The 57,671-nt window shown below is 59.0% G+C and carries 50 protein-coding genes, 2 pseudogenes, 1 riboswitch and 1 other annotated feature (2 of these 54 only partly in view); of the genes and pseudogenes, 19 read left to right on the forward strand and 33 right to left on the reverse strand.

The window, feature by feature from the left end; translation table 11 throughout:
- From IHQ71_RS29675 to ribB, 5 genes are all read left to right on the forward strand, one after another.
- Positions 1–433 carry the 3' end of an ABC transporter permease gene (locus tag IHQ71_RS29675; RefSeq protein WP_258163082.1) on the forward strand. Its footprint begins 542 nt before the window's first position, so 433 of the gene's 975 nt are visible here — the last part of the coding sequence; its start codon lies beyond the left edge, outside the window; the stop codon is at positions 431–433.
- Positions 434–562: 129 nt separating this feature from the next.
- Positions 563–1,501: a substrate-binding domain-containing protein gene (locus IHQ71_RS29680; protein ID WP_258163083.1), complete on the forward strand. Its 939-nt coding sequence runs from the start codon at positions 563–565 to the stop codon at positions 1,499–1,501.
- 32 nt (positions 1,502–1,533) lie between these two features.
- Positions 1,534–3,021, forward strand: coding sequence for a sugar ABC transporter ATP-binding protein (locus tag IHQ71_RS29685; protein WP_258163084.1), 1,488 nt, complete (start codon positions 1,534–1,536; stop codon positions 3,019–3,021).
- 17 nt (positions 3,022–3,038) lie between these two features.
- Positions 3,039–3,827 carry an SDR family oxidoreductase gene (locus IHQ71_RS29690; protein WP_258163085.1) on the forward strand — a complete coding sequence of 263 codons (789 nt, stop codon included), beginning with the start codon at positions 3,039–3,041 and terminating at the stop codon, positions 3,825–3,827.
- A gap of 47 nt (positions 3,828–3,874) precedes the next feature.
- Positions 3,875–4,021: riboswitch (FMN riboswitch) on the forward strand.
- A gap of 113 nt (positions 4,022–4,134) precedes the next feature.
- Entirely contained in the window at positions 4,135–4,770 is a 636-nt protein-coding gene (gene ribB / locus IHQ71_RS29695) for a 3,4-dihydroxy-2-butanone-4-phosphate synthase (RefSeq protein WP_258163229.1), read from the forward strand.
- 345 nt (positions 4,771–5,115) lie between these two features.
- Here ribB and IHQ71_RS29700 read toward each other — a convergent pair whose 3' ends face one another.
- The 7 genes and pseudogenes from IHQ71_RS29700 to IHQ71_RS29730 all read right to left on the reverse strand — a co-directional run bounded on the left by IHQ71_RS29700 (position 5,116) and on the right by IHQ71_RS29730 (position 13,251).
- Complete coding sequence (locus IHQ71_RS29700; protein WP_258163086.1) at positions 5,116–6,225, reverse strand: sulfite oxidase; 1,110 nt, start codon at positions 6,223–6,225, stop codon at positions 5,116–5,118.
- Between the two features lie 210 nt (positions 6,226–6,435).
- On the reverse strand, positions 6,436–7,107 hold the full coding sequence (locus tag IHQ71_RS29705; protein WP_258163087.1) for a class I SAM-dependent methyltransferase: 672 nt from the start codon (positions 7,105–7,107) through the stop codon (positions 6,436–6,438).
- Positions 7,108–7,486: 379 nt separating this feature from the next.
- On the reverse strand, positions 7,487–8,284 hold the full coding sequence (locus tag IHQ71_RS29710) for a class I SAM-dependent methyltransferase (RefSeq protein WP_258163088.1): 798 nt from the start codon (positions 8,282–8,284) through the stop codon (positions 7,487–7,489).
- A gap of 727 nt (positions 8,285–9,011) precedes the next feature.
- Positions 9,012–10,280, reverse strand: a complete 1,269-nt coding sequence (gene fabF / locus IHQ71_RS29715) for a beta-ketoacyl-ACP synthase II (protein WP_258163089.1) — start codon at positions 10,278–10,280, stop codon at positions 9,012–9,014.
- 179 nt (positions 10,281–10,459) lie between these two features.
- Entirely contained in the window at positions 10,460–11,047 is a 588-nt protein-coding gene (locus IHQ71_RS29720; RefSeq protein WP_258163090.1) for a TetR/AcrR family transcriptional regulator, read from the reverse strand.
- Positions 11,048–11,426: 379 nt separating this feature from the next.
- Positions 11,427–12,619 (reverse strand): annotated as a pseudogene (locus tag IHQ71_RS29725) (acetyl-CoA C-acyltransferase).
- 104 nt (positions 12,620–12,723) lie between these two features.
- Positions 12,724–13,251 carry a PaaI family thioesterase gene (locus IHQ71_RS29730; protein ID WP_258163091.1) on the reverse strand — a complete coding sequence of 176 codons (528 nt, stop codon included), beginning with the start codon at positions 13,249–13,251 and terminating at the stop codon, positions 12,724–12,726.
- 352 nt (positions 13,252–13,603) lie between these two features.
- On the opposite strand from IHQ71_RS29730, the gene IHQ71_RS29735 reads away from it, so the two are divergent.
- Positions 13,604–14,605 (forward strand): NADP-dependent oxidoreductase, encoded by a 1,002-nt coding sequence (locus IHQ71_RS29735; protein ID WP_258163092.1) that lies wholly within the window; start codon positions 13,604–13,606, stop codon positions 14,603–14,605.
- A gap of 300 nt (positions 14,606–14,905) precedes the next feature.
- Here IHQ71_RS29735 and IHQ71_RS29740 read toward each other — a convergent pair whose 3' ends face one another.
- From IHQ71_RS29740 to IHQ71_RS31955, 10 genes are all read right to left on the reverse strand, one after another.
- Positions 14,906–15,937, reverse strand: a complete 1,032-nt coding sequence (locus IHQ71_RS29740; protein ID WP_258163093.1) for a fatty acid desaturase — start codon at positions 15,935–15,937, stop codon at positions 14,906–14,908.
- A 161-nt stretch (positions 15,938–16,098) separates the two neighbouring features.
- Positions 16,099–17,733, reverse strand: coding sequence for a chaperonin GroEL (gene groL, locus IHQ71_RS29745; RefSeq protein WP_258163094.1), 1,635 nt, complete (start codon positions 17,731–17,733; stop codon positions 16,099–16,101).
- Positions 17,734–17,786: 53 nt separating this feature from the next.
- On the reverse strand, positions 17,787–18,083 hold the full coding sequence (gene groES, locus IHQ71_RS29750) for a co-chaperone GroES (protein WP_258163095.1): 297 nt from the start codon (positions 18,081–18,083) through the stop codon (positions 17,787–17,789).
- A 211-nt stretch (positions 18,084–18,294) separates the two neighbouring features.
- Positions 18,295–19,587, reverse strand: a complete 1,293-nt coding sequence (locus IHQ71_RS29755) for a glucoamylase family protein (RefSeq protein WP_258163096.1) — start codon at positions 19,585–19,587, stop codon at positions 18,295–18,297.
- A 265-nt stretch (positions 19,588–19,852) separates the two neighbouring features.
- Positions 19,853–20,287, reverse strand: coding sequence for a DUF1801 domain-containing protein (locus tag IHQ71_RS29760; RefSeq protein ID WP_258163097.1), 435 nt, complete (start codon positions 20,285–20,287; stop codon positions 19,853–19,855).
- Positions 20,288–20,328: 41 nt separating this feature from the next.
- Complete coding sequence (locus IHQ71_RS29765) at positions 20,329–21,360, reverse strand: polysaccharide lyase (RefSeq protein WP_258163098.1); 1,032 nt, start codon at positions 21,358–21,360, stop codon at positions 20,329–20,331.
- A gap of 222 nt (positions 21,361–21,582) precedes the next feature.
- The gene (locus tag IHQ71_RS29770; RefSeq protein WP_258163099.1) at positions 21,583–22,440 is read right to left on the reverse strand and encodes an endonuclease/exonuclease/phosphatase family protein; all 858 of its coding nucleotides are present in this window, start codon (positions 22,438–22,440) and stop codon (positions 21,583–21,585) included.
- Between the two features lie 432 nt (positions 22,441–22,872).
- Positions 22,873–23,250, reverse strand: a complete 378-nt coding sequence (locus IHQ71_RS29775) for a response regulator (RefSeq protein WP_258163100.1) — start codon at positions 23,248–23,250, stop codon at positions 22,873–22,875.
- A complete protein-coding gene (locus IHQ71_RS31950) occupies positions 23,247–23,504 on the reverse strand; it encodes a YidB family protein (RefSeq protein WP_308737978.1) in 258 nt (85 codons plus the stop codon). Before IHQ71_RS31950 ends, IHQ71_RS29775 begins: the two co-directional genes overlap by 4 nt.
- Before the next feature lie 54 nt (positions 23,505–23,558).
- Positions 23,559–23,798, reverse strand: a complete 240-nt coding sequence (locus IHQ71_RS31955) for a hypothetical protein (protein WP_308737979.1) — start codon at positions 23,796–23,798, stop codon at positions 23,559–23,561.
- Between the two features lie 212 nt (positions 23,799–24,010).
- Between IHQ71_RS31955 and IHQ71_RS29785 the strand changes: the two are divergent.
- Positions 24,011–25,242: pseudogene (locus IHQ71_RS29785) on the forward strand (IS3 family transposase).
- Positions 24,295–24,410: a sequence feature (AL1L pseudoknot), on the forward strand. Its footprint overlaps the pseudogene before it by 116 nt.
- 97 nt (positions 25,243–25,339) lie before the next feature.
- Here the strand turns inward: IHQ71_RS29785 and IHQ71_RS29790 are convergent.
- Positions 25,340–25,654 carry a hypothetical protein gene (locus IHQ71_RS29790; RefSeq protein WP_258163101.1) on the reverse strand — a complete coding sequence of 105 codons (315 nt, stop codon included), beginning with the start codon at positions 25,652–25,654 and terminating at the stop codon, positions 25,340–25,342.
- 121 nt (positions 25,655–25,775) lie between these two features.
- Here IHQ71_RS29790 and IHQ71_RS29795 point away from each other — a divergent pair, with 121 nt between their 5' ends.
- The gene (locus tag IHQ71_RS29795) at positions 25,776–26,795 is read left to right on the forward strand and encodes a LacI family DNA-binding transcriptional regulator (protein WP_258163102.1); all 1,020 of its coding nucleotides are present in this window, start codon (positions 25,776–25,778) and stop codon (positions 26,793–26,795) included.
- Positions 26,796–27,279: 484 nt separating this feature from the next.
- Here IHQ71_RS29795 and IHQ71_RS29805 read toward each other — a convergent pair whose 3' ends face one another.
- From IHQ71_RS29805 to IHQ71_RS29855, 11 genes are all read right to left on the reverse strand, one after another.
- Entirely contained in the window at positions 27,280–29,925 is a 2,646-nt protein-coding gene (locus IHQ71_RS29805) for an AAA family ATPase (RefSeq protein ID WP_258163103.1), read from the reverse strand.
- A gap of 180 nt (positions 29,926–30,105) precedes the next feature.
- Complete coding sequence (locus tag IHQ71_RS29810; protein WP_258163104.1) at positions 30,106–33,579, reverse strand: AAA family ATPase; 3,474 nt, start codon at positions 33,577–33,579, stop codon at positions 30,106–30,108.
- On the reverse strand, positions 33,579–34,850 hold the full coding sequence (locus IHQ71_RS29815) for a DNA repair exonuclease (protein ID WP_258163105.1): 1,272 nt from the start codon (positions 34,848–34,850) through the stop codon (positions 33,579–33,581). The genes IHQ71_RS29810 and IHQ71_RS29815 overlap by 1 nt, the downstream gene beginning before the upstream one ends.
- Before the next feature lie 342 nt (positions 34,851–35,192).
- The gene (locus IHQ71_RS29820) at positions 35,193–35,774 is read right to left on the reverse strand and encodes an ANTAR domain-containing response regulator (RefSeq protein ID WP_258163106.1); all 582 of its coding nucleotides are present in this window, start codon (positions 35,772–35,774) and stop codon (positions 35,193–35,195) included.
- Between the two features lie 14 nt (positions 35,775–35,788).
- Positions 35,789–36,916 carry a transporter substrate-binding protein gene (locus IHQ71_RS29825; RefSeq protein ID WP_258163107.1) on the reverse strand — a complete coding sequence of 376 codons (1,128 nt, stop codon included), beginning with the start codon at positions 36,914–36,916 and terminating at the stop codon, positions 35,789–35,791.
- A gap of 10 nt (positions 36,917–36,926) precedes the next feature.
- Positions 36,927–38,288 carry an amidase gene (locus IHQ71_RS29830; protein ID WP_258163108.1) on the reverse strand — a complete coding sequence of 454 codons (1,362 nt, stop codon included), beginning with the start codon at positions 38,286–38,288 and terminating at the stop codon, positions 36,927–36,929.
- On the reverse strand, positions 38,285–38,425 hold the full coding sequence (locus IHQ71_RS29835) for a hypothetical protein (RefSeq protein WP_258163109.1): 141 nt from the start codon (positions 38,423–38,425) through the stop codon (positions 38,285–38,287). The genes IHQ71_RS29830 and IHQ71_RS29835 overlap by 4 nt, the downstream gene beginning before the upstream one ends.
- Before the next feature lies 1 nt (position 38,426).
- Entirely contained in the window at positions 38,427–39,125 is a 699-nt protein-coding gene (locus IHQ71_RS29840) for an ABC transporter ATP-binding protein (RefSeq protein ID WP_258163110.1), read from the reverse strand.
- Complete coding sequence (locus IHQ71_RS29845) at positions 39,118–40,935, reverse strand: ATP-binding cassette domain-containing protein (RefSeq protein WP_258163111.1); 1,818 nt, start codon at positions 40,933–40,935, stop codon at positions 39,118–39,120. The genes IHQ71_RS29840 and IHQ71_RS29845 overlap by 8 nt, the downstream gene beginning before the upstream one ends.
- A gap of 11 nt (positions 40,936–40,946) precedes the next feature.
- On the reverse strand, positions 40,947–41,813 hold the full coding sequence (locus IHQ71_RS29850) for a branched-chain amino acid ABC transporter permease (RefSeq protein WP_258163112.1): 867 nt from the start codon (positions 41,811–41,813) through the stop codon (positions 40,947–40,949).
- Positions 41,814–41,857: 44 nt separating this feature from the next.
- Positions 41,858–43,066, reverse strand: a complete 1,209-nt coding sequence (locus IHQ71_RS29855) for an ABC transporter substrate-binding protein (RefSeq protein WP_258163113.1) — start codon at positions 43,064–43,066, stop codon at positions 41,858–41,860.
- A gap of 440 nt (positions 43,067–43,506) precedes the next feature.
- Between IHQ71_RS29855 and IHQ71_RS29860 the strand changes: the two genes are divergently transcribed.
- From IHQ71_RS29860 to IHQ71_RS29895, 8 genes are all read left to right on the forward strand, one after another.
- Entirely contained in the window at positions 43,507–44,496 is a 990-nt protein-coding gene (locus IHQ71_RS29860) for a sugar phosphate isomerase/epimerase (RefSeq protein ID WP_258163114.1), read from the forward strand.
- A gap of 26 nt (positions 44,497–44,522) precedes the next feature.
- Complete coding sequence (locus IHQ71_RS29865; RefSeq protein ID WP_258163115.1) at positions 44,523–45,563, forward strand: substrate-binding domain-containing protein; 1,041 nt, start codon at positions 44,523–44,525, stop codon at positions 45,561–45,563.
- 63 nt (positions 45,564–45,626) lie between these two features.
- Entirely contained in the window at positions 45,627–47,138 is a 1,512-nt protein-coding gene (locus tag IHQ71_RS29870; RefSeq protein WP_258163116.1) for a sugar ABC transporter ATP-binding protein, read from the forward strand.
- Positions 47,139–47,155: 17 nt separating this feature from the next.
- A complete protein-coding gene (locus tag IHQ71_RS29875; protein WP_258163117.1) occupies positions 47,156–48,130 on the forward strand; it encodes an ABC transporter permease in 975 nt (324 codons plus the stop codon).
- Positions 48,127–48,999 carry a MurR/RpiR family transcriptional regulator gene (locus IHQ71_RS29880; RefSeq protein ID WP_258163118.1) on the forward strand — a complete coding sequence of 291 codons (873 nt, stop codon included), beginning with the start codon at positions 48,127–48,129 and terminating at the stop codon, positions 48,997–48,999. Before IHQ71_RS29875 ends, IHQ71_RS29880 begins: the two co-directional genes overlap by 4 nt.
- Positions 48,996–49,880 carry a ribokinase gene (locus IHQ71_RS29885; RefSeq protein WP_258163119.1) on the forward strand — a complete coding sequence of 295 codons (885 nt, stop codon included), beginning with the start codon at positions 48,996–48,998 and terminating at the stop codon, positions 49,878–49,880. The genes IHQ71_RS29880 and IHQ71_RS29885 overlap by 4 nt, the downstream gene beginning before the upstream one ends.
- A gap of 52 nt (positions 49,881–49,932) precedes the next feature.
- Positions 49,933–50,373, forward strand: coding sequence for an RbsD/FucU family protein (locus IHQ71_RS29890; RefSeq protein ID WP_258163120.1), 441 nt, complete (start codon positions 49,933–49,935; stop codon positions 50,371–50,373).
- Between the two features lie 542 nt (positions 50,374–50,915).
- Positions 50,916–51,356 carry a helix-turn-helix domain-containing protein gene (locus IHQ71_RS29895; protein ID WP_258163230.1) on the forward strand — a complete coding sequence of 147 codons (441 nt, stop codon included), beginning with the start codon at positions 50,916–50,918 and terminating at the stop codon, positions 51,354–51,356.
- A gap of 325 nt (positions 51,357–51,681) precedes the next feature.
- Here IHQ71_RS29895 and IHQ71_RS31960 read toward each other — a convergent pair whose 3' ends face one another.
- On the reverse strand, positions 51,682–51,975 hold the full coding sequence (locus IHQ71_RS31960; protein ID WP_308737981.1) for an EAL domain-containing protein: 294 nt from the start codon (positions 51,973–51,975) through the stop codon (positions 51,682–51,684).
- Between IHQ71_RS31960 and IHQ71_RS29905 the strand changes: the two genes are divergently transcribed.
- The gene (locus IHQ71_RS29905; RefSeq protein WP_258163121.1) at positions 51,927–52,379 is read left to right on the forward strand and encodes a hypothetical protein; all 453 of its coding nucleotides are present in this window, start codon (positions 51,927–51,929) and stop codon (positions 52,377–52,379) included. The two genes, IHQ71_RS31960 and IHQ71_RS29905, sit on opposite strands and share 49 nt — an antisense overlap.
- Positions 52,380–52,580: 201 nt before the next feature.
- Here the strand turns inward: IHQ71_RS29905 and IHQ71_RS29910 are convergent, their stop codons facing one another.
- Both IHQ71_RS29910 and IHQ71_RS29915 read right to left on the reverse strand, forming a co-directional pair.
- Positions 52,581–53,651, reverse strand: a complete 1,071-nt coding sequence (locus IHQ71_RS29910; protein WP_258163122.1) for a hypothetical protein — start codon at positions 53,649–53,651, stop codon at positions 52,581–52,583.
- A gap of 2 nt (positions 53,652–53,653) precedes the next feature.
- Positions 53,654–54,676: a hypothetical protein gene (locus tag IHQ71_RS29915; protein WP_258163123.1), complete on the reverse strand. Its 1,023-nt coding sequence runs from the start codon at positions 54,674–54,676 to the stop codon at positions 53,654–53,656.
- A 342-nt stretch (positions 54,677–55,018) separates the two neighbouring features.
- Here IHQ71_RS29915 and IHQ71_RS29920 point away from each other — a divergent pair, with 342 nt between their 5' ends.
- Together IHQ71_RS29920 and IHQ71_RS29925 are read left to right on the forward strand one after the other, a co-directional pair.
- Positions 55,019–55,312, forward strand: coding sequence for a WGR domain-containing protein (locus tag IHQ71_RS29920; protein ID WP_258163124.1), 294 nt, complete (start codon positions 55,019–55,021; stop codon positions 55,310–55,312).
- Positions 55,313–55,930: 618 nt separating this feature from the next.
- On the forward strand, positions 55,931–57,160 hold the full coding sequence (locus tag IHQ71_RS29925; protein ID WP_258163125.1) for a Fic family protein: 1,230 nt from the start codon (positions 55,931–55,933) through the stop codon (positions 57,158–57,160).
- A 410-nt stretch (positions 57,161–57,570) separates the two neighbouring features.
- Here the strand turns inward: IHQ71_RS29925 and IHQ71_RS29930 are convergent, their stop codons facing one another.
- Positions 57,571–57,671, reverse strand: partial view of a hypothetical protein gene (locus IHQ71_RS29930; RefSeq protein WP_258163126.1) — the end only. It continues 244 nt past the right edge of the window; the window shows 101 of its 345 coding nt (coding positions 245–345); the start codon falls outside the window, past its right edge; the stop codon is at positions 57,571–57,573.

The following is a 57,671-nucleotide window of genomic DNA, read 5'->3' on the forward strand; positions in this document are numbered from 1 at the left end:
TATCGTGTTCATCCTCGGTCTGCTCTATCAGCGCTATCGCCACGGCGGCCGTATTCTTTACGCTATAGGCGGAAACGCCGAAGTGGCGCGTCTGGCTGGAATCAACGTTCAGCGCGCGACCGTCCTCGTCTACGTCGTTTGCAGCTTCCTGGCGGGATTGGCCGGCATGGTCCTGGCGGCTCGGCTGGATTCGGTCCAGCCTTCGTCCGGCGTCTCCTACGAACTCGATGCCATCGCCGCCGTCGTGATCGGGGGCACGTCGCTTTCAGGCGGCACGGGTGGCATCGGCGGCACGATCATCGGCGTGCTCATCATCGGCGTCCTGCGCAACGGGCTCAATCTGTTGAGCGTCTCACCGTTCATGCAGCAGGTGATCATCGGCGCCGTCATCGTTCTGGCGGTCACGGCGGAGACCTATCGCAAGCGGAAGTGAGGAATCTTCATCCCGTCGGCGCGGGCGCCACGGGATGCTGGAAACGGTCAGCAATGGTGCGGACCGGCAAAAGGGAGCTGGTGGTCCTGCCGAGCAGGAAAATCCACCGGGTAAATCGGAGGAGTAACCATGAAATTTTCAAAACTGCTGATGGCGGCCACCGCCGCCGCGATCCTGATGTCTCCCCTCGGCGCATCCGCGGCGGAGGTCAAGAAGATCGGCCTTGCCGTGCCGAATCTTCAGGCGGATTTTTTCAACCAGATCAAGCTGGGTGTTGAAAAATATGCGAAGAGCAAGGGGATCGAAGTCGTCGTCGTCGATGCCAAGAACGACACAGCCACGCAGGTCAGCCAGGTGCAGGATCTGATGACCCAAGGCATCGATGCATTCATCTACATTCCCGCAGGAGCCGCCGCGGCAGCAGTTCCGACGCGTCTTGCACGCGAAGCCGGTATTCCGGTGATCAATGTCGACCGCGTCCCGGACAACGCGCCGGGCGATACCTTCATCGCCGGCGAAAGCGTCGAATCGGCATATGCCGTCTGCAAGCACATCATCGAAAAGGCCGGCGGCAAGGGTAAGATCGCGATCATCCACGGCCAGAAGGGCACCACGCCGGAAGTCGATCGCTTTACAGGCTGCAAGCGTGCGATCGACGAAAATCCGGGCGTCGAACTCGTCGATCAGCAATGGAGCAATATGTGGTCCGCCGACGAGGGCTTCTCGATCGCTCAGAACATGCTGCAGGCGCATCCCGACATCACGATGATCTTCGGACAGGCCGACGGCCTAGCGATGGGTGCGGCGAAGGCTGTCGATGTCGCCAACCTTTCCGACAAGGTCATCATCGGCGGCTATGACGGTGACGTCTCGGCACTGGAACATCTCGCCAAATGCAAGGGCCCCTTCATCGTCACCGCGACGCAGAGCACGCAGAAGATGGGCGTTCTCGCCGTCGAAGCCGCGCTCGCCGTCGCCGCAGGCCAGAAAGTCGAGGAACGTCAGACCCCCAACGCTGTGCTGACGACCTGCGAGAATGCGCCCGAGTTTGTTAAGAACCATCCGTAACTTGACTTGATATCTGAAAAGGCAGCAGCGTCATGACCACCCGCTCTCCCATCCTGTCGCTCCGTGGAATTGAGAAATCCTACGGCCCGATCAAGGTGGTGCATGGTGTCGATATCGACATCCATCCCGGGGAAGTCGTGGCGCTGCTCGGCGAAAACGGTGCCGGAAAATCGACGCTTTCCAACGTCATTTCCGGCGCCGTCCAGCCATCTTCCGGCGAAATGACGTGGCTGGGCGCGGCCTATGCCCCCGCCAATCCGCGCGCCGCGATGGACGAGGGTGTGGGCATGATACATCAGGAACTGAAACTGCTCCCGAAGCTATCCATCGCGGAGAATATCTTTGTCGGCCGCTATCCGATGAAGTCCGGCCGGATCGATCGAAGGGCCATGGAGGATCGTGCACGCAGTGGCCTCAAGCGGCTGGGTCTCGATATCTCCCCCGATCGTCTTGTCGAAGGGCTTTCGACGGGAAAACAGCAGCTCATCGAGATCGCAAAGGCGCTGACGCTCAATGCCCGCCTGCTGATCCTGGACGAGCCGACCGCCGCTCTGGGCGGCGAGGAAACCCAACTGCTGTTCCAGCAGATCGAGCGTCTCAAGTCCGAAGGCGTCGGCATCATCTACATTTCTCACCGTCTTGAGGAGATCCGGCAGATTGCCGACCGCATCGTTGTCATGCGCGACGGCGCCAAGGTCCGGGAGTTCGACACCGGCGACGTTCCCGTACGCACCATTGTCGAAGCGATGGTCGGACGCTCTCTTGAACGGATGTTCCCCACGATTCCATCGCCGTCGGACGAGGTGACGCTCGAAGTCAGAAACCTGGCCTCGCCGACCAACGCGTTTAGGAATATCAGCTTTTCGGTCCGGAAGGGCGAGGTCTTCGGGATAGCGGGCCTCATGGGAGCCGGCCGCACGGAACTCGTGCGCGCCATTACCGGTGCAGATCCCATTTCCAGCGGCGAGGTCTTCCTGCGTGGCGAGGCGGTTACACCCCGTTCGCCAATGGATTCGATCCGCAACGGCATCGTTCTCGTGCCGGAAGACCGCAAGCTTCAGGGCGTAATACTTGATCATTCGATTGCCGAGAATATCGCCTACGCCAATCTCGCCGATATTGCCCCGAAGGGCTGGATTTCCTCTGGCCGCCTTCATCAGTTTGCCGACGAATACATCAGGAAGTTCGGCGTGAAGGGCCGCGGCCGCCAGAATGCCGGAGAGCTCTCGGGCGGCAACCAGCAGAAGGTGGTGCTGGCCAAGTGGTTGGCGCGCAAGCCGCAGGTCGTCGTACTGGACGAGCCGACGCGTGGCATTGACGTGGGGGCCCGCTCGTCGATCTACGATCTCATCATGGATTTGGCGCGTCAGGGGGTCTCGGTGATCGTGGTCAGTTCGGATCTCGAAGAGGTACTCGGGGTCTCAAGCCGTATCATGGTCATGTCGCAAGGCAAGCAGGCCGGCATCCTGAAGCGGGAAGATGCCAACGATGTCTCAATCATGGAACTGGCGACCAGCTAAAGCAGGAGAATTTCATCGTGTCCGACATCGCTCTCAATGCGCCGAAACTATTCGATCTCTCCGGGAACGTCGCATTCGTGACAGGTGCCGGCAGCGGCATCGGCCAAAGAATCGCCAAGGGGCTAGCGCAATGCGGGGCAGACGTTGCCCTTCTCGATCGCCGCACCGACGACGGATTGGCGCAGACGGCTGAATTCATCAGGAAGACCGGGCGTCGCAGCATTCAGATCGCCGCCGATGTGACCAGTGGCGGTGCCTTGAATGAGGCGGTTGCCCGTACGGAGGCCGAGCTTGGTCCGCTGACACTTGCCCTCAACGCAGCCGGCATCGCCAACGCCAACCCGGCCGACGAGATGGAGGAAAGCCAGTTCCAGACGATGATCGACGTCAACCTGAAGGGCGTTTTCCTCTCTTGCCAGGCGGAAGCGCGCGCGATGTTAAAGAACGGGCGCGGATCGATCGTCAATATCGCGTCAATGTCCGGAGTGATCGTCAACCGGGGTCTCAATCAATGCCACTACAACGCCTCGAAGGCCGGCGTCATCCACATGTCGAAGTCGATGGCAATGGAATGGGTCGGCCGTGGCATTCGCGTGAACACTATTAGCCCGGGTTACACGGCCACACCAATGAACACCCGGCCGGAAATGGTGCATCAGACAAAGCTGTTCGAGGAGCAGACCCCTATGCAGCGCATGGCGACGGTGGATGAAATGGTCGGTCCCGCCGTTTTCCTGCTTTCGGGGGCAGCAAGCTTTGTCACTGGCGTGGACCTCCTGGTCGATGGCGGCTTCTGCTGCTGGTAAAATATCATGAGGCCTCTTGCATTCCTTTGCAGGAACTCTTTATTTAGACGTGTTCTCAGGGCGGGGTGAAAGTCCCCACCGGCGGTATCTGGAGAAATCCAGGAGCCCGCGAGCGCTTCCACTCACGTGGAGGGTCAGCAGACCCGGTGCGATGCCGGGGCCGACGGTCATAGTCCGGATGGAAGAGAACAACGTCTGCAAAACCGCTCCTCATCGAGCGGGTGCGGGCTTGTTCGCCCAAGGGATGAATAGCGGCTGCGAAGTCGCGGTTTTACGCCGATGTCGGCAACCCTTGAAAGGCTATGGAATGAAAATCTCGAAAATTGAAGACGCAATCGCGGTGCTTGCGCGGGGCGGCATGATTGTGGCCGTGGATGACGAAGACCGGGAGAACGAAGGCGACATCATCGTCGCCTCGGATGCGGTGACGTCGGAAACGATCGCCTTCATGATGAAGCACGCGCGCGGGCTGATCTGCGTTGCGATGGAAGGAGGGCGTCTCGACGCGCTCGATATCCCCCTGATGGTTCCCCGGAACACCGAGCTCCACAAAACGGCATTCACCGTGTCCGTCGATTATCTTCCGGGAACGACGACCGGCATCTCGGCGGATGATCGGGCTGCGACCGTGCGAGCCTTGGTGGCTTCCGGTTCACGGCCGGCGGATTTCGCCAGACCGGGCCACATCTTTCCTCTGCGGGCACATCCCGAGGGTGTGCGCGGCCGGCCGGGCCATACGGAGGCGGCGGTGGATCTCGCGCGCCTCGCCGGGAAGTCTGCTTCAGGGGTAATTTGCGAGGTTGCCAATGACGATGGGACGATGGCGCGCCTTCCCGATCTGCTGGTGTTCGCTGAAACGCACCAGCTTCCGCTAATCACCATCAAAGACCTGATCGCTTTCGTCGAGGGGCAGGTCGCGGTTGGCGCCGCGCAGGCTGCCTGACCATTTCATTTTCGTTTTGGCAGGGATGCGCACGTGAGCCTGCGTATCTCTGCAATCCGGGGCTGTTCGGCTAGGCGCGCAGATGGGCTGCCTTCTGCCAAGCCGGCTCCCTTGCATCCGTCGTAACATGCGGGTCCACAGTTCGAATCCCATCAAGCCATTTGAACGTTTATGCTGCTTTCACCCGCCGAACGGACATTCTGTCAGCATCGAAAGCTTTGGCTGCTTTGCGCCCCCATAGTGGTCATCGAGCCACCGGCCGCCGTTGCTTGCAAAACGGACATGACGCAGTGACAACGCGGTCTTAGTTGCGCCAAAAGCCGCCATTCCGCCCCATGCGGGTGATTAGATCACGAATTCCTCCTCGTACGTCTGAGGCTCCGGAACGACCGTAACCTCCACCGGAACGATCCAATTGGCCGCGTAGCTCTCGCAGTCGGAACGCTGGAGGTCGGGCTGCACGCACCCCGCCCCATCGATCGCGCGACATCGCAGTATACGTCGCCCCACTTCCTCAGGGGTCCAAATGTACTCCCACAAGCGCCATGCATAGGGACGTTCTGTTTCGAGGAGCCTTCCCTCACGCCAGCCCCTGCCATCTCCGGTGCAGACCTGCACCTGCCGGATAGCAGCCTCGCCGCTCCAGCTGGCTCCGAATATCCGATACGGTTGGCCGACGATGAGACGCGCCCCCTGCACGGGACGCGCGATCTGCGCTTTGACCTCCATCTCCGCAAGGGGGACCAGCCTGGGTTCCCCGAAGCTGCGCTCCCAACGGAAATAGTCGCGCGCCTGCCAGTAGCCAAGGAACGGTTGCTCCACAACCGTGATATGCGTGATCCACTTGACCCAAGCCATCCCGAACCAGCCACCCACGACCGCGCGTAGCGGGTAGCCGTGATCGCGCGTCAACGGCTCGTCGTTCATCGAATAGGCAAGGATCGTGCTGTCAGCGATGGCCTTCTCCAGCGGTAAACTGCGCGCAAAAGCGATGGGGCCGGGAGAAGCCGTTTTCTTGTTGGAGTCGACGACGCCGCTGTCGGCGCCTGCGAGCAGAACCTCACATGCGGTTCGCTTAACGCCCGCCATTTCCAAAATCTCGCGCAGAAGAACACCTGTCCACGCGGCATTGCCGACGGCTCCGTTCTGCCACTGCAACCCCTCCTTCGCCGGCACATAGTAGACGCGCCCGTTCCCTGCACACTCGACGACGGCGGTGAACGTCGTGCTCCGCATCGCCTTGATGCTGTCGAGGTCAAGTTCGATCGGCCGCTCCACCGCCCCGCCAACGCGCAATCTCCAGTCTCGCGCATCGAGGTCCGGCGACGGGAAATGGTTTCGCACGAAGAACAGCTCGGTTGGGATCAGCCAATCGGAGAGCGACGCAAACGGAAACTCGATGTTCTGTGGGGATTTCTGTCGAACTATTAGACTGGGTTGGTGTGGTGTCGGCATCGTCCTCGTCTCCCCTTTCAAGAGCACGACGTCGGCTCTCGGTCGCGCGAATTCCGGTACGATCACACCGCCCCTCGCAGTGCGTCTGTCGCATTCCGCCTTCGGGCCGCATTCTAGCACATACCGCACATTCCTCGGATCGACCTCGAACGGCAGCAAAGCGCCCGAATGCTGCTATTGGCCCACGTCTCTTTCGCGCCCGCTTGTCGTTCAGGCACTACCGCTGGAGAAGACCAGCAACATATTGTTGGTAGGCATCTCGATCGTCTCGCGGAGATTAAGTCCAGCGGCCTCACCCACTTGTTCAAGATCAGCGATATCACGCACACCCCAGGATGGGTTGCGCTCCTTCAGAGCCGCGTCGAAAGCAGCGTTCGAGGGGGCGTTGTGCGCCCCGTCGCGCATGAATGGGCCGTAGAGAAAAAGAAGCCCACCAGCGTGAAGCAAACGGCCAGCTCCTGCGAACAATCCTAAGCTTGCCGCCCATGGCGCGATATGGATCATATTGATCGACACGATGGCGTCAAAATGCCCCGTTTGTTCGACGCCCCATTGTCCTGAGCACACATCAATATCCCGCGGTACCAGCACATTCTTCAGCCCTGTGAATTTGATCCAGCTAGACGTGCTGGTGCGGGCGTCGGCATCCGGATCGCTCGGCTGCCAGGTGAGGTTGGGCATTGCTCCCGCAAAACACACGGCGTGCTCGCCGGTACCGCATCCAATCTCCAGCACGGCGCCACGTGTTGGAAGGACACGTTTTAGGACAGCGAGGATCGGGGCCGAATTTCGCGCAGCGGAAGGTGAGAACATGCGCTGGTCAGCGCTTATGTCGCGCTGTTCCAGCGCAACAGGCGAACGGTCCTTCTTCTCTGGGGGCATTGGCCTTGAATCCCCTTTGGGCGATGTCTCCCACCTTATAGCTGAAATGATGGGACTGAAACCAAGGATTTCGGACTTACGAAGGGGGTCGTCGGCGCGTGCGTTCGCCCGAGGGCGACCGAACGTCCACTTCGCGTCAGATCACGCGCCCGCTAGGCTCAAGGTCTCCTTTCGAAAATCGGAGCCCGGAAGCCGACCGACGGCTTTGGCCCCGGAGCGGTCACTCCATTTGTGCCGCAGCGAGGTCAGCCTGGGACGAATTTTAGATAGGAGGCCTCTGTTGACAACAGGGTCGTTGGTTCGATTGCCGTTGAGTCGATGAGATAGAAACCACTTTTGCTTGGATCTCGCGTGCTGCGCTGGTGTTCCAACGACATGTTCAGGCAGCCAGACCCTTCACGGCCCATGCTCGGGCTGCAAGAAGAATTTCGTCATCCGGACCTTTTGGAAGCTTCGCATGAAGCGCCTCCCGCAGTTGCCTGCGCGCTACTTCGCTGATCGACATGCAATATTTCGGAGCCGAGCCGGTACCACCCAGGAAAGGGGTCCAGTAGTCGTCGAAGTTTGCAAACTCCGTTGTGATATCGATCGCCTTGCACTCGACATTTCGTAGGCCGGCATCCGTGAACAGCTCAGACAGTGGGCCAGGTCGGCAAATTGGGGCCATTGTCCCGTCATCGAATTGAGCCGCTTCGGGGTCAAGCGCAGTAGCAACATCGAAGAAATAGCGCATCAACTGCATATGCCCTGCATAGTCCCACACATAAAGACCAACGACGCCGCCAGGACGAACAACACGGGTCATCACCCGAATGGCGGCGGCCTTGTTGGGCAGGAAGTTGAGAACCAGTCCAGAGACCGCGCAGTCGACCGAGTGGTCAAATGCGGAAATTTCCTGTGCATCTGCCACTTCGAACTGAACTCGTGGATCTGTGATCCTGAAGCGGGCAGCTTCGATGAAGGGCAGAGCACTATCGACCGCGACAATCTCAGACGGGTTGCAGCTGTCTAGGATGGCGGAGGTCAACACCCCGGTTCCGCAGCCGATATCGATCCAGGCTGCCCGATCAGGAGCCTTAAGCCAAGCCAGAAATGTTGGGGCAACCTTGCGACTCCAACGACCCATGTATTGGTCATAGGAATTGGAGGCGCCCCAGAGATCTTGAGCATTCGACATGACAAAGCCTTACCATCGGCATGCTTATGACGGAAGCGGCGGCCTAACATATCGCTCCAACGACGACGCGATTTTCTTTCTCGGGCGTCTAGTCTGGCAGGGCCAACTCGAATCGAGTGTTCCACTTCTGCTGCCAATCGCATGTGATTCCACCCGAGGGCTCTATGCGAGAATTGCCGCCATTCGTGCCGTCATGACGGTGGGCACTGATAATCAGAAGGCCGCTCAACTTGCAGGGATAGCCGAAGCTCCAGATCCCCTTGCCCGCCGATTGCTGGCCGAGATTATGGAGGATGCCGCACCTACAACTGAAAGCGTCAACTTCCTATTGCAGATGATGAACAATCTTGCCCCTTACGAGCGATATAAAGCCACGGGGCTAAAGCAAGAGTTACGCGCTTTCGTTGATCGTTTGCTGTTGTCCGAAGCGCCGTCACCGTTCACTCTCTACGGTCGCCTGCCGGAACTGGAGCAACAACCATCACAACCGATCTCTCTAAATTTCCCAAAGTTTCCAGGTATTGGGGAATCGAGGGGAGGGTCGCTGGTTCGGTTCCTTTCAAGAGCCGTGGCATTGTGCGTGCTCGAACGCGGAAATAATTTCTGCATTGGCGCCCTCCAAAATCCACTGGGCTGCCTAACCTCGGGCCGATGGTTCGACTCCGCTCAAGGCGCTCCGCAAAGGGGATTTTGTCCGCGCCTTCCAAGAGACATGCTCGCAGTGCCACTATCCCTTCCAGCGTCGGAACAGCGCGCTTGCATTGACCCCACCAAAGCCGAAACCATTGGATATTGCGTACTCCATTTCCAACGATCGGGCGTCATTGACCACGAAATCAATTCCGTCGCCCGCCGGATCGGGAGCATTCAAGTTCAGGGTCGGTGGCGCCATCTGATTCTGGAGCGCCAGGATCGTGAAGATGGCTTCAAGCCCGCCTGCAGCTCCCAGAAGGTGACCCGTCGCTGATTTCGTACCGCTGACTGCTATAGCGGAGTCCGAACCAAAAACACTCTTGATAGCCCTGATTTCTCCGAGGTCACCAACTGGCGTGGACGTCGCGTGTGCGTTGAGATGGCGTACCTCACGGGGAGTGATTCCGGCTTGCGCGATCGCGATCTCCATGGCGCGACGTGCACCGTTACCATCTTCGGGACCTGAGGTGACGTGATGCGCATCCGCGGTGGTGCCGTAACCGACAAGCTCGGCAAGCGGTTTGGCGCCTCGGGCAAGCGCATGGCTGAGCGCCTCGATAACAAGGATGCCAGCTCCTTCGCCCATGACGAAGCCATCACGCAACATGTCAAATGGGCGGGATGCCCGTCTGGGTGTTTCATTGAAGCCGGTGGAGAGAGATCGAGCCGCGGCAAAACCACCAAGACTGACGATGTTCATGCATGCTTCTGTTCCACCGCATACCGCGATGTCGGCCTCATTTGACCGGATGAGCCGAGCCGCATCACCGATCGCTTGAACTCCCGCAGCACACGCTGTGACCGGTGCGCCGAGCGGACCTCTAAATCCATACCTGATCGAGACTTGTCCCGCTGCCAGATTGACCAGGAATGATGGCACCGTGAACGGTGAGAGTCGTCGCACACCGCGCTGATCAACCGTTCGCACGGCTTCAGTTATGGCGGGAAACCCACCGATACCTGATGCAATGATGGTCGCTGTTCGAAGCCGCTCCGTGTCTGAGACTGGCTTCCACTTCGCTTGAGCAAGCGCCTCTTCCGCCGCCGCCAGTGCGAAGAGAATAAATCGGTCTACCTTGCGCTGATCCTTAGGAGCAAAAACGGTATTTGGATCGAAGCCTCCTTCCGGGTCTTCCTCGAGCGTGGGAACCGTACCGCCGATCTTCGACGGCAGGTCTCCCACCACATCGTCCGGAAGCCGCCGAATGCCGGAATGACCCGAGAGCAACCGAGACCAAGAGGTTGGCACATTGGTTGCGAGGGGGCTGAGAGCTCCCATCCCTGTTACAACGATGCGACGCATGCTTTCTCCAAATGTCATTTGACTGGTCAGCCGTATGGCCGGAACGTGCTGGCGCCGGGCGCGGTCAGCGCTTGTCAAGTGTGTGCAGAACTGAGCGACCCGAACCCACGCGCGACGCGATCACGACCGCGGTCGAAATTGAGATTACAGCGTTGGCTCTGCTTCCGGAGGCGCATCTCTCATGCTCCTGACTTAGCGTCCCCAATGCGCCTAACCTCATCGGCAGCCGCATCCAGGAAGCCTTGGGATAATGTTTCATCATTGACGAGACGAGAGAGCGTGACGGCGCCCACCATGAGGGATAGCATCGCCATGGCTTTGTTGCTGGGTTGCAAGCTCTTGGTCTCTTCCAAAAGTTCGTCCAAAACTTGGACATGCGCCCGGATTCCGTCCTCAAATGGGATTCTCACGTCCGCGCTTTGGCGAGCCGCATCAGATCCGAGCGCCACCAACGGACAACCCTCGCCCTTGTTCTCGCGATGTCCCGTTGACAGATAAAACGCAACGATCGCCGCGAGAGGATCAGAGCTAGCGGCTGCGGCCGTTGACCATCTGCGGGTAGCATTTTCGATCGCGCGCCTTGCAGCCTGCGCCGCCAGATCGTCCTTGGACGCGAACTGCTTATAAAAGCCGCCTTGGGTAAGGCCGGCGCCTTTCATTAGATCCTTCAGACCAATCCCGTCGAAACCATGCTCGCGAAAAAGTCGGCTCGCAACATTGATGACGGCTTCGCGATTTGCCTCCGCCTGTGTGCGGCTCACTCTCATTTCGGCCTCCGTTAGATTTTAGTCGCCATCTTTAATTCAAATAGAGTTTGATTGCAATCTGTAGGATGTTGAGAGAGCAAGCCGAAAATCGGCCATACCGCGTTAGGCGGGCCCGTGGCCCTCGTCGTTGGGACGAGGAAGAGCGTGTAAGGCGCGGTCGTGATAGATGTCAGCGCAAAGAAATTCACGACCCGACATCAGCACTGTGCTGCCTGGACCGAATTCGTCGCGAGCCAAACCGGCTAACGGGAAACCGCTCGATGCCCTCTTCCGCTACCTACATACGGTACCTATCCTTGAACAGAAACGGTTTGGTGACGACGGCGACAGTGAGTATTCCAGCCTTGCCGGTGACACCATGGGACGATCTGGCCCTTTCCTATTGCTGTCGCTCGACAGCAATGGCGGTCGCCTCTCCGCCACCGATGCAAAGCGAGGCTACGCCTCGTCTCAAGCCCTGTCTCGCCAGAGCGTGGAGGAGGGTAACGATCAGGCGGGCACCGGTCGCGCCTATCGGGTGTCCAAGTGCGCAAGCACCACCGTTCACGTTGAGGCGGTCGCGTGCTATGCCAAGATCCTTTGCCGCTGCCATCGCCACCACCGCGAACGCTTCATTGATTTCGAAGAGATCCACGTCTTCAACGGTCCAGCCCGCTTTACTGAGCAGTTTTCATATCGCGGGAATGGGAGCGGTCGTGTACCAGGCTGGCTCTTGGCTGTGGGTAGCATGCGCCTTGATTTCGGCGAGGATAGGCAGGTCATCGCGCTCGGCGATCGAACGGCGAGTCAAAACGAGCGCCGCAGCACCGTCCGCATTTGCGGATGCGCTGGCTGCGGTAATGGTGCCGTCGGCCCGAAACGCAGGCCGAAGAGTTGGGATTTTTTCGGGAGACACCTTCAAAGGATGCTCGTCGGTATCGACGATCTTTTCCCCCCCTTTACCGGAACTCTGAGAGGCGCAATTTCATCGACGAACGATTTATTCTCGATTGCGGTGCGGGCGCGGGTCAAGGATTCTATGGCATACGCATCCTGATCAGCCCTGGTAAACTGGTAGGCCGCCACGGCGGCTTCACCGAAGTCCCCCATGGCGCGGCCCGGTTCGTAGGCGTCCTCCAGGCCATCAAGCATCATGTGATCGAAGATGTGGTCGTGGCCGGCGCGATATCCCGAGCGGCCCTTTTTTAGAAGGTACGGCGCGTTCGACATTGATTCCATCCCGCCCGCGACAACCATATCAGCTGTGCCGGCGAGGATAAGATCGTGCCCCAGCATGGCGGCTTTCATCCCGGACCCGCAAACCTTGTTGATGGTCGTGGCACCGACTGCATCCGAGAGACCTGCTCCACGTGCTGCCTGCCGGGCGGGGGCTTGTCCTTGTCCCGCGGGAAGCACGCAGCCCATAATGACCTCATCCGGACCATCGAGTGCGAGGTTCGCGCGCTCCAGTGCGGCGCGGATCACATGCGCGCCGAGAGTCGTGGCCTGTACTGGCGCCAGATCGCCAAGGAAGCGACCGAGCGGCGTTCTGACGGCAGACACAATAACGATTGGGTCGTGATCCCTAGTCATGGATATTCCTTTCGAGCAGCCTGAAGGGGTGAGTTCGGGGGCAAGGCGTCACCAGGGCCGATGCACCTCTTGCTTCGAGACCTGGGTGAAGCACACAGGCAACATTATGCGTCTCGTCGAGTGATCAAGCAGGTCGATGTGCCGTGGGCAAAGAGCTTGCCTTGCAGGCTCTCTATCCTTCCCTCCAACGTGATGAGCGTCCGTCCACGTGAAATAACATCGCCCGTGACGCGCAATTCGCCGCAGTCAGCAGAAATGGGCCGGACGAATTTCACAGCAGTCTCGTGAGATGGGCAAAGCTCCCCCAGAGCCAAGGTTGTGTGCGCTGCAAGCGCCATGGCAGTGTCGAGCATTGTCATGATCCATCCTCCATGCACCGTTTTCATCGTGTTGAGAAAACGATGCTCGGACACCGCACGCAGCTCTACCTTACCTACTTCGGGCGGTAGCAGGCTGAAGGGCAGCATCTCTGCCATCGGCGGCCGCGGCAGATTTCCGGCGGCAAGCATCGCAACAAACTCTAGACCGGTTGTGAGCCCAATCGACACTTGCCCGGGCTGCTCCCCAGTCGATCCTGGGCTGCCTGACATTAGTGAACTCCCACATTGGTCGTTCCGGTCTTCGGATTTCATCGAAGGTTTCTCCTGAGCCAAAAAAAGCCCTTGATTTTTTATATTGCAAATGACATCTAAGTTCAAGTTAGATGTTGAATACAATCTTACTGCGCTTGGAAGACGGCGTCTGCGTGCGTTCGCAACGAACAAAACGGTCAGGGAGCACTCAGAACGAAAAGTCGTCATCATAAGAGGCGCATCCTCCGGAATAGGCGAGGCCATCTCCGAGCAGTCAGCACATTGGGGGAGGCCCAGCGCACAATTCGAACGAGAACGCTCAGCGTGGCTGCGTTGAGATCGTGAAACGGATGGTGCACCTCATGCAATCAGCAGAACCTGAAAGAAGAATACCAATGCACGAGAACAAGACATGAAAGCGTTCTTCATCGATCGCTACGGCAAGAACAGCGACGCACGGATCGGCGAGAGGCCGGACCCGCAGCTCAGGGACGACGACGTCCTGGTCCAGGTCCAGGCCGCCGGTCTAAATCCGCTCGATTCGAAGACCATGGATGGCGAGTACAAAACCATCTTGCCTTATCGCCTGCCGCTCGTTCTGGGCAATGAGGCGGCTGGCGTTGTCGTCCGGGTCGGCCACAAAGTGAAGCGGTTCAAGCCTGGCGACGAGGTCTACGCACGCCCGGACAAGGATCGCATCGGCACTTTCGCGGAACTGATCGCCATGAACGAAGGTGACGTTGCCATCAAGCCAAAAAATCTCAGCATGGAAGAAGCGGCGTCTATTCCCCTCGTCGGTTTAACCGCCTGGCAGGCACTGATCGAAAAAGCCAATCTCAAGAAAGGCCAGAAAGTTCTCATCCATGCCGGCTCCGGCGGCGTCGGAACATTTGCCATCCAGCTGGCGAAGCATATCGGCGCAACGGTCGCGACGACGACGAGCACCGCCAACCTCGACCTCGTCAGGAATCTCGGCGCTGATGTCGTCATCGATTACAAGAAGGAGAAGTTTGAGACGATCCTCAGCGATTATGATGTCGTACTGAACAGCCTCGGCAAGGACACGCTCGAAAAATCACTCCGCGTGCTGAAGCCCGGTGGCAAGCTGATCTCGATCTCTGGTCCGCCTGATCCCGATGTCGCGAGGGAGTTGGGGTCAGGCTGGTTCGTGCGAACGGTCGTGCGCCTTTTGAGCTACGGAATCAGGAAGAAGGCAAGACGTCATGGCGTGAGCTATTCATTCCTGTTCATGCGCGCGCACGGCGATCAACTGCGCGAGATTACTGCGCTGATCGATTCCGGTGCCATACGGCCCGTCGTCGACCGGACCTTCCCCTTTGCGGCGATCGAGGAGGCTCTTGCCTACCTGAATACGGGCCGCGCAAAAGGAAAGGTGGTCGTCACGGTGAGGTGAGTGGTGTTTATGTGAGAACCTCAAAACGGCCTATTGCGGCTGAAACGTACGCATGCAAGCGCCCTCGGACATCTGCCGCAATCGTCTAGGCACTGGCATCAGCATATCTGGTTTCGCGATCTGAGTCATAGCAGGGCACGATCGGATATCGGTCAAGTCTGAGTTCAAGCTGACGACCGCTTTTTGCGCAATCCTGCCGTCATGACATAGCGAGGTCGACAGTTCGATTCCCTTCATCCCTATTATCATCCGAACGGGAAAATTATTTCGATATCGCTGATCCTCAGTGTCCGGAACATATCATTGTCGCCGCTGTGCTGCTTCTTTGAACGAAACGAGCCGAGCATTTCTTTCATCCCACAGCGTGAGCCTGACGCAGCGAAAGCTCTGCAACAGAGTAATCCGGCCGAGACCGGCCAGTTCTGGTTGATCGCGCAGCACTTCGGGCAACCGATAGAACGGCACGCGGCTCGACAGATGATGGACGTGGTGAATGCCGATATTCCCAGTGATCCATTTGAGCGGGAAGGGAAGGTCGTAATGCGATGCGCCGTGTAGCGCAGCCGTCTGGAACTGCCACTCCGGCTTCTTTGACCAGTGTGTTTCCTCGAACTGGTGCTGGACGTAAAATAGCCAGACGCCGGCCGCGGCGGCCATTAGAGTGATCGGCAGATGCACGGTCAGAAACGGCAGGAGCCCGGTGATCCAGATCATGACGCCGATCAGAGTCGCGACCGCTACATTTGTTGCTATCGTTGACGCCCACGGCAAGTAGCCCGATCGAAACATGCCGAAGGGCAACCGTTGTTTGATCAGAAACAGCCAAGCCGGTCCGACTCCGAACATGACGAGTGGATGCCGATAAAGGCGATAACCAAGGCGGCTCCAACGCGAGAGGGCTTCGTACTCGTCGATTGTGAGCGTGGTGATGTCGCCGACGCCGCGTTCGTCGAGATTTCCGGCGGACGCATGGTGCTCTGCATGCGCCCGGCGCCAATAGTCATATGGCGTCAAGGTCAGCACGCCGATCGTTCGGCCAGTCCAGTCGTCGAGCCAGCGGTGTCCGAAGAAGGAGCCGTGGCCACAATCATGCTGGATCATGAAAAGCCGCAGCAGGAACGCGGCGGCAGGCACTGTCAAAATCAGACCCCACCAGATTTCGTGCCAGACCGCCAATATGGCGAGCATCCATAACACAACGAACGGAAGTGCGGTCACGGCGAGCTCGAGAGCGCTGCGGCCGGAATGGGGCTGTCGATATTTCGCGAGAACCTTCAGCCAGGGCTTTTCATCACTGCGGCTTGCATCATGAAGCCCGGACGTAGAAATCATCGATCTTCTTCTCCATTTGACCTGGGAATTGTAAGACATCGGAATGGGGAGCGTGCCGGCATTCCTCAGCAAAGATCGCGCGTCTGAGCGCGACATGAGACAAGATAGGCCCCGGGTGACCCCGGGACCTGTTGATTGTGCTTTGCAGCTGTCGGCAGAAACTACATCATTCCGCCCATGCCACCCATATCGGGCATGCCGCCGCCAGCCGCATCACGCTTTGGCAGCTCCGCGATCATGGCTTCGGTGGTCACCAGCAGGCCGGCAACGGAAGCAGCGTTCTGCAGCGCGGTGCGGACAACCTTGACCGGGTCGACGATACCCATGGTGATCATGTCGCCATATTCAGAGGTCTGGGCGTTGTAGCCGAAGTTCTCTTCGTTCTTCTCGAGGATCTTGCCCACGACGATCGACGCTTCGTCGCCTGCGTTTTCTGCGATCTGGCGTGTGAGTGACTGCAGCGCCTTGCGGACGATGTTGATGCCGGCGTTTTGGTCGTCGTTTTCACCCTTGATATCGAGAACGACCGAGGCTCTGAGCAGTGCCGTACCGCCGCCGGGAACAATGCCTTCTTCGACAGCAGCGCGGGTCGCGTTGAGCGCGTCGTCGATGCGGTCCTTCTTTTCCTTGACTTCGACTTCCGTCGAACCGCCGACGCGGATCACGGCAACGCCGCCAGCGAGCTTGGCAAGACGTTCCTGCAGCTTCTCGCGGTCGTAATCGGAGGTGGTTTCCTCGATCTGAGCCTTGATCTGGGTGACGCGACCTTCGATGTCCGACTTCTGGCCGGCACCGTCGACGATCGTGGTGTTTTCCTTGGTGATCGACACCTTCTTGGCGCGGCCCAGCATCTCAAGAGTCACGTTCTCGAGCTTGATGCCGATGTCTTCGGAGATCACGGTGCCGCCGGTCAAGACGGCAAGATCTTCTAGCATAGCCTTGCGGCGGTCGCCAAAGCCAGGAGCCTTGACGGCAGCGATCTTGAGGCCGCCACGGAGCTTGTTGACGACGAGCGTTGCAAGAGCTTCGCCTTCGACGTCCTCGGAAATGATCAGGAGCGGCCTACCGGCCTGCACGACCGCTTCGAGGATTGGTAGCATGGCCTGTAGGTTTGAGAGCTTCTTCTCGTGCAGCAGCACATATGCATCCTCAAGCTCAGCCACCATCTTTTCGGCGTTGGTGACGAAATACGGCGAGAGATAGCCGCGGTCGAACTGCATGCCTTCGACGACTTCGAGTTCGGTTTCGGCGGTCTTGGCTTCTTCAACCGTGATGACGCCTTCGTTGCCGACCTTCTGCATCGCTTCCGCGATATAGGCGCCGATCTCCTTCTCACCATTGGCGGAGATCGTGCCAACCTGGGCGATCTCCTCGGATGTGCTGATCTTCTTGGCTTTGGCAAGGATATCTTTCACAACGGCCGTAACCGCAAGATCGATGCCGCGCTTGAGGTCCATCGGGTTCATGCCCGCGGCAACAGCCTTGTTGCCCTCGCGAACGATTGCCTGGGCCAGAACGGTCGCGGTCGTGGTGCCGTCGCCGGCGATGTCGTTGGTCTTCGAAGCAACTTCGCGGACCATCTGGGCGCCCATGTTCTCGAACTTGTCGTCAAGTTCGATTTCCTTGGCGACAGCGACACCGTCCTTGGTGATGCGCGGAGCGCCGAAGGACTTGTCGATGATGACGTTGCGGCCCTTGGGACCGAGGGTGACCTTCACCGCGTCAGCGAGAATGTCGACGCCGCGCAGCATCTTTTCGCGGGCGGTGCGGCCAAACTTGATTTCTTTTGCAGCCATGATGAAAACTCCCGAGCAAATTGCTCATTGGCTAGTACGGGTGAATTGAACGATCAGGCGATGACGCCCATGATGTCGGATTCCTTCATGATCAGAAGATCTTCGCCCTTGAGCTTGACTTCAGTTCCGGACCATTTTCCGAACATAATCCGATCCCCAGCCTTGACGTCCAAGGCAACGAGCGAGCCCTTGTCGTCACGAACGCCAGAGCCGACAGCGACGACTTCGCCTTCCTGCGGCTTTTCCTTGGCGGTATCGGGAATGATGATACCACCCTTGGTCTTGGCTTCGGCTTCGATGCGCCGGATGACGACACGATCGTGCAGTGGCCGGAAATTGATATCCGTCATTCTAAATATCCTCAATGAAAAGAGCTTATGGCCATCAGGGCCAATCTCACCGTGTTAGCACTCTCCTTGTCAGAGTGCTAGCGATTTAAATTCTGAGCTGAGATTGCCGGTTCGTCTGCTGACTTTGTTCTAGTGAGTTAATTGAATCGGGTCGGCATGAATTCAAGCGTTTCTCGTCCGTCGATGACGGCGCTGACAATTGCCTTCTCCTTCAGCCGGCTGAGATAGCCATCACAGTCTCGATGTGCGAGGCCGTGGGCGACCCTATTCCAAGTCTTTCGAGGCCAAGTTTGATTTCCGGTGCGTCCATAAAAAGATTCCATAGAAGTCCGGACCGGTGGTTCTCGATCATCGCGATGATCGGCCCCTGGTTTACAGCGAGATAGCTCTTCGAAATCCACCGTCCATTGGCCGCGAACGCGTCGACAAAGCCGTAGCGGCCCCAGAGCCGGCCATCGGCAACTGCAAGATAATGCCTCAGCGCAGCTTCTGCTGCTTCCGGCAGATACGGAAAACTCGAGAGCGCCGCCGTCGGGGCAATAATGCCGAGGTCATTGTCCGGCGCGCTGGCCACATAGTTCGTTGGACCATGCGACGACGTCAGCCCCCAACACGCCGCGCCATAACCGGCATGCTCGTTCGGATTGTGCACGGCGTGCGCATGGTGGATTGAGGCATGGGCGACGTTCTGTTCCCAGTAGTCGCAATATCGGTCCCGCATCCAGCGCGGGTTGAGGCCGCAGAATGGGGAATGAGCCAGAAACAGCGGACCTCCGAACGGTCGGCCTACGGGTAGGATGTGGCCGTAATAGCTGTTGCCATTGCGCAAAGCTCCATTTCCTGCCCAGCCGTGATGGAACCCGCTGTCGTCAATTGCGTGTTGTTGCGCACCGGCCGCGAGAACGTAGGCAAGCAGACCCTCGTTCCAACCCGTGATCGGAAGCGCCATCTTCCATTTGTGCTTTGGGCTCCAATGCCAGTACAGCGCCTCGCATGGGCCAGGCGTGTACCAATCCCACTCGACGTCATCGACCAATTCCTGAATTTGTGTTCGTAGCAGACTCGCGTCGGAATCGTTGCCGTCGAAATATTGACGTGCGCAAATCAAGCCTTGCAAGAGGAGGGCGGTCTCGACCAGATCACCGCCATCGTCATGACGCGAGAAAGGCACGACATGTCCTGTTGCACCATTGATGAAATGCGGGAATGCGCCATGGAAACGCGGTACTTTTCCTAGAAAAGCGACCATCCCAAGCATCCGTTCTATCGCCTGCCGGCGGTCGATCCAGCCACGGCTGGCTGCGACAATGATCGCAAGGAACGAAAAGCCCGAGCCTCCAGTGGAAACGAGATCATTGCGTGCATCCCCCCAGGTCAACCGGCGATCGTAGGCAAGCCCACTGACGGGATGCGCACCCTCCCAGAAATAGGCAATCGTGGACCGCGGGACGCGGTCGAACAGTTGCTCAAGCGGACTTGAGCTGGCGGGGGGTGTCTTTTTCATATGCTAAGAATCTCGGCACTTGCGTCCGCATTGTACCATGGCCGCGATACGATTTTGTTGTCGCAAGCCATTTGAAATAGAAGCCGCCTGCCTTCAGCGAGATTGGATGACCCAATCGCCAGATTCGAACAAGGGGGTCGGCAGTTCGGATCCCATCACCCCGAATTCTAAATGAAAGTCTTCGAACCTGGACCCAAAAGCAGATCTATCCCTACATCGCCGCGTCGCGAGGTAATTTGAGCTCGGAGATCGTGTCCCTGTGATACTAACCCGCTTCAGCAACCGGGGCCGTGGACGATCCCCTCGGCCGCCGCATAGGTCCGCCGGGTGTCTCTTCAAGCACGCCGAAATCTACCTCCGACAATTTGGTCACGTAGAGGCAGGCCTTGGAGCGTTTGTGCTTGCCGAGCTTCGCGAGTAGCGCCTCATATTCGGGGAATCCGCCGACATAGAACACGAGATTCGCTGACCGTGGCGAGAAGGCGACGCGGCACATATCGCCGCCATGGCCGCTGGCGCACTGATAGCGATAGATGCCGAGGCCGACAATCGAGGGACCCCACATCACCGCGTGCTCGCCAGTGACATGCTCCATCATCGCGCGCAGCACTTGGCCGTCGGCGCGGCGCACGCGATGCGTGACGCCGTTGAGGAAATCATCGACGCTGACGTCGGTCGGTGTCGTCTTGATCTCAGCCATACGCGCCTCCCTCAGCCATCGCAATGGAAGAAAGTAGCTCGCTAGGGCGCAAGCTTGCCCTCTGGGTCGACGTCCGATTTCCGTTCACTCCGAACATAGCTATCGAGTTTGGTCACGGTATCAAATTCGGCAGGATCACGATAAGCGCCGAACTTGAAATACTGATTGACCTCGTCTGTATACGGCTTGAACCCGATCGTCCCCTCGATCTTGGCTATCTTCGTGCCGTTCGCCCAGATTTCGATAAGGCCTCGCTGATCGGGGATCAGTCGCATGTGGTAGACCATGGTGGTCCATTTGCCGAAAGGGTCGGGCAGCGGGGCGTACCGCGTCACTTCAAGGTTTTGCACGCAACCCGACAGTTGGGCGAGCGTACCGGGAAGATTGGCGTGAGCCGTCTCTTGCGCGTCATGCCCGACGGAGAGAACCTCTTCCTGAGCAAATTCCAAAACCCGAGGAACGCTTAGGAACCGGTGCGGAAAGCTGTCGCCGGGCTCTTTCGGGGCGGAGGCTTGCGTCGCAATGAAGACCCGGCACAACGTGTCGAGCTTATTGCGCGCGGGATCTTCGTTATCTTGCTCTAGCGTCACACTGAAGGCACGACCGTTGAAGCGTTGCGCCAGGATCGGCGCGTTTTGCGGCGAGCGATCCCGCTTCCACTGACCGATGACGAAACGGCCTGTGTCAAGCTTGATGCTGTCATCGACGAACATGTCGAAGCGGTACCAAATATCGGTTCCAAGCGGCGCTTCGACCTCATCCGTTTCCCATAGCTCCGATCTTTCGTCGCCATCCTTGGTATATTTGCCGTCCTCATCGGCACACCCGAGATGGACGAACCGCAGCGCAAACGCGCTGCTTTTAAGAAGCGGTCGGACGATCTGGGTGGCTGCCGTGCGCCGTGCGCCATCGGCCTTGCCGAAGGTAAAGTCATTTTCGTCGCGATTGCAGACATACCAGTGCTTCGCGGGGGTCTTTGAATCAAACTCGTCCTTGATCGTGGCCGAGCCTGCAATCGCTGCTGCCGGTGAAAAGAGAGCGAGAAGTGTCGCTACCACAGAAAATAGCCGCACCTGCCTATCTCCTCAATTCATGTTGATCTTCAGATTGCTCGGGCAATGGTCGGAAAGGCGCTTTTTGTCGTCGAGCGTGGGCGACGGCCAGGGGAATTGCGTCTCGGATTCCGCAGTCACCATGGCGGCGGTCTTCTTGCCGTAGATGAAGAATTCGATCGGCAGGATGTTGTATCCATCTGGGTTGGCAACGCTTGTGGGATTAGGTTGCCGGAACTCCCGCTAGCATATCGACATGTTCGCATAGGGCTGGCGGAATATCTCGATATCCGGCCGGCCTTCTCGGTCGATACCGTCGCGGTTGGCGCTGTAGCCTGTCATTCCTGTCCACGCTTCGTCGGGAATGGAGCCAGGCTGTGCGTCGAAGCGCCGGTTGAAGTCGCCGACAATCATCCAAGCATGGCCGGCCGTTTCGCGCGCCTCGATCCACTGGCGCAACGGGTACATTTGCTGGCCCAACGTGTCGCAGGCCTTGTCCTTTGGCCCTGCCGTCGCCGGGTCTGTGCTCCATAAGCTGAAATGCACGAAATCATCGAAGCAGCCGCTTTTGAGATGCACATCGAGGACGCGCAGTCGCTTGCCGCTCTGCGCTTCGACCGTGATATCGAGGCCCCAGCGCAGATTGCGAAGGACTCCATTATCCTTGAATTTAACATCAAGGGGTTTGTAGTCGCTGATATCGACGAGCTTCAGCGGCGAGCCCGGCCGAAGGGCTACGCCGTGATACTGCACGCGCTCCGCCGTTGTCGGTTTCACTGCCGTCATGCCGGATTTGGTGCAGACCGGTGCTGCCGCTTGGCCTTCAGCTTCGGCAAACTGGCCGCTAATGCAATGCTGCCAGCCTTCCGCCACCGGAAAGACGGCATCGAGCGCGGCGGGGCTAGTCACTTCCTGCAAGAAGAGAATGTCGGCCGCGAGCATATCGCGCCAACGCTTCAAATCCGCGTAGTCCGCATCCTTGCGGACATAATCGTCAGGGAAGACGGTCTTGGAATCGCCCGGATATATGAGTGTCTGGATATTCCAGTTCCCCAGCACCACATCCGCAGCCTGCGCTGAAAACGGCAAAACGATCGCCATGAATGCGATCGCGGCAATACTCTTTGCCATACGAGCCTCCATCACAAGCAATTACCGCCGGCGCAACTTGTAACCACTTTTTGGCGCGCCGTACATTCGATTTTGATGACAATCTCGATTTGATTGCCGCGACTTCGCATATCCAACCCAATGCCGGTGTGTGGATAGTTGACCTGACCACTTGCGCCATCTCGCCCAGCAAACGGAAGACCTCCTCCGAACGAGGATTGTCGAACCTTCATGATGTCATCAGCGATGAAGGGCGCCGGCGGGCGCAGCGCTGCGAAATTCCTCGTACCCCTCGAGCCGAAGCGCAAGTCTCCGAGAAATAGGCGCGAATTTGATGACTTATTAAGATCGCAAATGGGTGGGGCCGTTACATTTGCCGGGCCTTTTGCCACCCATCCCTATGACTAAATCACTCGCAAACGATCAGCGAGCGTCACAATGACAGTATTCTTCTATGGCTTCGTGGACGACATCTTGGGAGATTGGCTTGGCAACGAAGATCGCCGACGGTGGGAGGTCGCCGTCGACTGGGCGCGCGGCACCTGACGCGACAACGACGCAAATGTGAGGCCAGCGGTTCGCGACCTCCCAAGCCAGTTGGCACCCGGTCATGTATCCGGGCGTCTCGATGTCGGTAACGACGAGTTTGAGAGAGGGGTAGTCAGTGAGAAATTTGAACGCATCCTCGACCGTTCTCGCCTCAATGACATCAAAGCCCTCTTCGGCTACCATATTAGCGGTGTCCATCCGAATGAGCGGTTCGTCATCGACGACGAGGGCGATCGGCTGATTGTCGGTCATAAGACTATGCGACCGACACTTGGAACGGATGTCGGCGCTGCCGAGCGATCGGTCGTGCCGTTAAATTCGTCCTCGCTCGGCACCACGCCATCAGGTGTCAAATCATCCACGGCCTTCGGCAGTTCGCGCGACAAGCGGCTGAGGATTTCCTCTTTCGACAGCCCAGTCTTTGCCGTCAGCTCGCCGAGGACATCGTCACCAAGGGCCTGGGAAAGGTCAGGTTCGTCGATGGGTAGATTGGGTCCGGTCGTCACCCAGGAGTCCGCGCGGTCGCCGAGCCCATTTTGCTTGAACTGATCGAGAAGACCTCACAAGCCTCCGTTGAGTATGCCGCCCGGAGAGGACCCGCCAAAGATGTTTCCCAAGCCGCCCTTGGTCAGGCCGCCCAGAAGGTCGCCAAGACCTCCCTGGTTCTGCGCCACGGTTCCGTCAGGATTGGTTGATTGGCCGTTCTGCAGGCCGCGCAGCATTTCGGCGATCTTGTCACGGTTTTGATAACCCGCGACGGCGAGAACAGCGAGAAGGGCGGTAAGTGGACCACGGGACATGAATACTCTCCTTGGGCTTTTCGGATGATGCAGCAGGTAATGGCCTAACGGTTCGCAAGAATGTCAGTTCCCGTGCCATTGTTTGAACTTGCTGATCGCCCCATTTTTTTGGGGAAGAGGTTGTGTCCGTGGGGATATTGACTTAGCGCCTAGAAATCGAGGTGAACCGCACCGGATTGGCCGGAGACCCCAACTCGTGAGAAGTAGGGTCTATGACAAGCAAGACGACGAACAAATTCTCTCCTGAAGTCCGCGCCCGCGCCGTTCGAATGGTGGCGGAACATGAGGCAGAACATCCGTCGCGGTGGGCGGCGGTTGCCTCAATAGCGGCCAAGATCGGCTGCTCGGCACATACACTCAATGAGTGGGTGAAGAAGGCCGAGATCGACAGCGGCAAGGGGGCCGGTCTGCCGAGTGATGTCGCGGAGAAGATGAAAGCTCTGGAGCGGGAGAACCGCGAGCTGCGTCAGGCGAAGGAGATTTTGTCCAAAGCGTCGGCATATTTTGCCCAGGCGGAGCTCGACCGCCACTGAAGCGATGATTTCCTTCATCGACGAACACCGCCCGGTGCTCGGGGTCGAGCCGATCTGCAGGCTGCTGCCGATTGCCCCGTCCACCTACTATGAAGTCGTTGCCAAGCGCACGGACGTGGACCGCCTGTCGGCCCGCGCCCGTCGGGATATGGCCATGAAGGTCGAGATACGCCGGGTGTTCAACGAGAACTTCCAGGTCTACGGTGTGCGGAAAGTTTGGCGGCAGTTGCAGCGGGAAGGCTTTGAGGTTGCCCGCTGCACCGTTGCTCGGCTCATGAGGGCAATGGGGTCTTCAGGGCATCATTCGCGGCAAGCCAGTCAGGACTACCGTCTCGGACAAGGCCGCTCTATGCCCGCTCGACCGCGTGAACCGCCACTTCAAGGCTCCCGCGCCGAACATGCTCTGGCTCTCCGATTTCACATATGTCGCGACCTGGCAGGGCTTCGTTTACGTGGCTTTCGTGATCGATGCCTTCGCCCGCCGCATCGTGGGCTGGCGGGCAAGCCGGACGGCGCAAGCGGGTTTCGTCCTCGACGCTCTGGACCAGGCACTTCATGATCGGCGGCCCGTCCATCGCGGCGGGCTCATCCACCATTCCGACAGGGGCGTACAATACGTGTCGATCAAGTATTCCGAGCGGCTGGCGGAGGCAGGCATCGAGCCGTCGGTCGGCAGCGTTGGCGACTCCTATGACAACGCTCTCGCCGAAACGATCAACGGCCTTTACAAGGCCGAGGTCATCCATCGGCGAGGACCATGGCGCAACTTCGAAGCCGTGGAGTTCGCCACACTCGAATGGGTTGACTGGTTCAACAACCGACGTCTTCTGGAACCTATCGGAAACATTCCGCCAGCACAGGCCGAGGAACGATACTACGCCATGCTGGACGCACCAGCCATGGCAGCATAAGTTAAACCAACCGGTCTCCGGTAAAGCCGGTGCGGTTCAAGGGCAGGTCGGCATCGTGCTTGCGAGGGGAATTCAATCGCTTCGAGTTAAACTTCCCCTATTCGAGCCGAAGGACTGATCTAAACGGCACGTTGAAGAGCCGGGTCCCAAGTTCATCCTCTACTTCGAACTCGTGCCCGTCGATCACTTCTCCCCGACGGACACGTTCTGCGGCAACGATCTTTTCGAGGGACGGCTTGGTATATTTCTGAACATGGGTCTGGCCCATCTTCAGGGTAAGCCCTTTGTTCATCGCGACACCAAGCGGTATTTTGTCGCCGAATCCCACATAGACACCAGGAATCGAAATCGTGCCTGCTTTCCTGCAGGACATAATCGCTTCCCGCTGTACCTGGACCAGATCCGAAGCCATGTAGGTCGCTGCCTTGACCCTTGTCGACGATGGCGTCGACCGCACGGTGTCCCGATGCCTCGCGCCCGACGGCATCGACGCAGCTATACAACGAGGGGAAACTGGGATCAGCAGAGGCGACATGACGGCAAAGGCAAGGCCTAACCTGCGGAGGCTCGCGGACGAGCTCGGTCTGTCCGTCACGACCGTGTCGCGGGCGCTCAAGGATGGGCCGGAAGTTCATCCCGACACCATCAGTCGCGTTAAGACAGCGGCGGAGGCGGCCGGATACGTGCCCAACCTGCACGGGCGGGCACTGCGTACGGGTTCGACCCGCAACCTGACCGCTATCCTGCCGATGGAGACGAGGGACTATCTATCCGACATCATCAAGCTTCCTCTGATGGAGGGTATGACAATGGCGGCGAGGCAGCTCGGCTACGCGCTGACCATCTTTTCGACCACGCCGGAGGAGAGTCCGCAAGAGAACCTCGATCAGGTTCTCCGTTCGGGCGCGGCCGATGGAGTTGTCATAACGCGTATGCTGGCGGCGGATCCGCGAATTCCTTATCTGCTGGAGCGAGGTGTTCCATTCATCGCATTCGGTCGCAGCAATCTCGACCGGGACTACGCCTATGTCGACATCGACAATGAACGTATCGCCTATGAAGCGACCTCTCTTCTGATCGAACGCGGGCACGCCCGCATCGCGCTGCAGTTGCTGGTCCGGGAGGATCAGTACAGCGCTATGCGCTTGGCGGGCTATCGCGGCGCGATCGAAGATCACGGGCTAACCCTCGACCCCGACCTGATTGGGCAAGAGGATTTTACCCTGGAGGCCAGCGAGCGCTGGATCGGGCGGCTGCTGGACAGCGCCGACCCACCGAGCGGGCTGGTCTGCGCCAACGAATTGGGGCTGCTGGGGGCGCTCAGCGCCTTGCGCAAGCATGGGCTTGCACCCGGCCGCGACTTCAGCATTGCGACGCGCGACAACACCCGTATCGCGCGCTATCTCTCAACGCCGCTCGTGGCGCATTCAGTCGACATGGTCAGCGTCGGCCGCGCGCTGGTCGAGGGGCTCGTGCATCAGATCGAGCATCCGGACGACCCGCCGACGCAGAAAATATTCGCCGGCGAAATGTCGTTGATCGGCGACGAGTGATTACTGAGTTGGGTTCGAATCCGCTCACCAAATTCGGTTTCGCAGGCTCAATGTAGCTCCCGCTCAGCTTTCAGATATGACGGGGCCAGGGGTTCCACTCCTATCAAGGCCTTGCGGTGGGAAGATCACCATCGGTGATTTCGGTGACTACGAGATCGGTGACATAAGCTTGCCGTCACTAACAACCGTCAACGCGCAGGCGCGACAGATCGGCGAGCGCAAAGCGCAATTGTCAAGCGTGTTTCGAGTTTGTTTGCCGGCCTTGACCATGTCTTGCGCAATGATGTGAGCGATTTCCGGGATGCAGCCAAGGCTGCTTTCCCCAATGCCGGATATTAACAACGGACCACATGGATACCGTTGAATTGTTGCAGGTGTGAGAAATTGATGTTGGGCAGAATTGCAGAGGTCGGCGGTTCGATTCCCATCAAGACCTTTGAATCGCATAATGACGGGGCCACTGGTTCCATTCCCAGCACCGCATTCATTTATTCGGCTTCATCTGTGGACGCGCTGCCTCTGCAGCGTCACTCTCAGTCTTGAGATCTGCAATCAAGGTTTCAATTTCAGCGATATGAGCGCCGAATTCCTCAGGGGCGGGAACTGGGACTGTGTCAGCCGCCGGATTGTCATGACTGTAGGTATTGGCCCGTGTCATGCCCTCGTGGAAGCGAATTGCTAACGCATCCGACAGACGAACGTAGCGCAGCAATTGGGTCTGTATCACGTCAGTCCCGCGCCGAACGATGTCTCGGAAGATGATTTCTTCCACCACCCGCTCATAAGTATCTCGCAGGCGCCCATATAGGTTTTTTACTTTGTATTCGTAATCGGCTGGGCTCGTGGAATGAAGCTTACCGAGAGGAGCCGCATCGCTCTTAATGCGGCCGATGCGCTTTGCGACGTTCAAACCTTTCCATACCATACCGGCGGCATCGACCTTACCCGCCGCCGCTTTGTCGCTGAATAGCGCGATAGTGACCGGTTCGATCCCGACTTCGTCGGCCGCCCGGGAAAGCTCGTTGAAGAAGATAATATCGTGTGTGAACACGATGACTTGGCGCTTTGACGCCTCCTCGGCGATCCGATCCGCGACCCTCGCACTTCTGTCGCGATCTAGAGACGAGACCGGATCGTCGATCACAATTGGGCCCGATCCATCGGTCAAAGTGACTTCGGTCAGAAATCCCGCGAGCGCCAAGGCACGCTGCTCCCCCTCGCTCAGGATATCTGAGGTGACCTTCGTCAGTTTTGTTTTCGGATCGATCTCGAATTCAGCTTTGGTCTGGCCACTCTTACGGGCCAGGCCGACATTGAGGTGCATAATATCAAACCGTGCGCGTTCGGAATCGAACTTCGTGACGACTGCAGTGGTCAGATGGGTATCCAGTAGCTCGTTTGCACGTTGCGTGATTCCACGCGTCTGAACGTCGGCAATCGCTTTCGCATAGGCATCGTCAATGACGAGTAGATTGCGCCGAGCGATCAGCTTCGCTTTATTCGCGGTAATCGTCTTCCGATCCTCGAGCTCTGCCTTCTCGGCGACAAGTTTGGCCCGCTCCTCGCCATTGCTTGCCTGGGTCAAACCATCCCTTTCGGCTTTCAACTTAACCCCGAAACCCTTCACTTCCTCAGTCGGCACTGTAACTGGTTTGTCCGGCTCGCTTTCTTTGCCTTGCAGCCTGCTAAGAGCATCCGCCCGACGGGCGAGAGCGGCAATCTGGAAGACCGACAGGCTATCGGCGAGCGAACCGTCGCGCTTTCGCACTTGTTCGAGACGGTCTGGGAAGTCAGCTGCCCGAAGGCAGGCGAGTTCGTCAACTGCCTCAAGCGAATCTAGGACCGCTTGCTCGGCTGCCGTCGCGGCAGAATCGAGGGTGTCATCCATGTACTTCTGAAAACGTTGCATTCGAGCAGCACCCTCTGGAAGGAGGGGCTGCTGACACAGCACACATGACGCGCTTTCACCTTCCGATACTAAGACCGGAAACACCTGTCCGACATATGCGTCTTTGATAGAATAGTCCCGAGCCGCCGCCCAAAGCGCTCGCCAAGCGTCGCTACCCACGGCCGACAGAGGTTCATCGGTAAATAATTCACCGGCTGCAACCGCAGCGGCCTGGCGAGCAGACACCGCCGTAGCCCGAAGTTTCGAAAGCTTGTCTAGGGCCCCGTCTGTGAATGCTGATCCGACAACCTCACACTCCGCCGCAAGACCATCCGCCCACTTTGACAAGGCGCTGACGTCCGCTGCGGCTGCAGCACCCGCGGACAACACAGCGGCGACCTCGTCAAGTCGCTCCTGATTACCGGCGCCAAAGGCGGTGGCGGCGTCAATTTGCGTGTCGGTCGTCGACTTGGTGACTGCTTTATCGAAGCTTTGAGCCTTCGTATTTCGTTGCTCAGGAAAGGAGATGGCCGTGAGGCTAACCTTATTCCCCACCTCTTTTGCCCGCCCGTCGTCTAATTTCTCCTTCAGAGTAATGCAGACGGCGTTGAGGCGGTGGGGGAGCGCAAGTCCGAAGGGAAGATACCGGATCTGATTTCCACCGTCGACGTAAAGCTGTGCCGAGGCCGTGTCGAAAACTGAAACCTGCATCAATTGCGGCGAAGCAGGCGTGCCCGGCGACCAGGGAACAGCGATGTCGCCCGCGCCCCCATCGATCAGAATCTCGGCAGACTGTGGACCAGCGGTGCTCCCATAGACGTCTGCGAGGACCTTCAATTTTGCAGGGTTTTCAATACGCGTTCGGCACGCCGTCCGTAGAATCCGGACAAAGCCGCTCTTCCCGCTTCCATTTCGGCCATAGACAATCGTCAGCGCGTTCGGACAAAAAGCGAGGGAGGCATTTGAGACAAGCCGATTCACATTAGCGACATTCGCGATACCTTTCAGAATAATCGTTTGGTGTTCGCCGCCACCGAAGTGGTCTTTGGTGAATGGGATGGCATTTGGCGGGTCTGCCGTAAGGCTGAACCCGGCGGAAAATTTGACCATCGCCAACAGTTCACCGATATCAGTGTCGGTCAGCTCGTTGCTGATTGCTAGACGCCGTAGGGCGTCCCGCTTCCAGGACGAAAGCTTCCCTGACCATTCCAGAACATCGTCAATTGGCTCCGAAGTCATCATGCTTCCCATAACAGAAGAATCTGCATCTTCACCTTGTGTTTGCAGGTTGTTTCCCGCAGATCAATATCCCAATCATCCCCTTTGATTATTAGTTGTGCGCAGCGTTCTTATTTCGCTGTTCTGAGCAATAACAATGTGTGAGCAAGGCTATGTTCGGCGTTAGGGCTTGGCAGCTGCTGATCACGGCAACCGATGGATGACCACATTGGGAACGACGCTTCGAGCAATCTCGCAAAGATGCCAATGATGCGTGAGGTAGATGACCTGGCCCACTTTGGCCATCTCGCCCAGCAATCGGAAGACCTCTTCAGAGCGAGGATTATCGAAGCTCTCCATGATGTCATCGGCGACGAAGGGTACCGGCGGGCGCAGCGCCGCGAATTCCTCGTACCCCGCGAGGCGAAGTGCGAGATAAAGCTGAAACTGCGTACCCGTCGACATAGCATCCGCGAGCTTCGAGCCGCCATCGCGAGATAGGCCGATGAGGATTTCCTTGTCCTTGTCTGGCTGCGTTGCCAAGCCTGAATAGCTGCCACCGGTGATCAGGCGGAAGGCCTCCGAGGCGCGGTTCATCATCGAGCTGCGATGCTTCTCGCGATAGATATGCAGCGCCTGCTCGGCGGCGAGCGTGCCGGCTCTGAGGGTGAGGTGGCGCATAGCCAGTTCCTCGATTTCGAGAAAAATGGTCCGCCGTTTGGCTTCGATCCGTGCGACCGCGTCGTCTCCGCCCACTGCCTCGAGCTTTTGCCGCGCCAGTGACATCTCGGAATAGAGAAGCTTGGCATTCTCGGTGAGATCTTCTATGCGCGCGCCCAGCTCCATTGCATCCCGTTCGAGGGCATCGGCCTCAACAGCAGAGAGCCTCTCCTCCGCCTCTTCGAAGCCGGCCACCCGCAGCGCGTCGGCAATCTGGCCGCGAAGCGTGGCAACCCGCTCCTCCAGCCTGTCGCGTTCCTTCGCCTGACTTAGAAATGTCTCGACCGCAGCAAGTGTCTCCGCACCGAAATAGTTGGTCAGCTCATTCTTCCGGGCGTTGTGAACGACAAGCTCGTCCTCCAAACCCCGGCGCCTGTCCAATTGCTTTTCCAGGTCTGCCTGCCGGTCGGCCCGAAGCTGGGCTGAACGCTTTGCGATCTCATGGCGCTCGGCCAGCGCATTGGCAGAGGCGAGTGCGTCCCCCACTGATTGCATATGGCCGCATTCGACAAGAAGGCTGGCTACCTCTGTCCGGAACTGCTCCCGGTCCCGCTCCATCGCGGCGATGCGTTGCGCCAGATCCTGCCGCTCTTTCAGAATCGCGGGTAGCGTGCCGAGCGCGGTCAGTATCGCGCGGACGCCGGCAATCGAGCCGATCTTGTCGGCAAGCCAGGTTTGCGATAGGGCGCCGGTCCATTCCCGATCCCAAGCCGCGACGGCATCCTCCGCCTCACGCTGGTCGCGCTCGCGTTCCGCCAAGTCGCGCGTGAGGTCCGCCACCATCTTTTCATGCGCCTGCCATGCGGCCCGGTCGACCTTGCTCGCCGCAAGCACATCGCTCGCGACCCGCACGAGGCCATCGACTGGCAGCTGGTCTTCGACATCGATTTCGGCCTCGGCCAGGCTGGTCGCGAGGGCCACGCCGTGGTTTGCCAATTCGGAGCGGAGCGAGCCCACCGCAGCTTCGGCCTGTTGCAGGTCGCGCCAGGCTGCTAGTGCCGCAGAACGTCTAACACTCCATGCCTCTAACGCGGCGACGCACTCGAGCGCGCCGCCCTCGGGTTCTAACGGTGCGGGCAACAAGCCGCTGACCCGATCCGCGAGCGCGTCATGTTCGGCCCGCGCCTCGGCGAGCAATTCTCGCTGCCGTTCGATCTCGGCCTCCGTCGCGGCTTCCGTTTGCCTGAAGTGGCGCAGCTCCGCAAGTTCCTGTGCGCGCGACAGTCGGCTTGATGACAGATCATCGTCCTGTCGCATCCATGCCTCGAATGTCCGGGCGGTGGCGGCATCGAGGGTTGCGGCATGTGCCTGCCACGCCGCGTCACGCTCGGCGCGAAGCCTCCCGGCTTCGGCATCGTCGATCGGGCCGCCGGCGACGACGACCGCGATCCGTGCCTTGACAAGTGCCTGCTCCGTGCCGAGATCCCTCAGCCGGGCCTCGTGATCCGATACCCGCTTGCCGACAGCATTTGCCTGGTTCCGCCATGTCTCGATCTGGCGTGGTTCGGCCGAAGCTATCAGACGTAAGGCTCCGGCGTCGCCGGTCCAAGGTGCGAGCTCCGCGAACCGGCTCTCTTGGTCTCGGTTCTTCTGTGTCAGAGTGCGCTCTTCCACGGCAAGACGCATCGCGAGGTCCGAACCGGTCAGGCGGTTAAGTGCCGTCCCAATGCGGGCGAGATGTGCCGGATCGGAAATCCCTGCCGTATCCCGATCTGCTGCCTCTTTGTCCAGCCTCTCGAGACTTTCACGGATCCGCACGAGCTCGCGCCGGGCCGCGACTCGTTCCGCTTCAATGCCCGAGCGCCGTTCGATCAGGTCGCGAATGATGCCGATCAAAGAGGCCGGCAGCAACAGCATCTCCGGCGCCGCATGGTCCGCCTGTTCCAGGTCCGTGAGCAGGCGGGAGAGAATGCCTTCCTGCTCAGCCAGAGCCAGCTTGCGCTTCGGCAAGTCGCCTTCGGCCGCAAGAAACCGCACACGCCCCTGGTCGAGCCCATCCATGTGCGTGGCAATCGACAGCATCTTCTCATCTATCGCGATCGCCTCGATCTCGTCGGCAAGTTGCTGCGTCGAGCGGTTGGCGGACTCGAGAAGCGCCTGCAATCGTGTCTCGTCGCGCAAGAGCTGCGGCAGCAGCGCGAACCATTCAGCCGGCGGCCGCGGCGGGTCGCCCATCTCGGCCGCTTCGGCTCGTAGGCGAGCGAGCTCGAGAGCCAGGGGAAGGGCGCTCAGGAGGCGGCTCAGTTCTTGATGGCGGGTCTTGGCTTCGGCCAGTTCCCGCGCCGTTGCACCATAGGCGGCATCGGCCTGTTCATGGGTGAGCTTCAGCGTCGAATAAGCGGACGCCAGCGTATCGATGGCATTGCGTTCCGCTCTCAGGCTTTCCAGCGTGCGTTTGAGTTCGGCGAGCTTCGTGTTCGATGAACGCTTCTTATAGATCGTACCAGCTTCGTCGGCGGCTGCCGCCAATGACCGGCTCAGTCCCGCAAGACCCGAACTTGCGGAAAACAAAAGTTCGCCGAGCTCGCCCTTGCTCTGGATGATGGCATTGCCGCCTTCCTTCAGCGACTGGTCGTCGAGCGAGAACATGGTGCGATAGGCCTCGCGGCCGATGCCGCCGAGCGCGCCTGCCAGCAGCGCCTCGTTCACGGATTGCCCCCGGTCGTCGACGAGGCTGCCGGCCCTGAGCTTGAGCCTGGCCAACTCGTGTTCCTCGCCATCGAATTCGAGCCGCGCGCCGACTTTCATGGTGTTGTAAGGATGGAGAAAATTGTAATTGCTGACCTGACCGATATCGTAGAGCAGATCGAGATAGGCGGCGAAGGCTGTCGACTTTCCGGCCTCATTCAGACCGTAGACGATATGCAGGTCCGGCGTGCCGGGCCGTGGCACGCCGAAATCGATCGAATGATCGGTGAATTTGCCATAGCGCACGAGGTCGAGTCTACTGAGACGCATCAGCTCTCGCCTCGATCGGTGGTCGCTTTCATCCGGGCGGTGATGTCTTCAGTGCCATCGGCGAGAAGTCCGTCAATGAAGCGCTCGAAACCGGCCTCGTCCTGCCCTGCGAATTGCCGACTTTCGGGCGGCAGGTCGGCCAGCAGATCTCGCACGATTTCCCTGATGTCATCGCGGAAACCGCTGCGTGTGATCACCTCGTCCCGCATCAGGGCGCCGAGTTCGATGACCGGGTCGGCTGCCGATGTCTCGACGCTGGTCACCGGCGGCCGGATGTCGAGCTCCAGCTTCTCGATCCAGGTTCGGCCGATCCGGTCGCCGCGCTGCTCGGCCTCGGTCTGCATGAGGTCGATGTCGCGCCGCAGCTGCCAGGCGAGCGTCGTCCGGCCTTGCAGCCGGAGACGGGCGACGAGATGCGGGGAGGCGGTCCTTTCACGTTGCCCACTGAGTCCGGACTCGATCGCTAAGGCAGCATCGCGCCATTCACTGACGCCAGTGAGGTCGATATCGACGCGTTCGAACTGTGCCACGCTGGTCAGCCGCTCCTCGACGGTAATCGTCCTGTCGTCGGCTATGGTGACGAGTGACACTGTCTTGGCACCGGCCTCGTTGATGTCGCGGCCCTGCGGCATGCCGGGCATGATGACTGTGGCGGTTCCGGCATGCTGGCTTCGCTGATGGATATGGCCCAGCGCCCAGTAATGGAAACCAGACGCATGAAGGTCGAGTACATTGCAGGGCGCATAGACGTCGTGTCCCGCCGATCCGGCCAGACTCGTATGCATCACGCCGATATTGATTGCGCCGGACACCGCCGGTTTGAATTTTGAGAGAAGTGATTCTGGCGCATGTGGCTTGGCGAAACTCAGACCATGGATTGCGACAGGCAGGCTGCCCTTCATGATCTCGACCACCTCGGCATGGCCGCCGAAGATCTTCACCGTTTCCGGCATCACGAGTTCCCTGGCGATTTTCGACATCGCATCGTGGTTGCCGCGGATCTTGTAGACGTGAATCCCGGCCCGGTGCAGCCGTTCTAGCTGGCTCGCGAGGAACCGCGCTGTCTTCATCGAGGTCTGGTCCCCGTCGTAGAGGTCGCCGGCGACGAACAGTGCATCGACCTGCTCGTCGAGGCAGAGGTCGACGATCGAAATTAGTGCCTGGCGCGTGGCATCGCCGACGAGGTCGGCAAGCTCAGGGTTTCGCAACGCCAACGAACGAAGAGGGGAGTCGAGATGAAGATCAGCGGTGTGGACGAAACGGAATGGCATTCTAATCCACTGGCACCCGGGTAAGAGGCCCGGCGAAATCGCCGGTGACGGAACTCAGTCAATCATACTTGAGGGCGGCAAGTCGGCGCCAGTGAATTCGATTGCTCGAGGTGTTGGTCAACATAAGTTTGCTCGTCTCGTTGGCCTTACCACCCGGCGAGCAGCATCGGGTGTTGGTGGATGGAGTGTCTGTTAAGCACCGACACGGCTCGATGAACTTCCCACCATTCCAATGGTCATTTGCGCACTTGCTGAGACTGGTGGTGATGTTCTGGCAAATGACGGGGTCTGGGGTTCTGCTCTCATCAAGACCGATGGAGTTGGAACGCCAAGTTCTGACGGTTATACGCCGCTTGACGCCACCACTGCGGCGGCCACCGATGCGATCGTCGCATTCGAGCTCTGCGCCTTGTCCCGGAGGCGGCGATAGGCCTCGTCCTCGGTGATGTCGCGCGTGTCGCACAGGATGGCGACGGCCTTTTCGATGACGCGGCGGGACTTCAGTGTTTCATCCAGCGTCCGGATGCGTTGCTTGAGGCGGTTTTCATGGTTGGCAAGCCCGATCGCGGTCGTCAGTGCCGCCAATATGCCGAAGATGCGAATGGGCTTTGAGATCACGCCATGCGCGTTCATGCGCTGCAATTCACCGAGGATTTCAGGTGTTTCGAAAGCAATGATGGCGATGCGAGCGATCGCATGGGCGCTCGACATCCATGACAGCGACCGGTCGCCCTGATTCCGGTTGAGAAGGAAGAGAACGATGTCGATATTGTCGGGAAGGACGTCCGGTGGAGGCCAGCGGCATTCGACCGTGCATCCAACACGCTTCAGATGCGCCAGCAGGATCTCACGCTCGGAGTCTTCGGGGTGGATGACGAGCATATGCACGCGGCGCAATTGCCGCAGCAGGCTTCCATCATCCACTTGAAGGTTCTCTGTCATACCGAAACACGCTGGCCAATCGATCGGTCATAGGCAATAAGATAGGGATCGGCCCTCACCATATTGGGGCTACGCCAGACGACTTCGAACTCGCCGTTCTCGTTCGACAGGCCCACCGATGGCCGCAACATGAAATGGTTCGTATCCGCGTCCAACACCGTGTCGCCACCCGGACCTTTGAACACGATTTCAGGGAGCGCTGCAAGAACGGCTTGGCTGTCCGTGGTTCCCAGTCGCGCCACGGCTTGTGCGTAGATATGCAGTTGCGTGTAGCAGACTTCCGAATAGACACCAGGGCAGGATTGGTCCCCGAAACGCCTGGCGAATGCCGCGCGGAATCGCCTGTTATCACTAAGGTCGAGCGCGCCGAAATAAGGCAGGACAGAGAGATGGCCCTTACGCGCGGCGGCAGGCATCCTGGCAAGCTCGGATTCCGTGGTTGTGAGCGACGCAATGGGTGGCATTCCCGTGCCGTCAAATTGCGAATGGCATTCGTAGAGCCGCACGCTTTCGTCTCCGACCGTCGTAGAGATGATGGCATCGACACCCTGATCCCTGACCAATTGCAGGAAAGGGGTGAATTCTCCCGGCTGGGTGCCGAATTCGAAATATTTCGGCCCGACGATCCTGCCGCCGCTATCGGCGACGAATTCCATCACGATGCGGTTGATCTCGCGGGCGTAGAGCGTGTCCGAGCCGATCAGCGCGATGTTCTTGCCATGGTTCCCGAACACATATTCGAGAAGCGGAACGATGACCTGGTTGGGCACCGCGCCGCCATAGATCACATTGGGGGAATATTCGAAGCCTTCGTAAACCGACGGATAGAAGAGGATACCGTTGAACCGTTCGACGACCGGCAGAACCGCCTTGCGGCTGGTCGACAGGCAGCAGCCGAAGATGGCATCGACACCGTGTTTCAGCAGCAGTTCTGTCGCCAGTTGCGCGTAGCGCTGGTCGCTTCCGGCCGGATCGAGAATGACCGGCTCGATCATTCGCCCGCCGGCGCCACCCGCCGAATTGATCTCGTCGCAGGCAAGAAGAATACCCTGGAGATGGGCGGTCTCGCTGACCGCCATCGGACCGCTTTGCGAGAACAGAACGCCTACCTTTATTGTTTCCATCGCCATGACCCTAGACATTTCGCTTGAGTTTCTTGTCGATCCATTCCGCCACCGCAAGCAGGGCCTCATCTTCACCCGGCCTGCCCATCAACATCATGCCAACCGGCATCAGGCCGGGCTCACGCGGCATTGGAATGGAGATGCAGGGAAAGCCTGCAAGGTTTCCGATCCAGCAGAACCAGGTCATGCTGTCTTGTGTCGTGACCCTGCGGCCGGAGAATTCCTGCCATTCCTCGTCCTCGCGCGGTGCCACGATGGGCAGGGTCGGGAGCACGAGCGCATCCCAATCTCCAAGGCCCCTTGTCAGTGTTTCGACAAGATGGCTCCGAATGCGCTGGGCCTTGATCAAGTCTAGGCCGCTCAGCATCCCTCCCGCAACAAGATGCGCCTGGGTGACAGTGGAATATGCGCTCATGTCGGCGTTGCTGCGCTGGACATGATATGCCGACGCCTCGCAGTGAAGGATGGCCTCCCATGCGGCGAAATAGCTGTCCATATGATCGAGCGTGCTTTCGCGGACCGACGCATCGGATGCATCGAGGGCTGCTCGCAATGTGCCATCTACCTCGTTGGAGCGTTCCAGTCCCGGGCCAACGAGATGGATCAACCTGGGCCTGCCGGAGGAGCGCGCCTCCTGGAAGGGCTTCGCGCCATCCGTGGCCGGATCGCGCGCATCCTGGCCGAAGAAATAGGGCAGGATCAGCGAGATGTCCTCGAGCGATGCCGTCATGGGTCCCGGTGCGTCCAGCGACCAGCTCAACGGCAGCACGCCGTGGCGCGATGCACGGCCATAGCTCGGTTTGAAACCGTAGATCCCGCAGGCTGCCGAGGGAATTCGAACGGAGCCGCCGGTATCGCTGCCGAGCGCCGCCGACACGATTCCAGCCGCCACTGCCGCGCCTGAACCACCGCTGCTGCCGCCGGTGATGCGGTTTCTGTCGTGCGGATTGCGCGTCGCGCCGAAGCTCGATGTGCTGTTTGTCGCGCCATAGGCCCATTCGTGCATGTTGGTTTTGCCCAGCACCACTGCGCCGGCCCGCCGGAGATTGGCGACTACCGTCGCGTCCTCTCCCGACGGTTCGAATGGCAGCGCGTTCGAGCAGGCGGTGGTCGGATAATCGATCGTCAGATAATTGTCCTTGACCGCGATCGGGATACCGTCAATCGGGCTGAGCCGTCGCCCCAGTCGCCGCCGTTGGTCCGCCGCCCTGGCCTGTCGCATGACAATTGGCTCATCGACTGCGACGAAGGCGTTCAGGTCCGAAAACGCTTTCGCGCGGCCAAGCGCAGCTTCGGCCAGGGAGGAGGCTGTCCGGCTGCCATCGGCCAAGGCGGCGATCTGGGAAGACATGGAATCATGCGCAATGGTCATGAGCGATCCTCGGCAACGAAGCCATGGGCCGGTTCCGGCAATTGCAGCGTGAATTTCCTCAGGCCGCCGCGAATGCGCTTCAGGGTGGCTTCAATCATCTTCAATTGGTCGTCAGTGAGTTCGTTCTGATGTGTCATCTCAGACTCCCAGCAATTCCTGTTGCAGTTGGCGGTTGGCGCGGAAACTCTCTCGATCGGTCTCCAGGCGGATCGCGCCCTTCTCCATCACGTAGAGGCGCTCGGCGATCGACAGACAGAAGTCGAGGTCCTGTTCGGCGACCAGGATGGCGATGTTGCGCTCCTTGTTGATGCGTTTGAGAATCCCCGAAATATCGTCGATGATCGAGGGCTGGACGCCCTCGGTGGGTTCGTCCAGCAGCAGGATTCGCGGCTGGATCGCCAATGCGCGGGCAAGAGCGAGGATTTGCTGCTGTCCGCCCGAGAGGCCACCGGCGAGATCGTCAGCCTTCTGCCTGAGGATCGGGAAATCCTCCATGGCCTCGGCAACCGCCCGCTTTCCATTGTGGCCGTTGGCCTCGGCGGCGACCGCGATGTTCTCGATGACGGTCATGCGCGGGAAAACATAGCGTCCTTGCGGGACATAACCGATGCCGAGGCGAGCGCGCCTGGCCGGCGAGGCTGGCGCGATGGCGCCATCGATCTCGACCTGTCCCTGCATGGCAGGCAGCAGCCCAGTGGCGAGGCGCATCAGCGTCGATTTGCCTACCCCGTTGCGGCCGAGCAGGCCGACAACTTCGCCGGCACCCACCGTGAGCGACACATCGCGGACGATTGTGGTCTTGCCGTAGCCGCTCGTTGCGTTGACGATGCTAAACATGCTGGCGTCTCCCGAGATAGATATCGAGGACGCGCTCGTTGGCTCTCAGCGTATCGATGTCGCCCTCGGCGAAGACTTCGCCCTGATGGAGCACGGTGACATGGCCATCAAGTGTGCGGACAAAATCCATGTCGTGCTCCACCACGACTACGGTCGTGTGCCGCGCAAGCGTGCGGACCAGGACGGAGAGTTCGCGGGTTTCCTCGTTGGTCATGCCTGCCGCAGGCTCGTCGAGAAAGACGATGCGGGGTGCGAGGCAGAGCACCATGCCGATATCGAGCCATTGCTGCTGGCCGTGCGACAGGGCCGATGCCTCGACATCCGCCTGTTCCGGAAGCCCGAGCATCGCCATGATCTTGCCGCTCACTTCGTCTGCAACTTTGGGATCGCGGGTCCGCGCATAGGCGGCGATCCAGAGGTTGTCCCGGACCGTAAGGGCGCCGAAGACCTGCGGTTTCTGGTTCTTGACACCCATGCCGTCGCGGACGCGGGCAAAGATCGCCTTCTTCGTCACGTCGCCGCCGCCGAGTTCGATCCGGCCGGCGTCGGGTCCGTAGATGCCGACGCAGGTCTTGAGGAAGGAACTCTTGCCGGCGCCGTTCGGTCCGATCAGCGAGTAGGGGCGACCGGGTTTGAAGCTTCGGCTGACGCGGTTGACAGGGATCACGCCGCCGAAGCGCTTCAGTAGCTCGGTGGTGACGAGGTGCTTGGCGGGACCGGCACTGCGCGCGGCATCTTCAAGAATCCCATCCAGCACTTTCTCGTCGATCACCACAGGCTTGCAGTTCTTGGCTGCGTCATTGGGATCGGGAAGCGAGCGCTTCCAGAGACCGCCGACCGAGCCGACCAGTCCGTTCTGCAGGAACAGCACCAGGACGATCAGCACACCGCCGAGGATGAGAGTCGTCTGGCCGCTGACAGCGCCGCCGCCCAGCCAGTAGGACAGGCCACCGATCGCGAGAGCCCCGACAAAGGCACCGGCCAATGTGCCGAGCCCGCCGACAAGCACGTAGATCGGCACCAGAAGCGCCTCCTGCACGGAGAAGATCGACGGGCTCAGGTAGTTGGACCAGGCGGCGAACAGTGCGCCGGCCACACCGGCGATCGCGCCGGCATAGGCGAAGTTCGCGAGCTGATATTTGCGGACATCATAGCCGAGAAGTTCGGTCTTCTGGGCGTCGATGCGGATGCAGTCGATCACCTTGCCGAACGTGCCCTGCATCAACCAGCGGGTCAGGAAATAGAGCAAGGCTGAAACGACGATCACCAGAACGAGCGCCTGCGCGGGTCCGAGTGGCTCGGCGGCGGGATCGAGAGCAAGGACGTAGCCGGGAATGTTCGACAGCCCGTTGTCGCCGCCGATTTCCGCCTCGCCGACCTTGATCTTCAGGGATTGCGAGAGCGACCAGAGCAGCAGGGTCAGCGTATAGGTGAGGATCGTACTTTGAAGCGGCCCCATCCTGGCGAAGAACATGATACCGCCAAGCACTGCCGCGACCGCCGCGCCGAAGATGGCGCCACCGAGCAAGGCCCAAAGGACCGAGCCACCAATGACCGGCAGGAGATTGATGGCAACGACGCTGCCGAAATATCCGCCAAGGCCGAAGAAGGCTGTCTGGCCGAGGCTGAGCAATCCACCTCGGCCCCAGACGATGTCGAGGCTCAGGCCCAGCAATCCGAAGATCACCCAGGATGTCGCGACATAGGCCAGGTAAGGATCGATGAATCCGGCGGAGCCGAGACCCAGAATGGCCGCTGTGCCCGGGAAGACGAGGCCGGCATGCTTGTAGAGAAAATGTGAGATGTTCATCTGTCCGGTCCTCACATCTTCTGTCGCCAATTGGCGGAAATGCCTGACGGAAACAGCCAGAGGATCAAGGCCGTGACGAGGAAGAAGAAGACGTCGCCGGCGACAGATGTCAGGAAGCTTGCGGTCACCGATGTACCGCCGCCGAGGCCGAGTGCGGCGATGACGCTGCCCGTGAGTGTGACCGGCCCGGCGACGACTACCGTTAGAAAAGCCTTGATGACGAAGGCAAAACCCATGGATGGCGTGGCGGGCACGATGGGCAGCAGCACTGCGCCGGCAAAGCCCGCGAGGCCGCAGCCGATCGCAAAGGTGACCGTGTTGACCCGCTTCGCCTCGATGCCGATTGCGAGCGCCATTTCGGGTTGCTGGATGGATGCGCGTGCCTTCCGGCCATAGGCTGTTCTCGTCATCAGGAGGTAGACAAAAATGGTCATCGCGGCGGCCACCACGATCATCAGCAGCGGATAGACCGCCAGGCTGTAGCGACCGATGTGCACGTTGTAATGCGGCATGCCGATGCCTGGCGTTACCGTGCCGAAGATGAGAACCGCGAGCTGATAGAACACCATGCTCAGGCCCCAGGTCGCGAGCATCGTATCGAAGAGCCGGCCATAGAGCCGGCTGATGATCAGCACTTCTACAAGCGCGCCGATCGCCATCGTCACCGCAACCGCAATGGGGATGGACAGGATGTAGGGCACGCCAGCTTGCGTTGCGGACAGGGCTGCATAGGCGCCGATCATCAGGAACTCGCCATGTGCAAGGTTGATGACGCCCATAAGCCCGAAAACGACGGCAAGTCCGATCGTCGCGATCAGCAGGATCGATGCGCTCGAGAGCGACGACAGCAGGACGGTCGCCAGGTAGTCGACTTCCATTGGAACCTCCGGAATGGCGCGCCCGGATCGGGCGCGCATCGGCATTATTCGGCTTCAGGCGTGAAATGCTTGGCGAGCGTGGGGTTCGCCACGAGGTCGCACTTGTCGTTCTCATAGAGCGGAGGCGTTTCCTCGAACGTATCGACGATCTTGAAGCTGTGCTTGTCGTCGCCCTCGGCAATATAGATGTTCTGCCTGAGGTGATGCGATCCGGGTTCGAGCACGACCTTGCCATTGGGCGCGTCGAACGTCAGGCCGCTTTCGAGCGCGGCGATGACTGCTGCCGATTCCGCCGAACCTGCCTTCTTGACCGCTTCGGCCCAGAGATGGACGGCGTTCCAGACATCGACTGCCTCGGAAACGATCGGCGTGTCGGAGCCGTATTTTGCCTGCCAGGCCTTGACGAACGCGGCATTGGCTGGGTTCTCGACAACCTGGAAATAGCCCTGGCTGGCGATCAGGCCCTTGCCGGCATCCGGCGAGACGACGACCTGCTGATTGCCCGAGCCGTAGTTGGTCGAGACGACGCCGATGCTGTCCTTGAGACCTGCGGCGGCGAATTGTTCGAGGAAGCCAGTCTGATTAGCACCGACAGGAAGGGCGACGACGAAGTTCGGCTTGGCGGCCTGGATCTTCTGGATGGTTGGCGAATAGTCGGTCACCGTCAGCGCCAGGAAATCCTCGCCGACGACTTCGGCGCCCATGGATTCCGCATATTCATGGACCCAGTGCGCGGAGATGGTGCCGAAATTGTAGTCAGGCGCCATGATGTAGATCTTGTTGCCGTATTTCTTGACGGCCCAGTCGATCAGGACGGAGAGCTGCTGCGAGGCCGACGGGCCGGTGACGAAGGTCTGCTTGTCGCAGGCGCCGCCTTCATAGAGCGAGGCGTAGAAATAAGGCACATTCGCCTTGCGCACGATCGGCCGGATTGCTTCGCGCGACGAACTGGTCAGGCCCGCAAACAGCGCATCGATCTTGTCGCTCATCAGGGCCGTGTTGGCGTACTGGATGTATTTGCTTTGCTCGGATTGGGCATCGTAGGACACGACCGAGATCGGGGCACCCAGCAGGCCGCCCTTGGCGTTGATGTCCTCGACCGCGAGATTCAGCGCATTGTTCTGCTGAATTCCGTAAATGTTGAGGCCGCCGGTGAGATCGAAGATCGCGCCGATCTTGGTTTCGGCCAATGCCGTGCCCGCGAGAAGCGCGGACAAGCTTGCCACGGATAAAGAGAGAAGTTGTTTTTTCATGTCGTGTTCCCCTTCGCTTGTGCGAGTAGGGCAGAACACCAATAGACATAAAAAAAGCGCCGTTATCCGAACCGGTGTTCTGACTACGTCGCCTAGGTTTTCGTGCGCCTCATCGCGCAGCCTTGATCATGTACAAAAAGGAGGCCGTGTCAAGGGGCAACTTTCAAGCTTGCTGAGGGCGCGTCGAAAGCGCTCGCGCGGCTCGCATCCATGCCGTTAATCAGTGGGTCTACGGTTCGATTCCGATCAAGAAAAAAAGAAAATCATAATCATATGCCGAGAGGCGGCTTTCCGGCCTTTGCTAACCTGTTGGTTGCCCATTATGGCCTCGGTTCTTGCTCTACCCTTCGCCGATTTTGTGCGGTGCATCACATTTTGCGCTTTACAAGCCGATTCCAATCTGTGAAGTAGTGCACAACTTCACAGACTGGAACGATACCTTGAACCCGACACGTTTTGCCACCCGGCTGAATTCATTCGCCTCCGCTTCCCACATCGAATGGCCAGGTCAGTCTTCGAAGCCCTCCATCATGCAAATGGCAGAGCGCGCCGCCCGGGTGAAGGGGCTCACCGATCTCGACTTGAATTATCCCGATCATGTGCGCGAAAATCCGGCGGAACTGGCTCGAAAGCTCGGCGATATCGGCCTTTCTGTCAACGGCTTCGCCATGCGCTACTATACCAACCCCGCCTTCAAGCTCGGCGCTTTCACCCATCCGGATGAAACCGTCCGCCGGGAAGCGATCGACCTGACGAAGAAGGGTATCGACGCGGCCCGTGAGGCAGGTTGCAGTCTGATGACCATCTGGCTCGGCCAGGATGGTTTCGACTACGCTTTCCAAGCGGACTACGCGAAAATGTGGCAACACGAAATCGATGGAATCCGTGAAGTTTGCTCTCATGACCCGGATTGCCTGATCTCGATCGAATACAAGCCGAACGAGCCCCGCTCCTATAGCCTGATGCCGGATGCGGCCACGACGCTGCTCGCCATCAAGGAGGTCGGTGCCGACAATCTCGGCGTCACGCTCGACTTCGCCCATGTCCTTTATGCCGACGAACAACCGGCTTTCGCTGCCGCCTTGATCGCCCGCCACAGCCGCGTGCTGGGTGTCCACCTCAACGATGGCTACGCCAAGCGCGACGACGGGCTGATGGTCGGCGCGGTGCACACGCTCCAGACGATCGAGCTACTCCGGCAGATACGCCGCGACGGCTATGACGGCGCGATCTATTTCGACACATTCCCAGATATGACCGGGCTCGATCCGGTTCACGAATGCGAGGTGAACATCAAGACCGTCCAGCGGATGTTGAAGGTCGTCGACCGCCTCGAGCAGGACAATCGCCTTGCAAGCGCGATTGACCGACAGGACGCCGTATCCACGCAGGCCATCGTTCAGGAGTTGATGTTCGGCGCGGAGCAATAGACCCCAAAACCCTCCGGGAGGAAAATATGAAGAGATTTTTTGCTGCGGCTCTCGCCGCAACCCTTTGTGCTGGCATCGCCACAGCCCAGGACCTCAAGCCGCTCAATTCCGATTCCGAGCCGGACCGCATGGATTGGTCCGATCTCGAAGCCAAGCTCGGCGCGCTGCCGAAGCTGCCGGATGGCCTCAAGGTCGGCGGCGTGTCCAAAACGCTCACCAATGAATACTGGCGCTCGCTAGGCGAGGGCTATCAGAAGTTCGCCGACAAGGTCGGCGTGACTGTGGCCTATCAGGCGGCCCAGAGCGAGGGCGACCAGCTCGGCCAGTTGACGATCGCCGAGGGCATGGTGACCCAGGGCTACAACGTCCTTCTTGTCTCCCCGCAGACCGACGCAAATCTCCAGCCGGTCATCGAACAGGCGAAGGCTGCCAATGTCCCTGTCGTCAACGTCAACGATGCGGTGATCCCCCAATCCGAACACTATGTCGGTAACGTCCAGCGCGACAACGGCGTGCGGGTCGCCAAGTGGTTCATCGAAAACCGTCCTGATGGCGGCAAGGTCGCGATCATCGAAGGTCAAGCCGGTGTCTATGCAGCCGTCCAGCGCACCGATGGCTTCAAGACCACGATCGAGGAAGGCGGCAAGTTCACCGTCGTCGCCAGCGTGCCGGGTAACTGGGATCGCCAGATGTCCTATGACGCCGCGACCAACATCCTTCAGCAGCATCCGGGCCTCGTCGGCTTCTATTGCAACAATGACGGCATGGCACTCGGCGTCGTCGAGGCGGTAAAGGCCGCGGGACTGAAAGACAAGGTCGTCGTCTTCGGCACCGACGGCATCTCCGACGCTTACAAGTCCATCGAGGCCGGCGAACTCACGGGCACGGTCGACAGCTTCCCGGTCCTGACGGGCGAGGTTGCGATGGAAGTCGCGCTGCGGCTCGTCTCCGGCCAGAAGCTGCCGCGCGTGGTCGCAACCCCGCAGGCCCTCATCACCAAGGACAACATCAAGGACTACCAGGGCGATGACGTCCGCTCGGTTCTGATGAAGGCTGCGGGAAAGTAAACCGCCTCCCAAGCAGGACGGCCGGCCCCGCCGGCCGTCCACACTCTCAAAGGTTGGACTTTCATGGCTACTTCCAGACTGGCGTTCGAAGGCATCTCCAAGGTTTTCCCGGGCGTCAGGGCATTGTCCGACGTTTCGTTCAACGTCGCGCCGGGCGAAATCCACGCTCTCCTTGGTGAAAATGGCGCGGGAAAGTCGACCCTGCTGCGCATACTCTCAGGCGTCTTTCGCCCTACCGAAGGGCAAGTGAAGGTCGACGGGATTGCCCACGACTTCAGCAAACCGGAAAGCGCCCGGCAGTCTGGGATCGCCATGATCCACCAGGAACTTCAGCAGGTGCCGCATCTCAGCGTGGCTCAGAACATGTTCCTCGGTCATTCCCTGACCCGGTTCGGAGGCATGATCGTCAATCGCCGGGAACAGGAACGGCGCGCCGCCGAGGCGCTTGCGATGATCGATCCGACCATCGATCCGTCGGTACCCATCTCGACCTTGAAGGTCGCCCAACGGCAGGTCGTCGAGATTGCCCGAGCCCTTCTCGACAAGGCGAAGATCATCGCCATGGACGAGCCGACGTCGAGCCTGACCCCGAGCGAATTCGAACGGCTCGCCGAAATCATCGAGCGGCTGGCCGCGAGCGGTGTCTCGATCATCTACGTGTCACACAAGATGGACGAGGTCTTCCGGGTCTGTCAGCGGGCCACGGTCATGCGCGACGGAAAGGTCGTTGGTGTCGGGGTCGATCTGAAGAAGACCTCATCCGAAGACGTCATCGCCATGATGGTCGGCCGCGAGTTGCTGACCGAGGTACACCACTCCCACATGACCGAGACCGTGAGTGTCGAGGTCCGCAACATTTCGACCCACCGCGTCCGCGATATATCGTTCGATCTCCACAAAGGCGAGGTCCTCGGTGTCGCAGGACTTGTCGGCTCGGGCCGCACCGAACTCCTGCGCGCGCTTTCCGGCGCTGACAAAATGATGAGCGGTACAGTCAAGGTCGACGGGAAGGTTTTGACGCTCTCCAACCCCCGCGCGGCCATCGCCGCCGGCATTGGTCTGCTTCCCGAGGAGCGCAAGCGCGAAGGCATCATTCCCGGCCGGTCCGTCAGTATCAACATGGCGCTGCCCTCGATGAACCGCTTCTCGAAGGGTGGCATCATCAATCACCGCAAGCTCAAGCGGACAGCGGAAGACCTTCTCAAGCGCGTCAACCTCAGGCCCTTCCAACTGGACCGGCAGATCAGGCTGTTCAGCGGTGGTAACCAGCAGAAGGCGATCATTGCGCGCTGGCTGGCGGCCGGTTCGCGCATCCTGCTGTTCGACGAACCGACGCGCGGCATCGATGTCGGCGCGAAATCCGAAATCTATCACTTGATCGAGGATCTCGCCCGCGAGGGACATTCGGTAGTCGTCGTCTCCTCCGAACTCCCCGAAGTGATGCGGGTCTCGGATCGTGTGCTTGTCATGCGTGACGGCGCCGTTGTCGCCGAACTTGGCCGCGAACAACTCTCCGAAGAAATCATCGTCTCCCACGCCGTTGGGAAGGCCGACAGCCGCCGTGGCGCGGCATGACCGACAGGAACACATCCATGACTGACACGACCCAGAATGCCGCGGTGCTTTCGTCCAAGCTGTTCGGATCGTTCTCGGTACGAGATGCGGGCACCTTGATCGGATTGATCGCCATCGTCGTCATCTTCGGATTGCTGGCACCCGACTTCCTCTCCCAGAGGAATCTGCTCAACATCCTGCAGCAATCGAGCATCAACGCCTGCCTGGCGCTCGGCATGACGCTGGTCATCATATCAGGTGGCATCGACCTCTCTGTCGGCCCGACCGCCGCGATATCAGCGGTAATCACGGCGACGATGCTTGTCGTCGGCGTCCCCGTTCCACTCGCCATCCTCGCAGGTCTCGCGATCGGAGCCATCTGCGGGCTCGTCAACGGCGTGCTCGTGGCCTATGCAGGTCTTCAACCCTTCATCGTCACACTGGGTACGCTCAGCACCTATCGCGCCATCGCGTTGATCTATACGGGCGGTAACCCAGTGCTAGGGATCCCGCCAGGTTTCCGGTCGCTGTTCAATGGGTCTCTTCTCGGCCTTCCCATTTCGGTCGTCATGGTCGCCGTGGTCGCTCTTCTGGCTTGGGTCCTTCTCAAGAAGACTCCGCTCGGCGAATATCTCCTGGCGGTCGGCGGCAATGAAGAAGCCGCCTATGTCGCCGGCGTTCCGATCGCCATCACCAAGATCACCGCCTATGTCATCTCCGGTGTCCTGGCGGCTCTCGCTTCGATGATCCTGATCGGCCGGCTCGGTGCTGCCGAACCCATCCTCGGCAATCTCTGGGAACTCGACGCGATCGCGGCTGCCGCGATCGGCGGTGCCTCCCTCATGGGTGGCAAGGGTAGCATCATCGGCACGATCCTCGGCGCGATCATCCTCGGCGCGATGCGCAACGGACTGACGCTGATGAACGTGCAGGCCTTCTATCAACTTCTGGCCACTGGTCTTATTATCCTTGTCGCGATGATGATCGATCGCGTCACAAGGGGACAAGGATGAATTCTGCAAATGATCCCAAGGCGGTGGGCCCGCGCATCCGGATGATGATGCCGCAGCTCACGCCTTTGGAAGCGCGTGTCGTGGAGACTGTGTTCGGGCTGAGAGATTTCTCGGAGGGCACCGCCCTCAAGGACCTGGCGGCGGAAGCCGGCGTGTCCGAGGCCATGGTGGTCAAGATCACCAAGAAGCTCGGCTTCAGCGGCTTCAGGGACTTCCGGTCGGCGGTCTCCAGCTACAACAGGCTGCCTTCGGCCGAGATGCATCAGGAACTGTCGGCTGAAGACAGTTCGAGGGAGATCATCCAGAAGGTCTTCCGGACGTCGATTAATGCGCTTGAGGAAACGCTGGCGATCCTGGATGTCGATGGCTTCGACCGCGCCGCCGACATGCTCGCCAAGGCTGGACAACGTGACTTTTACGGGGTTGGCGGCTCGGCGCAGATCGCGCGCGACGTCGCCCACAAGTTCCTGAGGATCGGTGTACGGGCCAATGTTCAGGACGACTCGCACATGATGCTGATGTCTGCATCGTTGCTGGGACCGGATGATATCGCGATCGGCTTCTCCCATTCGGGGAACACGACCGCTGTGATCGACGCCATCCAGCTTGCGCGGAAGTCGGGCGCGCGGACGATCGCCATCACCAACTATGGCGGATCACCGCTCGCGCAGATTGCCGACGTCGTCCTGTGTTCGACGGCACAAGGCTCGCCGTTGATGGGCGAGAACGCCGCGGCCCGGATCGCACAACTCAACATTCTCGACGCGCTCTTCATGGCCGTCGCGCAACGAAACTACCAGGCGGCGGAGAGAAATCTCGAAAAGACGATGTCCGCCGTGACATCCAAACGCAAGGACAGGTTTCCATGAATTCCGTATCGCCCTCAGTCATCGTCTTCGGCAGCCTGCACTACGACATCATGGTGCATGGCCCGGCACGTCCCCGGAAGGGTGAGACTGTGACAGGGGACAGCTGGCACCCCAAATGCGGCGGCAAGGGCGGCAACCAGGCGGTGTCGGCGGCGAAAACGGGGATGGCCACGTCGATGGTCGGCGCGGTCGCCGATGACGATTTCGGCCGTGCCCTCACCGACAACCTCGGGCAAAACAAGGTCGACCATCGCTTCGTCAAGAAAGTCAGTGGTGTTGGTAGCGGCATGAGTGTCGCGATCTTCGACAGTGAAGGCGACTATGGTGCAGTAATCGTCTCAGGCAGCAACCTGAGGCTTGGCCAGGCTGATGTGGAGGCTGCTTCCGAAGCGTTCGTCAACGGAGCGGTGTTGGTCCTGCAAAATGAAGTGCCTGATCACGCCAACGTCTCCGCAGCCAGGGCGATGAAGGCTGTCGGAGGAAAAGTGGTTCTCAACGCCGCGCCCGCGCGGCCACTCTCCGACGATCTTGAACAGTTGGTCGATGTCCTGGTCGTCAACGCCATCGAGGCCGAGCAATTGGCCGAGCTTCCGGTTGTCGACACGCTCGAGGGCGCTGCGAACGCAGCGAAATTGCTGGCAACGACATTCCCGATCGTGGTCGTAACGGTGGGCGGGGACGGCGTCGCCTGCGCGACGCGCGACGGCGACGCGTTCTCGATCGAGGCGGTGAAGGTGGAACTCGTCAGCACGCATGGAGCTGGCGATGAGTTCACGGGCGTCCTCGCCTCGGAGCTCTCTCGGGGCCGTGCAATCCGCGCCGCCATTGAGTCCGCAAACCGTGCCGCGGCGGTTCTGGTGAGCACACCGCGCGCAAGCTGAATTCTTCTCGGCAACAAATGCTTCGAGCCAGGAAATTTTGGGGGAGTGTCGAATGCTGATTGGTATCGATCCGCTTATTCACGCAGAACTGATCTATGCCCTTATGCTGATGGGTCACGGCGACGAGCTGGTGATCTGCGACATCAATCATCCGGCCCAGACAATCGCCAAACACACGACCTATGGCAAGCTCATCGACGTATCCGGATGCGGCATTCCCCGAGCCCTGGAAGCCATCCTGGCGCTGTTCCCGCTGGACACATTCGTCGAGGCGCCGGTGAAGCGGATGAAGGTGGTCGACGATCCCGACAAGCAGATGCCGATCTTCGACGCCGTTCAAAGCGTCGTCGATTTCGAGCACGGCAGTCCCGTGTCCATCGAACCATTGGAACGCTTCGCATTCTACGATGCCGCCAAGAAGTCGTTCGCCATCATCAGGACGTCGGACCCTGGACCATATGGCTGCTTCATTCTCAAGAAGGGCGTCGTTTGACAGGTCGAGCCCTGTCGCTAAGGCTTGCACAGCATTGGCGCGCATCAGCTTGTCACGCATCGTGGACAGCCCAGAACTATCGGCTCTCAGGCTGAAAACAGGCGTGGATGGCGCGTCTGCTGGCCGTTCAGGTTTCGTTTCACCGGGGGCTACCTTCGACACGCGTTTCGTCGCACCCCATGAGCGGATCGATTACTGGGAGCAGCAATGTTCCGAAAAGGTAGTCGGGCTGCGATGTTCCTGTCTTTCGGCAAGCGGGCTCGAAAGGCGAGATATCATTATTTCGACTTCGGCCGAATCAAGATGATCGACATTGCCGGTGGCGAGCATCTCATCGAGCGGACACCTTTCCTGCTGCGCCAGCACGAAAAGGATAGTGCCTTTCTGACCATGATTGTTTCCGAGCACTGCGCGACAGGTGATGTTCGAGATATCGGGAGAAGATTTTCGAGCGCGGTTCGGAAACTGGAGCCTGCGGGGAGACGATCCATTTCGCCGGCGCGTCTAACCCGGCGCGGATCGTTCCTACGGCGTTGCAGAACGTGTTCCGGACGGCCCAGGCGGCCAGTTGGGAGACACAAAATCTCAATGCGACGATCGAAAGCCAGTTCTGGGATGTCATGGATGCCGCGCATTCCCTCGTCAATGGCAGCACGCTTTCAACTTACCATGCCCAGATGCTGCAACGCGTCCGCAGGCATATCGCCGAGAATCTCGGCGATCCCGACCTCTGTCCCTCCGCGATAGCCGATGCGACGGGTATCGGCCTGCGGCAACTGAACCGACTGTTCCAGGCCGAACCGCTCTCGCTCATGGAGCATATTCAGAGCAAACGCCTGGAGGGGGCCCGGCTGGACCTTCTACGGCGCAACCAATTCGGCGACAGCGTTTCTGAAATATCCTATCGGTGGGGCTTCAAGAGCCTGTCGCATTTTTCCCGTAAGTTCCGCGGACGGTTCGGGGTGAGCCCCTCGCAGTTTTGAAGATGATTATGAGAGTCCTGGATCGCCTGCGGTGAATTGAGTGGGACGATTCTTGATAGGCCAAGTTCCGACAGCAAAGACCCGTCGTGTTGGAAATTTCAAGTCTGAGCTGATCTCATTTTACCCAGTCGTCATGGATGGTAGCACAACGGATTTCGTATGTTATCTTGCGATAATATATGACCAATTCCGACTCTAAAGGTCACAGGTTCGAACCCTGTCAAAAAGGGTAGGTGCGGAATATCAATAGCCCGGCTGCTGCTAACGCCGCCGGACAGAACCCCAGCTCGCTCTACCCGTGTCATCGACCGTGCGGGCACAGTGGTCAATGCCACTGCGTGAAAGGGAAGGCCTCGGCATTCACGGGCTTGCTATACAAATAGCCTTGCGCATGTTCGCATCGTAAAAGTTTAAGCAATTGAGCCTCCTCCTTAGTCTCAACGCCTTCCGCGACCACCTTCAAGTCGAGTCCATGGGCCAGTTGGATAATATTGTTCACCAACGTCATGTAATGGATCTCTGTCATCATTTTCTTCACAAAGGACCGGTCGATCTTCAGTACATGCGCCGATGCAGGACCTGGTTCAGGATCGATCGCTCGGACAGATACTGCGCGCATTTCATGACGCCAGCCGACCGACGGGCATTATTTGCCATGGCCCAGTGGCGCTTTTGTCCACGCTACCCGACCCCCACGCTTATCGTCTCGCGCTCGGTGCGAACGACGGCACTCAGCTGCAATCGCTCAGCCAAGGTTGGCCTTATGCCGGTTATCGTCTGACAGCGTTCTCTGCCGCTGAGGAAAAGCAGGTCGAAGGTGATGTGCAACTGGGCGGCTATGTCGTGTTCTACCCTGATGAGGCGCTGGCCTCGGCGGGGGCAATTGTGCAGAACGCGTCGGCACCCTGGACCAGCAACGTCGTGGTCGATCGCGAACTGATCACCGGCCAACAACCGATGTCCGACGCGGCGTTCGGCACAGCCTTTGTCCAGGCCTTGAACACGCAGATCGCCCAGAAGTAATAGCGCGGCGGGCAAAGATCCGGCGGCTACCGCGAAGATCGTTGCCTGCCCGCGTCCGCGTTGGCCAGTCGTTATGCTCGGGACTCCCGAAATGACGATACGAAACCACTTATGCGGGAAAGTCCATAATTAGTCTTACGCCGCACACGTTTCTCGCCGGCAGCTGCTCGCGAGCACGCGGTCGCGTAGAAGGTAACCAGCTTAGCCTATGCCCATGGCGCGAGGACCAAACGACATTTCCACAGGCGCACCATCCAATTCTTCGATCAGGATATCAGCCCTGTCTGCGACATGACGAAACCTGTGGAGCTCAAAATAGGGATCATGCCGTAAAGTGTCTACCGCTGACAGCACGACGTCCGTGCCATTCGGGTTCGTCCAAATCTGGGTGGATCGCACGGCGCGATCGATTTCCAAGAGCGCTGACTGATGGGCTGGTGTCAATCCGGCGGCGAATTTGACGGCGGCAGTCGAAAGTTTCCAGCTAAGGAGACGCGATACTTCTTCGCCCCACATTCCAAATCGACGGTAGATAAAGTTGACGCTAAAGGTCCCCGGATCGTTGTCCATCCAGACGATCTTGAAATCCCGTCTGAGCCTTGTGCCTTCAAAATATCGCCGGAGCCATGCCGCCATCGGCTTCACGGCATCGACTTCTCGAAGACTGTAGACCGCATAGGTTTCGTGCGAGCACCAATCTCGATCCACGAAGAGGCTGCAACAGGACCGATAGTCCTCGAGAGCGAGTTCGACGAACGGCTCGTCGCATGGCCGAAACAGGCGTCCGTCGATTAGAACCGGGGGCTTTAGGTAATCCTGCCAGTTGTCGGCCTGGGCCTTAGCGAGAGCCTCGTCGATATCTCTCAATCTCATTCGTCGCAGATTCGAGAGGGGCTTGCCTGGCAAACTGTTCCATTTTTCAGAGAGGCTCTCTAAACTCTCTCCCAGAGATTCAAACACTTCTCGGAACATGGTGTGGACGCTGCCGTCCAGAAACAGGTTCGACGCAGCATGGCGTTCGAAGGGGACGCTGCGCGCATTCAAATCGGCGCCCGCGATCTCCAGAAGGAACTGATTTTCCAGCTTCCGTACCTCAAGGGGCTGTTGTTCCCCGGTTAAAACTAAGCGTGCCACAAGGCGCGTGTCGTCTTTGTCGGCTTCATAGCAGACGAGTGAATCCTCGAAATGGCCCACCATAACCTTCCGCTCGTTGGCAGCCGGCGGGACGGCGATCGTCGCGACAGGGATTTGAACGCGCAAGGTGAGTGCCATGTTTACGCCTGCTCCGCAGATTTAAGTTGCTCTCTCAGGGCGTCCGTCACCACATCGAACTGTCGCCACGAAGCAATAAGGGATGTCAGGCCAGATCCAATCTCACCTGATAGAAAGGCGCGCACCGACGGCCCCACATACTCGGGATCCAGGAACCCGTCATCCAGCCCTTGAAGGGAAGTTGCGCACATCCTGAGCCATGCCTTGTCCTTGTCGTCAAACGAGGCGAGGGTGCCGGCAGCCCCGCGCTTCTCAGCCAACAAGTGCTGGTCGTAGTTGTCTGCGAATTCTCGAAGAAAAGCAGCCTGCTGATATTTGACGTCCGGAGGCCCGAACGACGTTCGATCGAGCATATCGAGTTCAAACTCCACCGGGTTGTGAACCTCTTTGATGCCTAGCCGATCAATGAGGTCCTGCGCCCGATCCCAGTCCCGGAGTGAGTAGACCATGACCGTGTCCTCGAAGGTGAACTCCACATCGATGATTTCGGCAACGGGCGTCGGGTTCGAGCGCCTGACGATCGCGACCGGCTCCGGCACCGCCTCATAGATTTCACCGGCGATGATGCGGTGGTTCGCCATGTGGAGATCGATGACCTCGTTCTGAAGGCTTAAAGACGGATCGTTGTCCTGAAGCTTCTTGTCCCGCTTCGAAGGCTTTGGAAGACGCCAGCGGGGTGTAGGATCGACTGGCTGTTCGTCGTTCAGGTCGCTATGAATTCCGCCGAGTTCGAGACACAGATCGCGAAAATCAAAGAGGTCCTCCCTCCACATTCTGGAGATCGTCAGGTTGAGATTGTCCAGCGGATCTGAGATTCGACGCCAGAACATGCCGGTGGCATGCTCGCGCCGGATGAAATGCTCAAACTCATCGTCCGTCCACGAAACCGCAAGCGGTGCGTCGGCGTCACTGAGGACCTCCATTTCCACGCACCTCGTGTTCGTAGTGAGGTGGCCGACCACGGCTTTGGCTTGATTGTCGAACAAGCTTTTGAAGATTGGAGTAGGCAGCTGAATGCTAGGCATGATTTCGAATCCGGAACGCGTCAACCATCAGAGGTATTCCTCACCTCTTCACTCAGCTAACCGCCAAATTGTAGAATTCAAGTTTAAAGCCAAAATAATTTTCAGAAATCTTCAAAGCGAGATGTCCAATATGAAAGAATGGTGATTTCCATCAATACTTGACCAAATCTTCGATAGTATTTGAATCAAATTCAATGTTCGATCGGGCAATCACTGGGTCGGCCGACTTCCGCCGCCCGTCGAACACCTCGCCATCATTCATCAAGCTTATGAATCGGTCGAGTGGGTTCGATTCAAAACTGCAATTGGACCCGGGCAGCTTGTCTTGAGATAGTCCGTCTCATGAAACATCTGCCGCAAATCGTCGAACTCGAACGCCGCGACCCACGTCGAAACATGTGTCGCTTCTACCGGCTAGAACTGGAGCGCGATCTATTGGGCGCGGTTCTCGCGCTCCGGAGTTGGGGCCGTATCGGGACTTGTGGCCAGACGAAGGTCCTCGCATTCTCCACCGACGGCGAGGCACAGGCGGAGTTGCTTCGATGGGAGAGACAGAAACGCCGGCGTGGCTATGTCGATCGCCGGCCGTACAGCCTGCGGTTCGATGCTCAGAACGCGGAAATTATTTCCGCGTAGCAAGCTAGTGACCTTTGGCGCCCTCACTGGACTGCGGCCGGAATCTACGGGCGTCAAAGATGGATGCAGAGGTTGCCGATCCGATCGAAGCGTCCTCGCCCGACCGCAGCACCATCTCGGCGTAAGACCGCGCCGCATCCTTGGCCTTCTCCAGGCTCTGGGAACTCCTGGAGGGCTCACCGCGCAGAACCTGCAACTGCCCTCGCTTTCGACGCAATGTAACGCCATCATTTCGCGCCCTCTGTTGAGCCACTGGATGCTCCTTTGTTCGGAGATATGCAGTAAATGCCCAGCGGAGCCTGAGATAAGACAAAGGTCGTTTGATCGCCGAAGAGGAAGAGCGAGCGGAAAGCATCTCTTCATACTCTCCCTTGGCTTGAGTAAGCTCGCGCCGACCTTGCGGTCAAATTTCACGAGATCGGAAGCAATTATCGGAAATTTCGCACGAAATCTTTCCTAACTATCTATTCTTGAAAACGTTTTTCTATGGCGTAGATCGGAAAAATCCGCAATGCGGGCTGAGGCAAGATCGGAAGCGATGATCGGAAATTTCATTGAAAGAATCGCATTAACCGACTATGTTTAAAAATCTTTTTTGGACTTTGAGATCGGAAATTTATGGAAGAAGTGCCTACACGCATAGAGCCTTGCTTCTTTGAGGATAGCATCCCACAATCCCTTGCCGACCTTGTGGTTGACATTCGAGAGGCGGCGTCAGGATTGGGGCTTGGGTTGAACGATGACGCGGCGATGGAATTGGCCGACATGGTTCGGGTCATGAACTGCTATTACTCAAATCTGATCGAAGGACACAACACCAGGCCAAAGGATATCGAGAACGCCTTGGCGGGCGCAGAACTCGAAGACGCTACGCGCCCGCTTGCGTTGGAAGCGAAGGCACACGTCATCGTCCAGCGCGAGATCGATGGACTGCATTTGGCTAGGGAGCTACCTGTTCCGACGGACGTTGACTTTATCTCGTGGGTCCACCGGAGGTTCTACGAGGAGATGCCGGATGAATTCAAAATCCTGGAGCACCCCGGCGGATATACCATCCCGATCATCCCGGGAGAATTCAGGACCGACAACGGCCAAGATGTCGTGGTCGGCCGACATCATCCGCCTTCATCAACCCGCGTCGCCGCATTCATGGATCATTTCTCATGGAGATACAGGCAGGCACGTTCCGGAGCCACCAATAGGATAATCGCGATCGCGGCGGCTCATCATCGGTTAAATTACATTCACCCCTTTCCCGACGGGAACGGCCGGGTCAGCCGCCTGATGTCACACGCGATGGCGTTGGACGCGGGCATTGGAGGAAAGGGTTTGTGGTCGATTTCCCGTGGACTCGCACGCGGCCGGGAGGACAAAGGCGAATATAAGAGAATGATGGATTATGCGGACCAGCCGCGCATGGGAGACCGTGATGGCAGAGGAAACCTGTCTGCCAAGGCGCTGACCGATTACTGTGAGTGGTTTCTGGAGGTGGCGCTTGATCAGATCAGGTTCTCTTCTGCTCTATTCGCTTTGAATACTCTGGAAAGCCGCTACCGAAAACTCGTGACAGATGTGATCGACGATAAGCGCGCCCCGGACGTAGTTTCCGCTGTGTTGCGGCACGGCGAAATGGAGCGTGGAGAAATCAATCTGGTGACCAAAACGAGTGACCGTACGGCGCGCAAAACGGTGCAAGACCTTGTGCACGCGGGCTTTCTCAAGTCGAGATCGGCGAAAACTCCCGTCCGCATCGCATTCCCGCTCGACTACCGGGAGAGGCTATTCCCAAACCTTTTTGCTGATGCCGAATTCGAGGTTCCACCCCCTCGGTCCCGCAGGATGCGATAGCGGCGGCAGCGGTTACGGCATTTCCGGGATCGTGACCTGGCATCGACACCGGCAGTTCCGCGTCAACTAATCGACGCACCGTTACGAGATTAGGATTGCATCAATTAGTTGACGCAGAAGCCTGTGGCATTTGCTACATAATTCCGCATTTGTTCGCCTTCGGGGTCTTTCCCGTTCTGCTGAGGTCTTGCTGAGCCGCCATTGATGGGCGGGAAAATGCGATTCATAAGACGAAAGATCTGATTCCAGTGCAAACGCCGTTATAAGGAGTAATGGGGGGAGATAGCGGGTAATTGATAACGCCGTTTGCAACGGCTTTGGTTCGGAAGACGGTGAAAGGTCCAGACATCGAGCAACGAACCAGGGGTGGCGGACATCCATGGGCGGCGTCGATGAGATCGAGCATCGACCTAGAAGTTGAGGTCCTCGGGTGGCTGATTGCGCTTCAGATGTCTCTTGATCCGAAACGGCGGCGTATCCGTACGGTACTCGACATAGAGCCGCTCGATCT

This window comes from Rhizobium sp. TH2, from assembly GCF_024707525.1.
Lineage (GTDB): Bacteria > Pseudomonadota > Alphaproteobacteria > Rhizobiales > Rhizobiaceae > Rhizobium_E.

Bases quoted from the DNA above. Each gene is read 5' to 3' on its own strand.
- IHQ71_RS29680 (WP_258163083.1), top strand. From the start codon at position 563: ATGAAATTTTCAAAACTGCTGATGGCGGCCACCGCCGCCGCGATCCTG.
- IHQ71_RS29685 (WP_258163084.1), top strand. From the start codon at position 1,534: ATGACCACCCGCTCTCCCATCCTGTCGCTCCGTGGAATTGAGAAATCC.
- ribB (WP_258163229.1), top strand. From the start codon at position 4,135: ATGAAAATCTCGAAAATTGAAGACGCAATCGCGGTGCTTGCGCGGGGC.
- IHQ71_RS29700 (WP_258163086.1), bottom strand. From the start codon at position 6,225: ATGCCGACACCACACCAACCCAGTCTAATAGTTCGACAGAAATCCCCA.
- IHQ71_RS29705 (WP_258163087.1), bottom strand. From the start codon at position 7,107: ATGCCCCCAGAGAAGAAGGACCGTTCGCCTGTTGCGCTGGAACAGCGC.
- IHQ71_RS29710 (WP_258163088.1), bottom strand. From the start codon at position 8,284: ATGTCGAATGCTCAAGATCTCTGGGGCGCCTCCAATTCCTATGACCAA.
- fabF (WP_258163089.1), bottom strand. From the start codon at position 10,280: ATGCGTCGCATCGTTGTAACAGGGATGGGAGCTCTCAGCCCCCTCGCA.
- IHQ71_RS29720 (WP_258163090.1), bottom strand. From the start codon at position 11,047: ATGAGAGTGAGCCGCACACAGGCGGAGGCAAATCGCGAAGCCGTCATC.
- IHQ71_RS29730 (WP_258163091.1), bottom strand. From the start codon at position 13,251: ATGAAATCCGAAGACCGGAACGACCAATGTGGGAGTTCACTAATGTCA.
- IHQ71_RS29735 (WP_258163092.1), top strand. From the start codon at position 13,604: ATGAAAGCGTTCTTCATCGATCGCTACGGCAAGAACAGCGACGCACGG.
- IHQ71_RS29740 (WP_258163093.1), bottom strand. From the start codon at position 15,937: ATGATTTCTACGTCCGGGCTTCATGATGCAAGCCGCAGTGATGAAAAG.
- groL (WP_258163094.1), bottom strand. From the start codon at position 17,733: ATGGCTGCAAAAGAAATCAAGTTTGGCCGCACCGCCCGCGAAAAGATG.
- groES (WP_258163095.1), bottom strand. From the start codon at position 18,083: ATGACGGATATCAATTTCCGGCCACTGCACGATCGTGTCGTCATCCGG.
- IHQ71_RS29755 (WP_258163096.1), bottom strand. From the start codon at position 19,587: ATGAAAAAGACACCCCCCGCCAGCTCAAGTCCGCTTGAGCAACTGTTC.
- IHQ71_RS29760 (WP_258163097.1), bottom strand. From the start codon at position 20,287: ATGGCTGAGATCAAGACGACACCGACCGACGTCAGCGTCGATGATTTC.
- IHQ71_RS29770 (WP_258163099.1), bottom strand. From the start codon at position 22,440: ATGGCGATCGTTTTGCCGTTTTCAGCGCAGGCTGCGGATGTGGTGCTG.
- IHQ71_RS29775 (WP_258163100.1), bottom strand. From the start codon at position 23,250: ATGACCGACAATCAGCCGATCGCCCTCGTCGTCGATGACGAACCGCTC.
- IHQ71_RS31955 (WP_308737979.1), bottom strand. From the start codon at position 23,798: ATGTCCCGTGGTCCACTTACCGCCCTTCTCGCTGTTCTCGCCGTCGCG.
- IHQ71_RS29790 (WP_258163101.1), bottom strand. From the start codon at position 25,654: ATGGCTTCGGATCTGGTCCAGGTACAGCGGGAAGCGATTATGTCCTGC.
- IHQ71_RS29795 (WP_258163102.1), top strand. From the start codon at position 25,776: ATGACGGCAAAGGCAAGGCCTAACCTGCGGAGGCTCGCGGACGAGCTC.
- IHQ71_RS29805 (WP_258163103.1), bottom strand. From the start codon at position 29,925: ATGATGACTTCGGAGCCAATTGACGATGTTCTGGAATGGTCAGGGAAG.
- IHQ71_RS29810 (WP_258163104.1), bottom strand. From the start codon at position 33,579: ATGCGTCTCAGTAGACTCGACCTCGTGCGCTATGGCAAATTCACCGAT.
- IHQ71_RS29815 (WP_258163105.1), bottom strand. From the start codon at position 34,850: ATGCCATTCCGTTTCGTCCACACCGCTGATCTTCATCTCGACTCCCCT.
- IHQ71_RS29825 (WP_258163107.1), bottom strand. From the start codon at position 36,916: ATGGAAACAATAAAGGTAGGCGTTCTGTTCTCGCAAAGCGGTCCGATG.
- IHQ71_RS29830 (WP_258163108.1), bottom strand. From the start codon at position 38,288: ATGACCATTGCGCATGATTCCATGTCTTCCCAGATCGCCGCCTTGGCC.
- IHQ71_RS29835 (WP_258163109.1), bottom strand. From the start codon at position 38,425: ATGACACATCAGAACGAACTCACTGACGACCAATTGAAGATGATTGAA.
- IHQ71_RS29840 (WP_258163110.1), bottom strand. From the start codon at position 39,125: ATGTTTAGCATCGTCAACGCAACGAGCGGCTACGGCAAGACCACAATC.
- IHQ71_RS29845 (WP_258163111.1), bottom strand. From the start codon at position 40,935: ATGAACATCTCACATTTTCTCTACAAGCATGCCGGCCTCGTCTTCCCG.
- IHQ71_RS29850 (WP_258163112.1), bottom strand. From the start codon at position 41,813: ATGGAAGTCGACTACCTGGCGACCGTCCTGCTGTCGTCGCTCTCGAGC.
- IHQ71_RS29855 (WP_258163113.1), bottom strand. From the start codon at position 43,066: ATGAAAAAACAACTTCTCTCTTTATCCGTGGCAAGCTTGTCCGCGCTT.
- IHQ71_RS29865 (WP_258163115.1), top strand. From the start codon at position 44,523: ATGAAGAGATTTTTTGCTGCGGCTCTCGCCGCAACCCTTTGTGCTGGC.
- IHQ71_RS29870 (WP_258163116.1), top strand. From the start codon at position 45,627: ATGGCTACTTCCAGACTGGCGTTCGAAGGCATCTCCAAGGTTTTCCCG.
- IHQ71_RS29875 (WP_258163117.1), top strand. From the start codon at position 47,156: ATGACTGACACGACCCAGAATGCCGCGGTGCTTTCGTCCAAGCTGTTC.
- IHQ71_RS29880 (WP_258163118.1), top strand. From the start codon at position 48,127: ATGAATTCTGCAAATGATCCCAAGGCGGTGGGCCCGCGCATCCGGATG.
- IHQ71_RS29885 (WP_258163119.1), top strand. From the start codon at position 48,996: ATGAATTCCGTATCGCCCTCAGTCATCGTCTTCGGCAGCCTGCACTAC.
- IHQ71_RS29890 (WP_258163120.1), top strand. From the start codon at position 49,933: ATGCTGATTGGTATCGATCCGCTTATTCACGCAGAACTGATCTATGCC.
- IHQ71_RS29905 (WP_258163121.1), top strand. From the start codon at position 51,927: ATGCAGGACCTGGTTCAGGATCGATCGCTCGGACAGATACTGCGCGCA.
- IHQ71_RS31960 (WP_308737981.1), bottom strand. From the start codon at position 51,975: ATGCGCGCAGTATCTGTCCGAGCGATCGATCCTGAACCAGGTCCTGCA.
- IHQ71_RS29910 (WP_258163122.1), bottom strand. From the start codon at position 53,651: ATGGCACTCACCTTGCGCGTTCAAATCCCTGTCGCGACGATCGCCGTC.
- IHQ71_RS29915 (WP_258163123.1), bottom strand. From the start codon at position 54,676: ATGCCTAGCATTCAGCTGCCTACTCCAATCTTCAAAAGCTTGTTCGAC.
- IHQ71_RS29920 (WP_258163124.1), top strand. From the start codon at position 55,019: ATGAAACATCTGCCGCAAATCGTCGAACTCGAACGCCGCGACCCACGT.
- IHQ71_RS29925 (WP_258163125.1), top strand. From the start codon at position 55,931: ATGGAAGAAGTGCCTACACGCATAGAGCCTTGCTTCTTTGAGGATAGC.